Raw genomic sequence first — 57,671 nt, 5'->3', positions numbered from 1 at the left:
GAGCCGCACTTCCTGCGGGTGGAGGGGCGCGTCGGGCCGTCCGGGGGCAGCAAGGCCGAGCACATGGTGCGGCACCTGCGGCAGCTGGCGGACGTGGCCCCCGGGCGGACCGTGGTGATCGGGGACGCGGCGGACGACGCGGTGGCCGCGCACGCGGCGGGCGCGAAGGCGGTGCTCTACACCGGGGGGTCGCACGGCCGGGTGAGCCTGGAGGAGGCCGGTGTGCCGGTGGTGGACTCACTGGCGGAGGCGGTCGAGGAGGCGGAGAGACTCGTGGCGTGAGCCGGGGTCGCAAGAGTCGGCCCGGCACCCTCGCGAGCCGTCGTCGCTGTGCAGAACGTCAAAGTTGCACCCCCTGTTTTGTACACATACGGCTCATGACGGGCCCCCGGTCGGGAGCGATAGCCTTGGTGGCGTGATCAGCGCGATAGTTCGCGGGGGCGTCGGCGCCCCTGCCCTGCGCCCGGTGAGCACGGAACACCTCCGTGACCGGGCGGCGGTCGCTGGTCTTCTCGGGCGGAGGGCGTCGCGGACGGCCCTGGCAGTGGTGGCGCCGAGAGGGACGTCACACCCTTGGGGCCCGTCGAGAATGGCCGAATACCCCCCGCTCATCTCGCCTTGCGGCATAGCGTCGAAGCAGACCGGAGACCCCGGCCGTGGCGTCGAGCCGCAGGGGGAAGAGCCCGTACTTCCTTCTACGTCACGCAATGGCGCGCGACAGGAGCCAGAGGACAATGCAGACCAAGCTGGACGAAGCCAAGGCCGAGCTGCTCGATCGGGCCGCCCGGGTAGCTGAGAACAGCCCGGCCGGGGGGCACCTACCGACTGGGACGACGGGAGAGGTGGACCAGGAGTCCGTCTTCACGTTCCTCCAGCGCTACTACCTGCACACCGCACCGGAGGACCTGGCCGACCGCGACCCGGTCGACGTCTTCGGCGCGGCCGTCTCGCACTACCGTCTCGCGGAGACCCGCCCGCAGGGCACCGCCAACGTCCGGGTCCACACCCCGACGGTCGAGGAGAACGGGTGGACATGCAGCCACACCGTGGTGGAGGTCGTCACCGACGACATGCCCTTCCTCGTCGACTCGGTCACCAACGAGCTGACCCGGCAGGGACGTGGCATCCACGTCGTCATCCACCCCCAGTTCGTGGTGCGCCGTGATCTCACCGGCAAGCTGATCGAGGTGCTGCCCACCCCGGCCGCCGGCGACGAGCTGCCGCACGACACGCACATCGAGTCCTGGATCCACGTCGAGATCGACCGTGAGACCGACCGCTCCGACCTCAAGCAGATCACCGCCGATCTGCTGCGCGTCCTGTCGGACGTCCGTGAGGCCGTCGAGGACTGGGAGAAGATGCGGGAGTGCGCCGTCCGCGTCGCCGAGCACCTCGGTGACGAGCCGGTCCCCGCCGACCTGCCGGGCCCCGAGGTCGAGGAGGCCCGCGAGCTGCTGCGCTGGCTGGCCGCCGACCACTTCACCTTCCTCGGCTTCCGCGAGTACCAGCTGCGCGAGGACGACTCCCTGGCCGCCGTGCCCGGCACCGGCCTCGGCATCCTGCGCTCCGACCCGCACCACACCGTCGACGAGGGCCACCCCGTCAGCCCGTCCTTCGAGCGGCTCCCGGCCGACGCGCGCGCCAAGGCCCGCGAGCACAAGCTCCTCGTGCTGACCAAGGCGAACAGCCGGGCGACCGTGCACCGGCCGTCGTACCTGGACTATGTCGGCGTCAAGAAGTTCGACGCCGACGGCAACGTGGTCGGTGAGCGGCGCTTCCTGGGGCTGTTCTCGTCCGCCGCGTACACCGAGTCGGTGCGCCGGGTGCCGGTGATCCGGCGCAAGGTCGACGCGGTCCTGGAGCGGGCCGGGTTCTCGCCCAACAGCCACGACGGCCGCGACCTGCTCCAGATCATGGAGACCTACCCGCGCGACGACATGTTCCAGACTCCGGTCCCGGAGCTGGAGTCGATCGTCACGAGCGTCCTCTACCTCCAGGAACGCCGCCGGCTCCGTCTCTACCTGCGCCAGGACGAGTACGGCCGCTACTACTCGGCCCTCGTCTATCTGCCCCGCGACCGCTACACCACCGGCGTCCGGCTGCGCATCATCGACATCCTCAAGGAGGAGCTCGGCGGCACCAGCGTCGACTTCACGGCCTGGAACACCGAGTCGATCCTGTCCCGGCTGCACTTCGTGGTCCGCGTCCCGCAGGGCACCGGACTGCCCGAGCTGTCCGACGTCGACAAGGACCGCATCGAGGCCCGCCTGGTCGAGGCGGCCCGTTCCTGGGCCGACGGCTTCGCCGAGGCGCTCAACGCCGAGCTCGGCGAGGAGCGCGCGGCCGAGCTCCAGCGCAAGTACACCAACTCCTTCCCCGAGGGCTACAAAGCCGACCACACCCCGCGCGCGGCGGTCGCCGACCTCGTCCACCTGGAGCGGCTCACCGAGGAGGCGGGCAACGACTTCGCCCTCAGCCTCTACGAGCCGGTGGGCGCCGCCCCCGGCGAGCGCCGCTTCAAGATCTACCGCAAGGGCGCGGCGATCTCCCTGTCGGCGGTGCTGCCGGTCCTCAACACGCTGGGTGTCGAGGTGATCGACGAGCGGCCGTACGAACTGCGCTGCGCGGACCGGACCACCGCGTGGATCTACGACTTCGGGCTGCGCATGCCGAAGTCACAGGGCGCCGCGAGCGGCGACTACCTGGGCGAGGACGGCCGTGAGCGGTTCCAGGAGGCCTTCGCGGCGACCTGGACCGGCCAGGCGGAGAACGACGGGTTCAACGCCCTGGTGCTGAGCGCCGGGCTGACCTGGCGGCAGGCGATGGTGCTGCGGGCGTACGCCAAGTACCTGCGGCAGGCCGGTTCCACGTTCAGCCAGGACTACATGGAGACCACGCTCCGGCACAACGTCCACACCACCCGGCTGCTCGTCTCCCTCTTCGAGGCGCGGATGTCCCCGGACCGGCAGAAGGCCGGCCTGGAGATCGTCGACGCGCTCCTCGAGGAACTGGACGCGGCGCTCGACCAGGTGGCGAGTCTCGACGAGGACCGCATCCTGCGGTCCTTCCTGACCGTCATCAAGGCGACGCTGCGCACCAACTTCTTCCAGGAGACGGCGGCCGGCCGGCCGCACTCGTACGTCTCCATGAAGTTCGACCCGCAGGCCATCCCCGACCTGCCGGCGCCCCGCCCGGCGTACGAGATCTGGGTGTACTCGCCGCGCGTCGAGGGTGTGCACCTGCGCTTCGGCAAGGTCGCGCGCGGCGGCCTGCGCTGGTCCGACCGGCGTGAGGACTTCCGTACCGAGATCCTCGGCCTGGTCAAGGCGCAGATGGTGAAGAACACCGTCATCGTGCCGGTCGGCGCCAAGGGCGGCTTCGTCGCCAAGCAGCTGCCGGACCCGGCCAAGGACCGTGACGCGTGGCTCGCGGAGGGCATCGCCAGCTACAAGACCTTCATCTCCGCGCTGCTCGACATCACCGACAACATGGTGGCCGGCGAGGTCGTGCCCCCGCAGGACGTGGTCCGGCACGACGAGGACGACACCTACCTGGTGGTCGCCGCCGACAAGGGCACGGCGACGTTCTCCGACATCGCCAACGAGGTGGCCGGCAGCTACGACTTCTGGCTCGGCGACGCCTTCGCCTCCGGCGGCAGCGCCGGCTACGACCACAAGGGCATGGGCATCACCGCGCGCGGTGCCTGGGAGTCCGTGAAGCGGCACTTCCGGGAGCTGGGCGTCGACACCCAGACCGAGGACTTCACGGTCGTCGGCGTCGGCGACATGTCCGGTGACGTGTTCGGCAACGGCATGCTGCTCTCCGAGCACATCCGGCTGGTCGCCGCCTTCGACCACCGGCACATCTTCATCGACCCGAACCCGGACGCGGCCACCTCCTACGCCGAGCGCCGCCGCCTGTTCGAGCTGCCCCGCTCCAGCTGGGGCGACTACGACACCGAACTGCTCTCGGCGGGCGGCGGCGTCTTCCCCCGTACCGCCAAGTCCATCCCGGTCAACGGCCACATCCGCGAGGCCCTCGGTATCGAGGACAAGGTCGCCAAGCTGACCCCGGCCGACCTGATGAAGGCGATCCTGCGCGCGCCGGTCGACCTGCTGTGGAACGGCGGTATCGGCACCTACGTCAAGGCGTCGACCGAGTCCCACGCCGACGTCGGCGACAAGGCCAACGACGCTATCCGCGTCGACGGCTCCGACCTGCGCGTCAAGGTGGTCGGCGAGGGCGGCAACCTGGGCCTGACCCAGCTCGGCCGGATCGAGTTCGCCCGCCGGGGCGGCAAGATCAACACCGACGCGATCGACAACAGCGCCGGCGTGGACACCTCCGACCACGAGGTGAACATCAAGATCCTGCTCAACGGTGTGGTCGCGGACGGCGACATGACGGTCAAGCAGCGCAACAAGCTGCTCGCCGAGATGACCGACGAGGTCGGTTCCCTGGTGCTGCGCAACAACTACGCGCAGAACGTGGCCATCGCCAACGCCCTCGCCCAGTCCGGGGACATGCTCCACGCCCAGCAGCGCTTCCTGCGCCACCTGGTCAGGGAAGGCCACCTGGACCGCGCCCTGGAGTTCCTGCCCACCGACCGGCAGATCCGCGAGCGCATCGGCACCGGCCAGGGCCTGACCGGCCCGGAGACGGCCGTCCTGCTGGCGTACACGAAGATCACGGTCTCCGACGAGCTGCTGGCGACCTCGCTGCCCGACGACCCGTACCTGAGCGGCCTGCTGCACGCGTACTTCCCGACGGCCCTGCGCGAGCAGTTCGCCGCGGCGCTCGCCACCCACCCGCTGCGCCGCGAGATCACGACCACCGTCCTGGTCAACGACACGGTCAACACCGGTGGTACGACCTATCTGCACCGGCTGCGCGAGGAGACCGGGGCCTCCCTGGAGGAGATCGTCCGGGCGCAGACCGCGGCCCGCGCGATCTTCCGCTCGGCGCCGGTGTGGGACGCGGTGGAGGAGCTGGACAACAAGGTCGACGCGGCCGTCCAGACCCGGATCCGGCTGCACTCGCGGCGGCTGGTCGAGCGCGGCACCCGCTGGCTGCTCAACAACCGGCCGCAGCCGCTGCAACTGCTGGAGACCGTCGACTTCTTCTCCGAGCGGGTCGAACAGGTCTGGCAGCAGCTGCCGAAGCTGCTGCGCGGCGCGGACCTGGAGTGGTACCAGCACGTGTACGACGAGCTGTCCGCGGCCGGTGTCCCGGACGAGCCGGCGACCCGGGTGGCCGGTTTCTCCTCGGCCTTCCCGGCGCTGGACATCGTCTCGGTGGCCGACCGCACGGGCAAGGAGCCACTGGACGTCGCCGAGGTGTACTACGACCTCGCCGACCGTCTCGGCGTCACCCAGCTGATGGACCGCATCATCGAGCTCCCGCGGGCCGACCGCTGGCAGTCGATGGCCCGTGCCTCCATCCGGGAGGACCTGTACGCGGCCCACGCGATGCTCACCGCCGACGTCCTCGCCGCGGGCGACGGCACGTCGACGCCCGAGCAGCGCTACCAGGCCTGGGAGCAGAAGAACACGGCGATCCTGGGCCGGGCCCGGGCCACCCTGGAGGAGATCCGCGGCTCGGACTCCTTCGACCTGGCCAACCTGTCGGTGGCCATGCGGACGATGCGCACGCTCCTGCGCACGCACGCGTAGCCGTAGGACGGCAGCAGCCGTACGACATGTGAAGGCGCCCCGAGCCGGAGACGGCTCGGGGCGCCTTCACGTACGCCTGCGTCAGGAAGGCCGGCCGGCCGTCGCCGCGGCGGTCTGCTCCGGCGGGGCGGCCTTCGGCTTCGGCTTCGGCTTGGGCTTCGCCTTGTCGGACTTGTCACCGGTGAAGGCCTCGTACTCGGCGAGGACCTCCTCGGTCGGCCCGTCCATGCGCAGCACACCGCGTTCCAGCCACAGCACCCGCTCGCAGGTGTCGCGGATGGACTTGTTGTTGTGGCTGACCAGGAACACCGTGCCCGCGTGCTGGCGCAGCTCGCGGATGCGCTCCTCGGAGCGCATCCGGAAGGACGCGTCACCGGTGGCCAGCGCCTCGTCGATGAGCAGCACGTCGTGGTCCTTGGCGGCGGCGATGGAGAAGCGCAGCCGGGCGCCCATGCCGGAGGAGTAGGTCCGCATCGGCAGGGTGATGAAGTCGCCCTTCTCGTTGATGCCGGAGAAGTCGACGATGTCCTGGTAGCGGTCCTTGATCTCCTCGCGGGACATGCCCATGGCGAGGCCGCCGAGGTAGACGTTCTTCTCACCGGTCAGGTCGCCCATCAGGGCGGCGTTGACGCCGAGGAGGGAGGGCTGGCCGTCGGTGTAGATGGCGCCGTTCTCCACGGGCAGCAGGCCGGCGACGGCCTTGAGCAGGGTGGACTTGCCGGAGCCGTTGGTGCCGATGAGGCCGATCGCCTCGCCCTTGTAGGCGACGAAGGAGACGCTCTTGACCGCGTGCACCAGGCGGGTGCCCGCGGCCTTCTCGGCCTGCTTGCGGCGCAGCATGCGGTTGAGGGCGGCGGTGGCGGAGCCGCGGCCGGCGCCGGTGCCGTGGACCCGGTAGACGATGTCGACCTTGTCGGCGACGACGGTGGGGATAAGGGTGTCGCTCACGTTCTCAGCCACGGCCGTACGTCTCCTCAGCCTTCCAGAAGTAGATGAAGCCGCCGACGCCCGCGACCAGGGCCCAGCCGGTCGCCGCCGCCCACACGTGCGGGGGCAGCTGGCTGGAGTGGAAGCTGTCGATCAGCGCGTACCGCATGAGGTCGATGTAGACGGCGGCCGGGTTGGTCTCCAGCGCGATCGTCACCCAGTGGGGCAGATGGTCGCCCTTGGTCAGCTTGTCGATGCTCCACATCACGCCGGACACGTACATCCAGGTGCGCAGGATGAAGGGCATCAGCTGGGCGATGTCGGGTGTCTTGGCGCCCATCCGGGCCATGATCATCGCGACGCCGGTGTTGAAGACGAACTGAAGCAGCAGCGCCGGGGCGGCCAGGACCCAGGAGAAGGCGACCGGGACGCCGAAGCAGAGCAGGATGACGACCAGGGCGGCCATCGAGAACAGCAGCTGCTGGAGCTGCTGGAGCGCGAACGAGATCGGCAGCGCGGCCCGCGGGAAGTGCAGGGCCCGCACCAGGCCGAGGTTGCCGGAGATCGCCCGGGTGCCCGCCATGATCGAGCTCTGCGTGAACGTCCAGATGAACACGCCGGTGACCAGGAACGGGATGTAGTCGGGCACGTGCCGCTTGGTGCCGAGCAGGACGCCGAAGATGAAGTAGTACACCGCCGCGTTCAGCAGCGGAGTCATGACCTGCCAGACCTGCCCGAGCTTGGCCTGGGCGTACTGGGCGGTGAGCTTGGCGGTGGCGAAAGCGGTGATGAAGTGCCGCCGTGCCCACAGCTGGCGGACGTACTCCGGCAGGGAGGGGCGGGCGCCGCTGACCGAGAGGCCGTGCCGGGCGGCGAGCGCCGCGAGGTCGTCCTCGGCCGTGACCGGAGTCGGGGGCGGTGTGTGGAGAACCTGGGTCACATCCGCTGCTTTCTCACTCGGGGGGTGGGGGTGCTGCGGCGTCCGGCTGGGCGCCCGGTCCGTCACCCGGCGTTTCCTTACGCTTCTCTTCACGTTTTCTTACGTCGGAACGGGACCGTTTCGTCGCAACGGGAGCGTAGGCCGAGTTGGCGTCGGAACGCAACCGTTTCGTCGTCACGGAGACGTATGCGTCGTGACACTCCCGAGCTCGGGCCGCGATCGATTCGTTGCGGAGGGCGGCTTGGAACGGTGTTCGATACGGCGGTGAGCTGGGCGTCGTTCAGCGTGTGACGGTTGCGGCGATCGGGTGGCAGGTCCCGTCGGAACGCAACCGTTTCGTCGTTACGCCCCTATGCTGGGGGGTATGACGACGAACGCCGAGGAGTCCCAGACGCGTCCGCGCCGACGAGCCCCCGCCGGAGCGGCCGTGCTGCGCGAGGACGTGACCGAGGCCATCCGTGCCGCCGTCTTCGAGGAACTCGCGGCGGTCGGGTACGCCCGGATGTCCATCGAGGGCATCGCGCGCCGCGCCGGCGTCGGCAAGACCGCCGTCTACCGCCGCTGGCGCTCCAAGCTGCACCTGGTCCTCGACGTCGTCTCGGCCCTCGCCGTGCTGGGCCTGCCGGTGCCCGACACCGGCTCCCTCGAGGGCGACCTGCGCCTGCTCTACGAGGTCACCTCCCGTGCGCTGCGCCACCCGGTCGCCTCGCAGATCATCCCGGACCTCCAGGCCGAGGCGGCCCGCAACCCCGACATCGCCGAGGCCATGCAGAAGACCCTGCGGGAGGGTCAGGAAGGCGTCGCCAGCAAGATCATCGAGGCGGCGCAGCGGCGCGGTGAACTCGCCGGGAACCTCGACGACGACCTGGCCATGGACCTGATCTCCGGCCCGCTGTACTGGCGTTCGGTGGTGATCCGCACCCCCAAGCTGCCCAAGGGGTACCTGGCGGCGCTGGCTCGCGGGACCACGGAGGCGCTCAAGGCGCTGTGACCCACCCGGCCGGGGATGTCACACGCGGGCCCGCCGTCTCGTCGTAGGGGGCGCAGACATCCCCGACCCGGGAGTGGACGATGAACCTCGCCCTGTGGACCGCCGCCGGACTGCTCGCCGCCGTGGCGCTGACCGGTGGCATCACCAAGACGTTCGTACCGAGGGAGAAGCTGGCCGCGGCCCACGGCGGCGGCTGGACCGGCGACGCGGGCGACGGCTTCGTGAAGTCGCTCGGCGTCCTCGAAATCCTGGCCGCGGCGGGCCTGGTGCTGCCCGCCGTCACCGGCGTCGCGCCGGTACTGGTGCCGGTCACCGCCGTGTGCTGGACCCTGCTGATGACCGGCGCGATGATCACCCACGGCCGGCGCGGCGAACGGGCGTTCGTGGTGCTGAACCTGGCCTACCTCGTGCTCGCGCTGGTCGTCGCGGTGGGCCGGTTCGGCCCCGGGGCGTTCTGAGGCCGAAGGGGGGAGGGGACATGAAGTCGAAGGGGGGAGGGGACATGAACAGGACCACGGAGTTCCAGGAGCTGCGCCCGCTGCTGTTCTCGATCGCCTACCGGATCCTCGGCAGTGTGGCCGAGGCCGAGGACGCGGTGCAGGAGACCTGGCTGCGCTTCACCGGCTCGCCCACGGAGGTCAGGTCGCCCAAGGCCTTCCTGTCGGCCGCGGTGACCCGGATCTCGATCGACGTGCTGCGCTCGGCCCGCGTGCGACGCGAGACGTACGTCGGTCCGTGGTTCCCCGAGCCGCTGCTCGCCGACCCCTACGAGGACCCGGAGCGGTCCGCGGAGCTCGCCGACTCGGTGTCCATGGCGGCGCTGCTGCTCCTGGAACGCCTCAGCCCCCTGGAGCGCGCCGTCTTCGTCCTGCGCGAGGTGTTCGACTTCGGCTTCCCCGAGATCGCGTCGGCGGTGGGCCGCACGGAGTCGGCGTGCCGCCAGCTGGCGGTCAGGGCCCGGCGGCACATGGCGGCGGGCCGCCCCCGCTTCGACGCGGACCGCCGGGAACGCGACGCACTGGCGTCCCGCTTCTTCGGGGCCCTCCACGACGGCGACCTGGCCGGCCTCCAGGACCTGCTCGCCGCCGACGTGTCCCTGGTCGGCGACGGCGGCGGCAAGACCCCGCAACTGGCCCGTGCGGTGGCCGGCGCCCGCAACGTGGCCCGCCTCCTGGCCGCCGTCTTCCCGGCGCTCGACCGTGTCGAGGTGACCTGCGAGCGGCGTGAGGTCAACGGCCAGCCCGGTGCGATCTTCCGCGACCGCGACGGCAGGGTCCTACAGACCTTGTCCCTCGACATCCTCGACGGTCGCGTCCAGGCCGTCCGCGTGGTCCTCAACCCCGACAAACTCGCCCACCTGGGCCCGGTGGCCGACGCCTGGGCCGTCTCCGAACGCCTCAAGAGGGTCCGCAGACCGACGGAGAAGGACTGACGGACCTCAGGGTGTCGGTGCGCACCACGGCACGGGGTCAGTTGCGGGCCGCCTCCGGGTGGAGCCGGATCCAGCCCTGCCAGGCCGATGTGATCATGTCCTGGACGTCGTGTTTGGCCTTCCAGGTCAGTTCGGTGGCGATGCGGTCGGCGGAGGCGACCACCCGGGCCGGGTCGCCGGGGCGGCGGGGGACCACGGCCGGGGAGAGGCCGTGGCCGGTGACCGCGTTGATGCGGTCGATCATCTCGCGGACCGAGACGCCCTCCCCGCGCCCGATGTTGAGGGTCAGGGCGCGGCCCGGCTCGGCCTGGAGGGCGCGGGCCGCGGCCACATGGGCCTCGGCCAGGTCCACCACGTGGATGTAGTCACGGACGCAGGTGCCGTCCGGGGTCGCGTAGTCGTCGCCGAAGATGCGCGGGGGCGCGTTCTCGGTGAGTCTCTCGAAGACCATCGGGATCAGGTTGTAGGCGCCGACGTCGGCCAGTTCCGGGGCGGCCGCGCCCGCCACGTTGAAGTAGCGCAGGGCGGCCGTCGCGAGGCCCGTCGCCCGGCCCGTCGCGCGGACCAGCCATTCGCCCGCCAGCTTCGTCTCGCCGTACGGCGACAGCGGCGCGCACGGCGTCTCCTCCGTCACCACGTCGACGTCCGGCATGCCGTAGACCGCCGCGGAGGAGGAGAACACGAAGGACGGGACGCCCGCCTCCGTCACCGCCTCCAGGAGGACGCGCAGACCCTCGACGTTCTCCCGGTAGTAGTGCAGGGGCAGCTGGACCGACTCGCCGACCTGCTTCTTCGCCGCGAGGTGGACCACGCCCGTCACCTCGTGCTCGGCCAGCACACGCGCGATGTTCTCGCCGTCCAGCGTGGAGCCCGTCACCAGCGGCACGTCCTCGGGCACACGCTCGGCGATGCCGGTGGACAGGTCGTCGTAGACCACCGTCCGCTCGCCCGCTTCGGTCATCGCGCGTACGACGTGCGCCCCGATGTAACCGGCGCCGCCGGTGATCAGCCAGGTCATGGGTGGCGGTCCCCTCCGTCAGTTGCCGTGCAGGTCCTCAGTCTCCCTTCAGTGAAGCAGGTGCCGCCGACAACCGGGGACGCGCGTGGTCACTCCCCGTGACAGGGGCGCCGACAGGGGCGCCGACCGGGGCGCCGGGCGCCGTGCTCCGCGGTCGGCCCGTGGCGCGCCACAGGCGGGTCAGGGACAGCACGGCGGCGGTGACCAGCAGGCCGTTGCGGACGAGCATCAGCAGGCAGCCCGTCCAGGTGCAGCCGACGACCTCGGCGTACAACGCGGGATAGGCGACGGAGCTGAGCGCGGTCGCCGCGACGACCAGCACGACGACCGGACGCTGCGTGGTGTGACGGGAGGCCAGGCACACGGCGGCCAGGCCGAGCAGCCAGATCATGTACTGCGGGCTGATCACCCGGCTGGTGACGGTGAAGAGGAGGACGGCGCTCAGCGCCGCGTCGTACGGGGTGGCCGCGGTCCAGCGTCTCGCCCGTACCCGCCACACCAGCAGGAGCGCGAAGGCGGCCGCGGTGAGCGCGAGGGACGCGGTCGCGACGGCGTGCACGTGCGGGCCGACGAGTTCCATCGCGCCGTACCGGTAGCGGACCCTGCCGCGCCAGCCGGCGTGCCGCGCGAGGCTGAGCGCGGTGCCGCCGAGCGACTCGATCTGCACACCCCGGCCGCCCTGTTGGCGGAGGAAGGCCAGCGGGTTGCGGAACGACATCACGAGGACGGCGAGCGTCACGGTCCCCGTCAGAGCCGCCGACAGCCATGCCGACCGCGTCGGCCTGCCCCGCTCCAGACCCAGCAGGACCAGCGCCGGCCACACCTTCACCAGCGCGCCCAGGGCCGCCAGCGTCCCGCACGCGCGCGTGGAGCGGGACAGCGCCAGCAGGGAGAGCACGGCGAAGGCGGTCACCTCCACGTCGTAGCGGGCGAGCGGGAGGTGGAGGAGGAGGGGGAGGCCGCCGGTCCACAGGGCCGCCCCGAGCAGGGTGCGGCCGGGGCGGCTGCCGGCACGGGCCAGGGCCGCCGTGACCAGCGCGTCGGTGAGCAGGGTGAGCGCCACGAACGCCTGGAAGTAGCTCAGTCCGGGCACCAGTCCCGGCGCGAGCAGCACCGCCCCGGCGCCCGGCGGGTACTGCCACAACGTGTCGTGCGCCGGGAACGCGCCGTGCGACAGGACGCCGTACCAGTGGAAGTACAGCCGCCAGACTTCGCGCGCGACCGCTCCGTGTCCCAGGGGTCGCTCGTTGTTGTGGGCGAGGAGCCACAGCATCAGCGCGCGCGTGGCGAGCCAGCCGGCGGCGAGCCGGAGGAGGCGGGGCGACCGGAGGTGGCGGGGGAGCCGTGGGAGACGGGGGATGCGGGGGAGGCGCGCGGAGTGTTCGGGGCGCGCGGAGCTCTCGGGGTGCGGGAGTCGAACAGGTGAGGCGAACGGGGCGGGTGGGAGAGGCAAGTACGGGCGGCGATTCATCAACCGTGAGCGTAAGCCGCCCGGATGGTGTATCCATGCCGATACGCCGTCATTACCCGGCAAAGGTTGGCTAATCGCAAAAGATCGGGCCGTGGTGAGTATCGGGCCTCTCGTAAAAGCACGTCCGCGGACCAGGCGCTCGACGGACGCCGGCCGGCCGACTCCGTCGAGTCGGCCGGAACCGTCCGACGCACCGTCACCCGAGGTGCCGCCCGGCGGAGACCCCGGACCCTCGCCCGGGCGCCGGGGGCTTCCCGGGCGCATGGGGCGGTCGCGTCGGGCCATGGCCGTCGCCGTCCCGGGCGCGGTGATGCTCGCCGTCGGGCTCTGGGGGCTGCACCGCGGCGGTATGTGGCGGGACGAAGCCGTCACGTACCAGGTCGCCCGGCGCACGGTGCCGCAGATCTGGCGGCTGCTGCACGGCGTGGACGCGGTGCACGGCCTGTACTACCTGCTGATGCACGTCGTCCTCGCCGCCGCCCCCGGCCGTCCCGGCGAGGTGGACCTCCGGCTGCCCTCGGTGTGCGCGGCCGCCGTCACCGCGAGCCTGGTGGCTGCCCTCGGTGCCCGCCTCGCCCGGCCTCGCGTCGGCCTGTGGGCCGGGCTGCTGTTCGCGGTCACCCCCTTGGTCGGCCACTACGCGCAGGAGGGCCGCTCCTACGCACTGGTCGCCGCCGGGGCGGCCGGCGCGACCCTGGTGTTCGTGCGGGCGGCGGCCGAAGGGGGGCGGCGGGCCTGGGCGTTGTACGGCGGTGTCCTCGCGGTCACCTGCTGGCTGCACGAGTTCGCGGTCCTGCTGCTGCTCGCGCACGCGGGAACTCTGGCGCTGGCCCGTTCGTCGGGAAGGGTGTGGCGGGGGTGGTGCTGCGCGGCCGGGGGCGTGGTGCTGTCGCTGCTGCCGATGGTCGTCGTCTCGCACACCCAGTCGGCCCAGGTGGCATGGCTGACGGAGCCGGACGTGGAGACCGCGCAGGACCTGCTGCGCCAGTACCTCGGGCCGACCGACGGGGTGTACTGGGCATGCCTGGCGCTGGGGCTGCTCGGGCTGACCCGGCTGGTGGGCCGGCGTGGTGAGGTGACACTCGCGGCGGTCGCGCTGCCGCTCGCGGTGCTGCCACCCGTGGCGCTGATGCTGGCGTCGCAGTTCACACCGCTGTACGTCGACCGGTATGTGCTGTACGCGCTCGCCGGAGCGCCCTTGCTGGTGGCGCTCGGGGCGGACCGGCTCGCCGGGATGCTCGGCCGGCTCTGGTCCCACGGCACGGGGACCGCGCCCAGGTCGCCGGCGTTCACCCTGGCCGGAGTGCTCGCGGTGGTCCTCGCCTTCACCCACCAGGTTCCGCTGCTGCGGGCCGACCGGGTGCCGGGGACCAGGCCGGACGACCTCGGTGCCGTCGCGAGGGCGGTGGCGCGGGTGTTGCGGCCCGGCGACCCGGTGCTGTTCCTGCCGGCCCACGCGCGCGGCACGGAGCTCACTTATCCGGAGGACTTCAAGGGCACGAGGGACGTGGCGCTGGCCGAGCCGGGGCCGGCCTCGGGGACCCTGTACGGGCGCGAGGTGGGGGTGGCGACGCTGCGGCGGAGGCTGGCGGGTGCCGACGAGGTGTGGGCGGTGGTGGAGAAGTACGCGATGGTCCGTGGGTACCGGCCGCGGCTGGCCACGGAGCGGGCCAAGTACGCCGTGCTGAACCAGCAGTTCGTGCTGCGGCAGGAGATGGTGGTGGACCGGATCGCGCTGCGGCTGTACGTGCGGCCGATCCGGGGCGGTGACGGTCAGCCGTGAACCGCGGGGCGGTCAGCGGGAACCCTCCTCCAGGGCCGCCGCGTCCAGGGTTCCCGTCAGCTGGTCCAGGCGGGCCTTGAGGTCGCGGATCTCGTCCACGTCGAAGCCGGTCGCCGAGACGATCCGGCGGGGCACCTCCAACGCCCGCTCCCGCAGCGCCGTGCCGGCCTCCGTCAGCCGTACCTCCACCGAGCGTTCGTCCCGTGCGCTGCGCTCCCGGCTGACCAGGCCGGCCGCCTCCAGGCGCTTGAGGAGCGGCGAGAGGGTGCCGGAGTCGAGGCGCAGGTGTTCGCCGAGCTTCTTGACCGGCAGGTCGCCCTCTTCCCACAGCACCAGCATCACCAGGTACTGCGGATAGGTGAGACCCAGGTCCTTGAGGATCACGCGGTAGACGCCGTTGAAGGCGCGGGACGCGGCGTGCAGGGAGAAGCAGATCTGGCGGTCCAGACGGAGCCACTCTGCCTCGGGGGCGGGGGTCGGAGTCGTCGCGGTCATGGCTCAATCGTAGCGCTTGCGAGCCATTAAGTTGTGCACAACTTAGTTGTGTGCTCTACTTGTCGTCGTGAGGGCGGCCGGAACGGAGCCGCCGGAACACCGAACCACCAACCTCGAGAGGGATGGTCTTCCATGGACGCGCTCTACACCGCCGCCGCCACCGCCACCGGCCGGGAGGGACGGGCGGTCAGCTCGGACGGGCAGCTGGACCTCACGCTGGCCTTCCCGCCCGCGCTCGGCGGCAACGGCCAGGGCACCAACCCCGAGCAGCTCTTCGCCGCCGGTTACGCAGCCTGTTTCGCCAGCGCCCTCGGCGCCATCGGCCGCCAGGCCAAGGTCGACACCGGTGAGATCTCCGTGACCGCCGAGGTCGGCATCGGCAAGGACGAGTCCGACGGCGGCTTCGCGCTCAAGGTCACCCTGCGCGTCGAGCTTCCCGAGGAGCTCGCCAACGAGACCGGCGAGAAGCTGGTCCACCAGGCCCACGACTACTGCCCCTACTCCAAGGCCACCAAGGGCAACATCCCCGTCGAGCTCATCGTCGAGTAGTCGGCCGCGCCGCCACCGGTTCCCTCGTCCGGGTGAGCCGCGCGAGCACCTCACCGGTCCGCCGGCTCCAGTCCACGACCACCGCCCCCGCGGGCAGCCGCTCCCGCCGCGTCAGCAGCAGCCAGCGCACCCGGGGGTGGTGGTCGTGGCCGTCGGCCAGCTCGACGCCGTAGCCGGGGAGCAGGCGCACGGCGTAGTACGCGTCCGTGACCACCGGTTCGCCGGGGCCGATGTGCCGCACCGCCCAGTCGTACGACGGCCAGCGCGGCGGTTGCACGAAGCCGACCGGGTCCACCGAACGCGGTACGACCGCACCGGCCTGCGCGGCCAGGAAGCCCAGGCAGGCCCCGGCGGCCGTGGCCCAGCCGAGCACCCGCCGCCACCCGGGCCAGGGCCGCGGTGCCGCCAGTTCCACGGCCAGCGCGCACTGCGGGGCCAGCAGCGCGAGACCGAGCAGCTCCCCGAAGCCGTGCCGTCGGCCACCCGCCGCCATCACCAGACACTCCGCCGCGAACAGCAGCACCAGCGGATCCCGCCACACAACACCCCACACGGACCGGTCCTCGCTCGGCCCCACCGCCCACCGATCCGCCCGATCCTCACTCAGTACCGCCGCTCGCCGATCCGCCCGATCCTCGCTCGGCCCCACCGCCCGCAGGTCCGCCCGGCCCCCGCTCAGCCCCGTCGGCCGTCGGTCCGGCCGGTCCCTGTGCGGCTCCGCTGCCCTCCGGGACCGCAGCCACAGTGCGGGCACGCCCGGCAGCAGGGCCAGCCAGCACTGGGTGGCCATCGCGTCGTACCGTCCGTACGGCTGGGGCGGCAGGTGGGCGTGTGTTCCCAGGGCGACCACGCCGGCCGCCACCGCGCACAGCAGTGCCCACCGCAGCCACACCGCGGCCCGCCACCCCCGCTGCCGGCCCGCCGTGAACGCCGCCGCGCCGGCCGCCGCGCCCGCCCCGAGCACCGGGTCGACCAGCGCCACCACCCCGTACAGGACGCCGAGCGCCGCGTATCCGGTCGGGCTGCGCAGGCCGGTCGGGCCGACATAGCGCACCCGGCGCAGATCGCGGGCCCGGGCGCCGGTCAGGGCCCAGGCCCAGAACGTGAGGCCGAGGGCGAAGGCGGACGGATAGCCGAGGCCCCCGGCCAGCGGCAGCAGCGCCACCGAGCCGCCGCCCGGGGCCGGTTCCGTGCCCCACAGCACCGCCATGAAGGCCAGCGCCAGCACCGGCGCGAACGGGCGCGGGGTCAGCACCCGGACCAGCCGCCCCAGCCCGGTCAGCAGCACCAGCAGGTTCAGCGGGCCGCAGAGCCGCAGCACCTGCCACCCGGTCAGACCGGTCAGCCTCGCCACCGCGCCCTGGGCGAGCACGTACGGGGAGACGGCGGGGTCCGCCAGACCGGCCCGCAGCCCTTCCACCGCCGCCGCGTGCCGGCCGGCGTCGCAGCACGGCGGCAACCGCCAGTACGCCAGCGTCATCAGCAGCCAGAACAGCAGACCGAAGAGCTGGTACGGGGTGAGCCTGCGGACACGGCCGCCGCGCAGGGCCGTGGAGCCGCGCGCGGCGCGCCGGACCAGGGCGCCGGTGCTCACCGGCGGGAACGGACAGGGCGGACCATTGGGGAGGTGTTCCCGCCCGCCCGGTCGGATGTGCCGACCATCACCTCATCGAGTGGTCCGAAGAAAAGACTTTCACGCTCACCTCATCGAGTGGTCCGAAGAAAGGGCCTCGACGCTCACCTCATCGGGCGACGCCGACCGCCGCACGGGCCCCCTGCGCGGGCACCGCCGCCGTCCGGTGCGCGAGCGGCTCCAGGAGCAGCGGCACCCCCACCACCGGCAGCAGCCAGGCCAGCACGATCAGCCGGTCGCCGCCGATGGTGATGTCCGGGTGCCCGGCCTGGGTGAGGATCCCGGTGCCCGCCGCCGCCAGCAGGAAGACCCCGAAGGCGGGCCGCCGCCACGTCCCCCACGCCCCGGCCGCCAGCGCGGCCGCGAACAGGGGCTCCTTCGCCTGCCGGCGCAGCCACTCCATCCAGAAGTCCCACTCCAGGTGGAGGAACTCCCGCCACGGACGGAGCCGGTCCGGGTGGGCGTAGTGGTTGGTCAGCAGGTCCTGCACGCTCTCCGCCTCGGTGGGATAGCGCAGCAGCCGGGCCAGCAGCAGCGTGCCCGCGACCGCCACGCACCCGGCAGCCGCGATCGCCACCATCCCGCGCCCGGGGGCCCGGCCGTGCCGCCAGCGCCACAGCGCGACCGCCGCCCCCGCCCCGGCCAGGGCCGCCCCGAGGAACAGCGCCTGCGAGTGCTTCACGGCGAACAGCGCGAGCAGCGCGCCCGCGACCAGCGCCGTGCCCGTCCGCGCCCGCCGGGTCAGGGCCAGCGCGCAGCCCCACACCGCCGTCAGGGTCAGCGCCAGCAGCAGGCCCTCGGCCATCGGACGCATCGCGGTCGTACCGACCGGCAGGACGTAGTAGAGGGCCTGGCCGGTCAGCGCGAGCGGCACCGGGACCGACAGCGTCCGCAGGACCAGGAAGACCAGCACCCCGCCCGCGACCGTGACCAGCACGCTCGCCAGCCACACCCCCCACGTCACCCCGAACACGGTGACGAACGGCAGCAGGAACACCGGATAACCGGGCCGCACCTCGAAGACGGCCCGCAACCGGGGACCCACGAACGGCACGATGTGCCCGTCCGTCTGGGCGCCGCCCGCCCTCAACCGCCGCGTCACCCGCGCCAGTTCCGCGGACCGGCAGTCGGTGTACACCCGGCCCGCCGGGCTCGGTGCGTGGAAGCGCAGCACGTCCACGCTCTGCGCGCGCCGCGCCGCCGACGCCCGGCCGGCGCACACCCAGTCGACCGTCTCGGCCGCCGCCTGCCGCTTGCCCGCACCACCGAGCGTCAGCGCGTACGACACGTAGTTCTTGGAGTCGGGGGTGTCCCGGCCGGTGACGTCGGCGAGTTGCAGCACCGCGCACACGGCGGCCAGCACGAGAACCCAGGTACGCGGTCTCATGTCGACGCCAGCAGGTCGTGTCCGGAGACCGGCTCCGGCACCCGGGCGGCGGCGTGCGGCATCGACCCGCCCAGCAGCAGCGTCCGTACGACGCGTTCGGCGGCCCTTCCGTCGTCGAACGCGCAGAACCGGGACCGGAAGTCGGCCCGCAGCCGCGCCGACTCCTCGTCCCGCCAGCCGCCCGAGGTGAACAGCCAGGCCAACTCCCGGTAGGAGCGCGAGACATGGCCGGGGGCCTCGGCGGTGATGTCGAGATAGGCGCCCCGGCTCGCGGTGAACGTGGGCCAGTCGTCGGCGTGCACGACGATCGGCCGGTCCAGGTTGGCGTAGTCGAACATGATCGACGAGTAGTCGGTGACCAGTACGTCCGAGGCCAGCATGACCTCCTCCACGTGCGGTTCGCCGGTCGCGTCGACCACGATCCCGCGCCGGTGCAACTCGGCCAGCCCGAGCCCGCGGGCCGGACCGGCCGCCAGCGCCGGATGCAGCCGGACCACGAGGGTGTGGCCCGGCCCGAGATCGGCCGCGAACCCGGTCAGGTCGATGCGGTCGGCATGACCGCCCCGGACGTGGTCGCGGCGGGTCGGCGCGTAGAGCACGACGGTGTGATCGGCCGGAATGCCGAACCGCTCCCGAAAACCCCCACCCGCCACACCCGCACCCGCACTGCCGCCGGCACCGGCACCACCCGCACCCGCACTGCCGCCGGCACCGGCACCACCCGCACCCGCACTGCGGCCGGCACCACCCGCTCCCGCGCGGGCCGCGTCGACCAGTACGTCGTTGCGGGGGCTGCCGGTGCGGGCCGAGGTGAAGTGGCAGGGGTAGGCCCGCTCCCAGACCAGCTCCGAGTGGAGGTTGGCGACCAGGCTGTGGTCCCAGCGGTCGGCCCGGCGCAGCATCTGCGGCACGTCGAAGCCGAGCCGGGCGCCGGGCTTGCCCAGCAGGTCGGCACCCAGGTACTTGAGCGGGGTGCCCCGATGGGTGTGGACGTGCACGCTCCCGGGCCGTTTCACCAGCGTGCCCGGCCAGTTGACGTCGTTGACGAAGAACTTCGCGCGGGCGGTCAGCCGCAGGTACTCCGGGGAGTCCAGCAGCACGTGCGCCACCCCCGCGGGCAGCCCCGCCGCCACCTCCTCGTCCTTCACCACCCACACACCGCGCAGGTCCGGCGCGATCTCCCGGGCCGCGCGGTACACGGCCGCCGGGTCGCCCAGCAGGCCCCGGTGCGAGGACGCCGAGTACAGGACCAGGTTCTCGTCCAGCGGGCGCAGGGCACGCAGACCGCCGAGCGCGCGCCGGGTCCGGACGCCCGCCGCCCGCCGTACCCGCAGCGCCTGCCGGCCGCCCGCGCGGCCCGCCCGCCCGGCCTGCTGCCGGAGCCGGTACCCGGTGTAGGAGCCGCCCAGGACGCCCAGGTCGGCCCCCTCCGGCCGCAAGGCCCGGTACAGCTCCGCCGTGCGCCGGAAGAACTCGGCCCGCGCGGCGGGCGGCAGCCGGTCCGGCTTGGCCAGGATGTCCAGGCAGTGCTCGCCCATCTTCCGGTGCAGGTAGGGCCGCCAGTGCGCCAGTTCCGGCCGGGAGTCGACGAAGGCGAAGACCCGTTGGTACTGGTCGTGGACGTCGAAGTGCTTGCGGCTGGTGGTGGACAGGATGTTGCCCTGGCGGCGCTGGCGGTAGTTCAGGCAGATCCGGTCGAGGGTGGCGATCCGGGCCGCGCTGAGCATGACCGGGAAGGTCCAGGGGGTGTCCTCGTAGTAGCCCGGCGGGAACCGGAAGCCGTGCTCCTCGACGAAGTCCCGCCGGTAGACCTTGTTCCAGACGACCATCAACAGGTCGAGGACGGCCGGGTGTTCGGCCGCCGTGAAGGTGTCCGACCGGGCGCCGAGGACCTCCGCGAGGGCGTTGCGCCGGGTGCCGCCCCACCAGTAGGTGCGGGCGTAGTCGAAGACCAGCACGTCCGGGTCGCCGGACTCCGCGAGCCGGTCGGCGATCGCGCGCAGCGCACCCGGGACGAGGGTGTCGTCGCTGTCGAGGAAGAGGACGAACTCGCCGGTGGCGTAGGGGAGTCCGGCGTTGCGGGCTCGGCCGAGGCCGACGTTCTCCGGAAGGTGCAGCACCCGCACGCGGGGGTCGCGGGCCGCGTACTCGTCGAGGATGGCGCCGCAGCCGTCCGGGGAGCGGTCGTCGACGGCGATCACCTCGATGTCGTGGAAGGACTGTTCGAGGACCGAGTCGAGGCACTCGCGCAGGAAGCCCTGCACCTTGAAACAGGGCACGATCAGACTGAATCGGGGCACGGTCAGCTCCTGACGAGGGTCGCGGCCGGTGCGGGCAGGCGCTCCGCCAGCGGGATCACCGCCGGGACCGACTCGGGCGGCTGGCCCAGCAGCACCCGCCGTACCACCCGTTCGGCGGCCAGGCCGTCGTCGAACTGGCAGAACCGCTGCCGGAACGCGGACCGCAGCTCCTTGGACACCGGGCCGCGCCAGGAGCCGTCGCGGAAGATCCGGGCCAGTTCCTCGGGGGTGCGGGCGACCGGCCCCGGCGGCTCGGCCATCAGGTCGAAGTAGACGCCCCGGGTCTCCCGGTAGACCTCCCAGTCGTCGGCGTAGACCACGATCGGCCGGTCGAGGTTGGCGTAGTCGAACATGATGGAGGAGTAGTCGGTGACCAGCGCGTCCGCCGCCAGGCACACGTCCTCGGTGGAGTGGTGCCCGGTGACGTCGATGACCCGGCCGGTGCCGGCGGTGGGCCGGCCCCGGTCGTAGAAGTAGTGCGCGCGCAGCAGCACGACCACGTCCTCACCGGCCGCCTCGCAGAACGCCTCCAGGTCGAGGCCGGGCTCGAACCCGGTGTGGTGGTCGCGGTGGGTCGGCGCGTACAGGACGGCCGTCCTGCCGTCCGGGACGCCCAGCCGGCGCCGGATCCGGATCACGTCGTGGGCGGACGCCGTGTAGTACACGTCGTTGCGCGGATAGCCGTACTCCAGTGCCTGGTACGAGCCGGGGAAGGCGCGCTCCCAGGTCTGGGTGGAGTGGCGGTTGGCGGACAGGTTGAAGTCCCAGCGGTCGACGCGGCCGAGCAGTCTGGTGAAGCTGCCGCTGCGCGCGGCGACCACCGGGTACGTCGACTGGTCGACGCCCATCTTCTTCAGCGGGGTGCCGTGCTGCGTCTGGAGGTGGACGCTGCCGGGCCGTTTGACGACCCCTTCGGCGAAGTTGGCGTTGTTGATGAGGTACTTGGCGCGGGCCAGCACCTGCCAGTAGCGGCGGCTGCCGATCACCGCGTGGTCGACGCCCTTCGGCAGGGTGTGTTCCCGGCCCGGCTCGACCAGGAACACCGAGTGGATGCGGGGGACGAGGTTGCGGGCCACGGCGTGGATCGCGGCCGGGTTGCAGGTGTAGCCGCGCCCCCAGTAGGCGCAGTACACGGCGAGGTTCGCGTCCAGCGGGCGGCGCAGCTCCAGGGCGTAGCGCAGCCGGGTGAGCGGCATCCGCGGCCGGGGCAGCCGACCGGCCGCGGCTGTCGCGACCCGGTTGGCCCCGCGCAGCGCGCGGAACGCCGTGTACGCCCCGGCCGCGAGGAGCCGGTGCTGCACGCCCACGCTGCCGCCCGGCATCCGGAACCCGGCCGGCCGGTGGGTGCGGTGCAGCCGTCCGGCCCGGCGGAAGAAGGCCCGGTGCCCGGACGGCATCCGGTCCGGGCGCGCGGCCGTCCGCAGCACCAGCGCGAAGACCTGCTCGAACAGCGCCCCTGCCCGGTCGCCTGGCAGCGCGGCCGCCCGCTCCAGCACCAGTTCCGCCTGGTCGAGGAGGTCCTGCTGGTGCGCACCTGGCAGGTTCTGCCGGCTGCCCTGCCGGCGCAGCCGGTGCCGTACGACCACCGACCGCAGCGCCGCGATCCGCTCGGCGGCGACGGTGGCCAGACCGCCCCAGCCGACGTCCGTGAAGTGCCCGTCGGGAAACACCAGCCGCCGGTCCACGACGAAGTCACGGCGGTAGGCCGCGCTCCAGGCCGGCAGTGCCACCCCGGTCAGCTCCGGCGCCTGCTCCGGTGCGCACGGGCCCGGCGGGGCGGCCGCCAGCAGCGGTGCCGCCGGGGCGGTCGGCTCGCCCTCCCACCACGGTGCCCGCTCGTGCCCGAAGTACAGGACGTCCACGTCACCGGTGTCGGTGAGCCGCCCGGCCAGCCGCGCCAGCGCGCCCGGCACCAGCAGGTCGTCGCCGTCGAGGAACAGCAGGTACCTGCCGCGGGCCGCCCGCATCCCCGCGTTGCGGGCCCCGGCCAGTCCGGCGGACGGCGGTGAGTGCACCGGAACCACCCGGGCGTCCCGCTCGGCGTATCCGGCGGCGACCGAGGCGGCCGGGGCGTCGGGACCGTCGCAGACCGGGATCAGCTCCAGGTCGCCGAAGGACTGGGCGAGGACCGAGTCCAGCGCCTGGGAGAGCCGGCCGGCGACCCCGTGGGACGGGACGATGATGCTGAAGCGGGGCATGCTGCTCTTTCTCAGGTGTGCATGCGGCCCGGTCGCCCCGCCGGTCGCCAGGTGGACGGCCGGGACGGAGTGGGCCGCGAGGTGTTGGGGGGCATGGAAGAACTCCTCGGAAGGCAAACGGCGGTCAGCGCCCGTCGGTGACGGGCAGATGGCCGGAAGGTTGCGGAACGGTGGCCAACGGGGGCTGGCCGAGGCCCGAGGCGGCCGACGGAACGGGGTGCCGTTCGGACAGGGGGACGAACTCCGGCAGCCCGGCCGGTTCGCCGAGCACCACATGCCGTACGACCCGTTCGGCGGCGCGCCCGTCGTCGTACCGGCAGAACCGCTCCCGGAAGGCGGCGCGCAGCTGGGCGGAGCGGGAGCCGCACCAGTGGCCGTCGGCGAAGATGTCGATCAGCTCGTCCTCGGTGCGGGCGACCGCGCCGGGCGGGCCGGAACGCAGGTCGAAGTAGGTGCCGCGGGCCGCGTCGTAGGCGTCCCAGTCCTCGGTGTGCACGACGATCGGCCGGTCCAGGTTGGCGTAGTCGAACATGATCGACGAGTAGTCGGTGACCAGCGCGTCCGAGGCCAGACAGAGGGACTCCACGTTCGGGTGAGCGCTGACGTCGATCACCCGGGGGCCCGTCCCCAGGGGGCCGCCGTGCCAGTAGTGGGCGCGCGCCAGGATCACGAAGCGCGGGCCGAGGCGGCGCACGATCCGGTCCAGGTCGAGGGCGGGGCGCTGGGTGCGCCGGTAGTCGCGGTGGGTGGGCGCGTAGAGGAGGACCACCGAGCCCTCGGGGATGCCGAGCGAGGCACGGATCCGGGTGACGTCGGCCGAGGTGGCCTGCTGGAAGACGTCGTTGCGCGGATAGCCGTACTCGAGGGTGGTGTAGCCGCCGGGGTAGACGCGCTCCCAGGTCAGCGTGGTGTGGCGGTTCGCGGACAGCAGGTAGTCCCACTTGTCGACGCCCCGCAGGAGTTCCTCGAAGTCCAGGTCGGCGGCGGCCGCCGGGCGGTCCTGGAGGTCCAGGCCCATGTGCTTGAGCGGGGTGCCGTGCTGGGTCTGCACGAACACCTGGCCGGGGCGCTTCCTCAGCCGCCGGTCGAAGTTGACGTTGTTGACCAGGTACTTGGAGCGGGCCAGCGCCGTCCAGTAGGCGAGGGTGCCGGGCCGCAGCCGGCGTGGGCCCGGCGGGATCGTGTGCTGGTGCTCGGGGCGGGCGATCCAGGCGGTCCGGATGTGCGGGGCATGGCTGCGGAACGCCTGCTCCAGCGCGCCCGGGTTGCAGCCGTGGCCGCGGTTCCAGTAGGCGGCGAAGACCGCGCGGTCGGCGCGCAGCGGGAGGCGCAGCTGGACGCGGTAGTGCAGCTGGAGCAGGGCCGAGCGCAGTCCGCGGGCGGCCTTGACGCCCGCCTTGACCGTACGGCGGCGGGCCCACATCGCCAGCTGCACGGCGCGGTAGGTGCGGTGCAGGCCGTGGTGGACGAGGGCGTGCCGGAGCCGGGTGCGCCACCGGACGGGGGTGCCCTCGACCCGGTAACGGCGGCAGTGCGCGCGGGCGTTGCGCAGGAACTCGCCGCGGGTGCCGCGGGGCAGCCGCTCCCGCCTGGTGAAGACCGTCGAGAAGTGGTCGACCATCCGGCGGAACAGCAGCGGTCGCCAGTGGGCCAGTTCGGGCCGCGCGTCGACGAACGCGAAGACCCGGTCGTACTGGTCGAAGATGTCGAAGTGCCGGCGGCTGGTGGTGCCGAGGATGCTGCCCCGCCGTCGCTGCCGGTAGTGCACGCACACCCGGTCCAGGGTCGCGATGGACCCGGCGGCCATCAGGGCCGGGTAGGTCCAGGGGGTGTCCTCGTAGTAGCCGGGCGGGAAGGCGAGGCCGTGCTCCTCGACGAACTCCCGCCGGTAGGCCTTGTTCCACGCCACCATCAGGACCCGGAGGAGCCCCGGCCGGTCCTCGAGCCGGAACGGCGCCGGCCCCTGCTCCGTCAGCTGTGACGCCAGCTTGTCGCGCTCCGCGCGGCCCGTCCAGAACGTCTGCGCGTAGTCGTACACCAGGACGTCCGGCTCGCCGGTCTCCTTGACCCGGTCGGCGACCGCCCGCAGCGCGTCCGGGGTCAGGGTGTCGTCGCCGTCCAGGAAGACCAGGTAGTCGCCGCGCGCCTGGGCCATCCCCGCGTTGCGGGCGCCGCCCAGGCCCTGGTTCTCCGGCAGGTGCACCGGGCGCACGCGCGCGTCGCGGGCCGCGTACTCGTCGATGATCGTGCCGCAGGCGTCCGGTGAACGGTCGTCCACGGCGATCAGTTCGAGGTCGGGACACGACTGCGTGAGCACCGACTCCAGGCACTCGGGCAGATACGCCTGGACCTTGTACGCGGGGACAATGACACTGAACCTGGGCAAGGGGCATCCATGGGTCGGTCGGCGCGGGCGTTCTGCCCGGGAACGGCCAATGGAGTGATTTGGTTACGGTTCCTTACGTCATACGGGTTACGTCCGATGAGCGGGTGAGGGCGAGCCGGTGGCCGACTCGCCCTCTTCTGGTGCTGCTTGTGCCGCTATTTGACCGCGCCCGCCATCACACCGGTCACGAACTGCCGCTGGAACGCGAAGAACACGGCTAGCGGGATCACCATCGAGATGAACGCGCCGGGCGCCAGCACGTCGACGTTGTTGCCGAACTGCCGTACCTGGGTCTGGAGCGCCACCGTGATCGGCTGCGTACCCGACTTGGTGAACACCAGCGCGACCAGCATGTCGTTCCACACCCACAGGAACTGGAAGATGCCGAGGCTCGCGATCGCCGGCCCGCCAAGCGGCATCACCACCCGTGTGAACAGGCGCAGTTCACCCGCGCCGTCCAGGCGTGCCGCCTCCAGCAGCTCGCGCGGGATCTCCGCGAAGAAGTTCCGCAGCAGGAACACCGCGAACGGCAGTCCGAAGCCGACATGGAACAGGATCACCCCGAGGATCGTGCCGAACAGCCCGACCTTGCCGAAGAGTTCGGCGATCGGGATCAGCGCCACCTGGACCGGCACCACCAGCAGGCTGACCACGATCAGGAACCACCAGTCCCGGCCCGGGAACTCCATCCACGCGAACGCGTACCCGGCCAGCGCCCCGATGACCACGACCAGGATCGTCGCCGGGACGGTGATCAGGACCGTGTTCCAGAGGGAGTGGGTGATGTCGCCGTTCTCCAGGAGCTTCCGGTAGCTGTCGAACGTCAGCTGGGACGGCTTGCTGAACACATGCCACCAGCCGTTCGCGCTCATGTCCTCCGGCGAGCGCAGCGAGGACGCCAGCAGCCCGATCGTCGGCACCAGCCAGAACAGCGCCACGACGATCAGGAAGACGCGCACCAGACCGCCGTTGACCTTCTCCAGCAGCCAGCTCATCGCCGCTCCTCCCGCCTCAGCCTGCGCACGTTGAACCACATCACCGGGATGACGAGGAGGAGCAGGAACACCGCGATCGCGCTCGCGATGCCCGGCTGTCCCTCCGAGAAGCCCTTCCGGTACAGCTCCAGGGCCAGCACGTTCGCGTCGTCCTGCGAGGAGCCCGGCGCGATGATGTACACCAGGTCGAACACCTTCAGCACATTGATCATCAGCGTGACGGTGACGACCGCGAGGACCGGCGCGAGCAGCGGCACCGTGACCTTGCGGAACACCTGCCACTCCGTCGCCCCGTCGACCCGTGCCGCCTCCAGGAGCTCCCGGGGCACGCCCGCGAGCCCGGCCGCGATCAGCACCATCGCGAAGCCCGCCCACATCCACACGTACGACCCGATGATGGCCGGGGTGACGAGGGACGGGCCGAGCCAGTCGACGCCGTTGTAGGGCTGCTTGAAGTTGCTCGCGGGCAGCCGCAGTCGTGCCCCGTCGGCGGTGGCCGGCAGGGTGAAGGTGCCGTCGGCGGCGGCCTTCGTGGACGCCACCACCTTGCCGTCCTTCACCGCCTCGATCCGCATCCCGTCGTAGCCGAGCTCGGACGGATCGGGGGCGCCCAGCCTGCCGACGCCCTTGCCGCGGGTGAAGTCCTGCCAGGTGGTCCCGGTGATCTTCCCGGGGTCCGGCTTCGCCGCCACGGCGCTCTTCGCGCCGTCGGGCATCTGGTCGGGCGCGACGCCGACCAGGGGCAGGGCGACGGTCCGGCCGGTGTGCACGGCCGCCGTGGTGAGGAAGCCGCCCTGCTCCGGTTTCAGGGGTGACTCCCGGCCCGGGTGCGCGTTCGGGAACGCCGACGACCGGGCGAAGGTGTCGTGGACGCCCACCCAGACCGCGTTGGCGACGCCCTTGTCCGGGTCCTGGTCGTAGACGAGACGGAAGATGATGCCGGCGGCCAGCATGGAGATCGCCATCGGCATGAAGACGACCAGCTTGAACGCCGTTCCCCAGCGGATCCGTTCGGTCAGCACCGCGAAGATCAGACCGAGGGCGGTGGAGACCGTCGGCGCGAACACCACCCAGATGACGTTGTTCTTCAGGGCGGTGCGGATGCCGTCGTCCGTGAAGATCGCCTTGTAGTTGTCGAAGCCGGCGAAGCCGCTGCCGTCGGCGTTGTAGAAGCTCCGGACCAGCGAGTACCCGATCGGGTAGACCACGAGCGCACCGAGCAGCACCAGGGCGGGCAGCAGGAACAGGGCCGCCACGGTTCTGCGGGTGCCGGTCACGCTCTTGCGCGGGGCGGACGCGGCGGGGGTCCCGGGGACCCCCGCCGCGGTGGGCGATGCCATCGCCGCGTCAGCTTCCGCTGCCGTAGGCGGCCGCCGCGTCCTTCTCCAGCTTCGCCTGGGTGCCCGCGACGTCCTTCGGGTTCTGGAGGAAGTCCTGGAGGTCCTTCCACTCGCCCTTGCCCGGGGTGCCGCCGAACGCCTGCGGCGCCTGGTCGGACATGTCGAAGCGGAAGTCGTCACCGGAGGCGATCAGGGCCTGGGCGATCTTGCGCTGCACCTCGTTCGGATACGCCGAGTTCGCCACGCTCTTGTTCGGCGAGAGATAGCCGCCGAGCTTCGCCTGGATCGTCGCCGCGTCCGGGGAGGCCAGGAACTTCGCGAGCGCCTGCGCGCCGTTGGAGTCCTTGAAGATCACGGCCGCGTCGCCGCCGGAGACCACGGGCGCGGTCGAGCCCACGCTCGGGAACGGGAACACCTTGGCGTCCGTGCCCACCTTCGCCTTGGTCTCGCCGATGTTGACCTGTACGAAGTCGCCCTCGTAGACCATCGCGGCCTTCGGCTGGTCGCCGCCGGTGAAGGTCTGGGTGACCGAGGCCGGGAACTCCGTCTGCAACGCGCCCGCCGCGCCGCCCGCGACGTACCCCTTCTTGCCCCAGACCTGGGCGAGCGTGGTCAGCGCCTGCTTCACCGACGGATCGGTCCACTTGATCTTGTGCTGGGCGAGCTGGTCGTACTTCTCCGGGCCCGCCTGGGAGAGGTACACGTTCTCGAACCAGTCGGTGAGCGTCCAGCCGTCCGCGCCGCCCACGGAGAACGGGGTGACGCCCGAGTCGTACACCGCCTGCGCCGCCGTCAGCAGCTCCTGCCAGGTCTTCGGCTCCTTGGCACCCGCGTTCTCGAAGACCTTGGTGTTGTACCAGATCAGCGACTTGTTGGCGGCCTTGTAGTAGACGCCGTACTGCTTCCCGCCGACCTTGCCGATGTCCTGCCAGCCCTGCGAGTAGTTCTTCTGCACCTCCGTGACCGTGTCGGCGCTCAGCGGCTTCGCCCAGCCCTTCTGCACGGCCTGCTTGATCGCGCCCGGCTGCGGCAGCAGCGCGATGTCCGGCGGCTGACCGCCCGCGATCTTCGACCCGAGGAAGTTGATGATCGGGTCCTGGGCGGGCACGAAGGTCACCTTCGCGCCGGTGCGCTTCTCGAACTCCGCCAGCACCTGCTTGAAGTTCTTCTGCTCCTGCCCGGTCCAGACAGCCGCGACCTCCAGGGTCGTGCCGTCGAGTTTCGGGAGGGCGACACTGCTCGTCGGGGCGGCACTCGTGGTGTTGCCGCCGTCGTCCTTCTTGTCCTTGTCGCTGCTTCCGCACGCGCTGAGGGCGAGGGCTCCCGCGACGAGTGCGGCGAGGCTGGTGAGGGCCCTGTGTGTCCGGATGGTGTTGCTGGTTGTGCGCATCACTTCCCCGTTCGTCGTTCTTCATTGAACGTCAGAACTCTGTCCCGTGCGCTCCGGTGTACGCGGGGGCCGCGTGTGCGGCAAGGGTGCCTACAGGTCAGCGCGGGGGATCGTGATCGCCTCGTGATCGTCGGCCGATCACCGGGGCTGGATCACAGGAGTGACGGGACCTCCGCCGCCGAGACTTCCTTCGCGGCCCGTTCCACCGCGCTCGCCAGCAGGGCCAGGTCCGTCGGGCCGTTGCCCAGTTCGCGGACCGGGCGGCGGGCGGGCGGGTCGCCCATGCGGTGCCAGTCGAGGGCGACCACCGTGGGGCGCTGGGTGGCGGTGCGGGGGATACGGCCGGTGACACGGCCCGCCTGGAACGCCGTGGCACGGCCGTCCGGCGTGGTGAGACGGCCACGGCCCGGCGCCGGTTCGTCGGGGCCGGTGGCCGGTGCGTCCAGGGCGACGCGCAGGGTGGCCTGCCGGGCGGGTTCGGTCTCCGCCGTACGACCGCCCGTACCGGCCGCAGCCACCAGGTGGACGCCGAGCCGCTCGCCCTCCTTGGCCACCGCCTCCAGCGCCCGCATCACGGAACCGGCGGCCGGGCGGCCCGGGGAGCCGAGCGCGGGGGAGACCAGGGCGTCCAGGTCGTCGACCACGACCACCAGACGGGGGAGCGGGGGCGGCGGCGGTGCCTCGGTGCGCCGGCGGGCCGCGGCACCGGCCGACGGGCGCAGCCGGAGCGTCGAGCTGGGCGGGGCTTCTATGTCCGCGGCTCCGGAGGCGGCCGGGCGGCCGCGTTGGGGGACGATCCGGCCGGAGATCTCCCGCTGGGCGTGCCATTCGGTGAAGTCGCCGCGGCCCAGCAACTCGGCCCGCCGCTTCAGCTCTGCGCTCAGCGACTGCGCGAACTCCCGCATCCGCACCGGGTCGTTGGCGGTGAGGTGGGTGGTGACATGGGGTATGTCCGTACAGACCCGCAGGCCCTCGCCCTGCCCGGCACCCGTGCCGACGCCGTCACGGCCGTCGATCAGCACGACCCCGAGCCGGTCGGGGCGCTCGGCCGCCGCCAGTGACGCGACCAGCGCCCGCAGCAGTTCCGTACGGCCGCTGCCGGGCGGGCCCTCGATCAGCAGATGCGGTCCCTCGGTCACCAGGTCCGCGACGAGCGGGCCGTGCGGTCCGGCGCCGAGCACCGCCCGGGCCCGGCCGCCCAGCGACTCGGTGTCGTCGGCCGCGTCGGCCCAACGGGCCATCAACGAGGCGGGGGTGGCCCGGGCCAGCCCCAACTCGTCCAGCAGCCGGGCGGACTGGGGCAGCGGGGCGGCCACGCGCGCGTGCCGGTCGCCGGCCGGGCCGTCGGAGCGCAGCGGGGCCAGCGCCCGCGCGAACCGCTCGGCCCAGGCGGCGGAGACCGCGTCCACCGCGGCCAGGGTGCCCGGCCCGACGGGACCGGCGGAGACCCGCACGAGATGCAGCGCCGTCGCCACGTCCCCGCTGAGCAGGGCCACCGCCCCGCACTCCCGGAACGTCGGCGTGACCGCGCACGCCTGCTCGTAGGTCTCGGCGACCGGGGAGGCGGGGGAGGCGGGAGCCGTCTCCGCCAGGCAGAGCACGTGCACCCCGGCCCGCGGACCGGCGGCGGTCAGCCGGGCCACCGCGTCGCGCAGCGCCGCACCGCCGGGATCGCCGTCCACGACGACGACCGTGTACGGCCCCGGGAAGCCGCCCCTGCCGTCTGCGCCGTCTGCGCCGTCAGCGCCGTCTGCGCCGTCAGCGGCGAGGTCACCGCGGGCCCAGGAGGGCCGGTGCGCGTCCGCCGCCGACGGGGTGTCCGCCGTGCCGGTCAGGGTCGGGCGGTCGGCGGGGGTGGCCGGGCGCCGGGGCGCGGTCAGGTCCTCCACCCTGCGCAGCAGCTCCTCCACCCGGGCCGCCGCCTGTTCCCGGTCGTAGGCCAGCAGCAGCCGGCAGTCCTGGCCGTGCCCGGGGCGGACGTGCGGGAGCCAGCCGAGCCAGGACCACTCGGCCGTCCGGTCCTCCAGGGGGCGGGCCCGGTCCGCGCTGATCAGGACGATCTCCAGCAGGTCGGGCGAGTGCAGCGCGGTCAGCTGGGCCAGCACCGCGCGGGCCAGCCCGGCGAGGCGGCTGCGCGGGCCCGCGAGGCCGAGGGCGCCGGCCTCGCGCAGGCCGGCGGTGACGGGGACGGCGGGCAGCAGACCGGAGCCGTCGGGCGACGGGCGGTCCGCGGTGCCGAGCCGGACGGTGAGCGCCTCCGGGTGGCCGGGGCCGCGCTCCCACAGGCGGGGGCCCGGGCCGAGCGCGGTCAGCAGCAGGGCGGCCGGATCGGGCCAGGTCTCGGGCTGGGCGACGACATCGGCCGACGGGGCGAGGCCGGCCTCGGTGACGGTCTCGCCGTCGGCGGCGGACGGGGGCTCACCGCGGCCGCCGGCCAGCCGCCGGGCCCAGGCCCCGAGACCGCCGCGCCTGCGCGCACCGGGCAGGACGGGGGCGTCGGTACCGCGCAGAGGGGTGCCCTTGCGCCTGCCGGAGGTGGCGGGGCCCTCGGAAGGGGCGCCGGTGGAGGTGTGGTCGGCGGGCGCGGAGGCGTCCGGCGCGGAACGGTGCGGTGCCTGCTGCGGCGCGTGCGGCGCGTGCGGTGCCGAAGGGGTGGGGGCCGGGCCGGCGGCGGCCCGTGCGGCGGCGGCAGGATCCGCGGCGGGCGAACGAGTGCCCCCGGGCGTCGCGGATCCGGGCGGTGTGCGGTCGGCGCCGGTGTCTCGGGCCCCGGGACCGCCGTAGAGCCCAGCGCGGCCGGCGTGCGTGTCGCCGGAGCGGAAGCCGGATCCGTGACCGGAGCCTGAGCCGTGGCCCGAGCCGTGGCCCGAGTCGTGACCGAGGCCTGAGCCGTGGCCCGAGTCGTGACCGGGGCCTGAGCCGTGCGTGCCTGTGCCGTGAGGGCCGGACGGTCCGCCGCGATGTCCGGTGGGCGCGGGCTCGTGGTGTCCCGCTCCGGCCGGGAACCGGCCGTCCACGGACCCGGACCCGGCTGAAGACGACGGCTCGCCCGCGCGCCCGCCCAGGGCCCCGCCGGCCCGTCCGCCCTGCGGGGCTCCGCCGGGCCGCCCGGCCGCGCCCGCCCCGGAGGGCGTCGGTCCGCCCCGGCGCTCGATCCTCGGCGCCTCTCCCTGCGCGGGCACGACCGGCGACTGAGCCGGCCCGTGTTCCCGGCCCGCGGCCGCTCCGGCCGGGGCTCCCCAGCCCGCCGTTCCGTAGGCGTGCTGGGTGCGGCCCGAGGGGGCGGCCGGGCCGTCGGCCACCGCCGTCCCGCGCGCGGTGCCCGCGAGACCGCCGGTCCCGCCCGTGGCACCGCTCCCGTCGGCCCTCTCGCCCTCGCCTTCCGGCAGCCCTTCGTCCCCGAGCAGCACCCGTACGCAGCCCTCGCCGTCCGGTGCCGTGCCCACCCGGGCCCCAGGCCCCCCGGACGGCGTAAGCCGCAGGGCCGATTCCCCGACGCGCAGGAGCGCTCCCGGGGTGAGGCGGACCGGGCGGTCGGTGACGCGGGTGCCGTCCAGCGCCGTGCCGTTCGTGGAGTGCAGGTCGGCGACGGAGACCCGGCCGTCGGCGCCGACCGTCACCGCGCAGTGCAGCCGGGAGACGTCCGGGTCGTCGAGCGGGATGTCGGCGTCGGCGGAGCGGCCGATGGTGATCTGGCCGCCGTGCAGCAGGTGGACCCCGCCCGCGTCGGGGCCGGCGACCACGTGCAGCTGGGTAGGGGCGTCGTCCAGCTCGGGGTGCGGCTCGGGGGCCGCGGGGGCGCCCAGGGACAGCACGGCGCCGTCGACCAGCGGGGGCTCGCCCAGGATGCGGCGGCGGGCGTCCAGCCGCTCCAGTCCGGCGTACAGCACGACCGGGGCGCTGCTCTGCTCGCGGCCGCCCAGGCTGCCGTCCCCGGTGACCGCCGCGGCCAGCCCGGAGGCCACCGCGGCCAGATCCGTGCCCGCCGGCGCCGTCACCAGCACGTCGCGGCTCACGGCCCGGCCCCGCTGCGCGGCAGGGCCCAGCGGGTCTACGACGGTCAGCCGGATCTGCATCGCCGTCAGCGGTCCCTTCTGCGCGGGCGCGGAATTCCCCCCACCGCCACAAGCACGTCGGCCAGTTCTGCTGTCGTACGCATCCTCGCACCTGCCACTGACAACGCGCCCACGACCCGATGGTAAGTGATCTTGATTGGTCAGCTCTGCCCCCAAAAGTGCCTGACCAGTACCGCGTGCGCGATCACTTGAGATCGGTCACGTCCGGGCCCGGCAACCGACGGACCGAAGCGAGCGTCTTTCCATCGAACGCGCGCGGGAACACCTACGTATGGGGATACGTCCGGAACGCTTATCGGCTGCCTACGGGGACGGGGAAGGCAAGCCGGACGACAGACCGGTGCCGGGTGGCACGGCACTACAGTGGGTCGGACACACAAGACCAGGACACACCAGCAGACAGCTCGACAGACAACACGGCAAGCAACACGGCAAGCAACTCGGCAAGCAACTCGGCAAGCAACAGGGAGCGCATGACGTGCGGCCGGTAGGCAGCAAGTACCTCCTGGAGGAGCCGCTCGGACGCGGCGCCACCGGTACCGTCTGGCGTGCCCGCCAGCGGGAGACCGCGGGCGCCGAGGCTGCCGTGCCCGGCCAGCCCGGTGAGACCGTCGCGATCAAGGTCCTCAAGGAAGAGCTCGCGAGCGACCCCGACATCGTGATGCGCTTCCTGCGGGAGCGCTCGGTCCTGCTCCGGCTGACCCACCCGAACATCGTCCGGGTGCGGGACCTGGTCGTCGAGGGTGATCTCCTGGCCCTGGTCATGGACCTCGTCGAGGGTCCCGACCTGCACCGCTACCTGCGCGAGAGTGGCCCCTTCACGCCCGTGGCCGCCGCCCTGCTCACCGCGCAGGTCGCCGACGCGCTCGCCGCCAGCCACGCCGACGGCGTCGTGCACCGCGACCTGAAACCGGCCAACGTGCTGCTCCAGCAGTTGAATGGCCAGATGCACCCGATGCTGACCGACTTCGGCATCGCCCGCCTCGCCGACTCCCCGGGCCTGACCCGCACCCACGAGTTCGTCGGCACGCCCGCGTACGTGGCACCGGAGTCCGCCGAGGGCCGCCCGCAGACCTCCGCCGTCGACATCTACGGCGCCGGCATCCTGCTGTACGAGCTGGTCACCGGCCGCCCGCCGTTCTCCGGCGGCAGTGCCCTGGAAGTCCTCCACCAGCACCTCAGCGCCGAACCCCGCCGCCCCTCGACCGTCCCCGACCCGCTGTGGACGGTCATAGAGCGGTGCCTGCGCAAGAACCCCGACGACCGGCCCAGCGCCGAGAACCTCGCGCGCGGCCTGCGGGTCGTCGCCGAGGGCATCGGCGTGCACGCGAACTCCGCGCAGATCGCCGCGGCCGAGGGCGTGGGCGCCCTGCTGGCCCCCGACCCGGCGCCGGCGGCCGTACCGGGCTCCGCCGATCCCACGCAGGTGCTGCCGAACACCGGCGGGTACGACCCGAACGCCGCGACCAGCTTCCTCCCGCACACCGGCGGTCCGGCCGGTGCGGCGGACCCGACCGCGGTGCTGCCGAACACCGGCGCCGCCGACCCCACCGCCGTCATGCCGCCGATGCCCCAGGGGCAGCCGGGCGGCGGACCGCAGCAGCCGGAGCAGCCGCACCCCTGGCAGACCCAGCTCCGCGCGGCCCGCGACCGCAACGAGCAGACCCAGGTCCAGTACCTCGACCCGGGCGAGGACCCGCTGCGCCGCCGCCCCCAGCGCCAGGTGGCCCGGCCGCAGCAGCAGCCGCGCCAGGCCCCGCAGCAGCAGCCGGTGCGCCGGCCGCAGCCGCGTGGACAGCAGGGCGGACCGCAGGGCGGACCGGGCGGGTACGGCCAGCAGCAGCCGGCCGGGTACGGCCACCAGCCGCAGCAGCGCTACGCGCCCCCGGCCGAGCCGCAGCGAGCCCCGCGGGAGCCCCGGGAGCCCCGCCGCCGCAGCGCCAACCCGATGCGGATCCCCGGCCTCGGCTGTCTCAAGGGCTGCCTGTTCATGGTCGTCATCCTGTTCGTCGCGGGCTGGCTGATCTGGGACCTGACCCCGGTGCACACCTGGGTGGGACAGGGCCGGGGCTACTGGCACCAGCTGAGCGACTGGGCCGGCACGGTCAGCAGCTGGGTCAAGGACCTGGGCAGCGGCTCCGGCAACTGACCGCGAGTTTGGGGACTTGTCGACATCTGGCGGGTGATTTCCGCCTCCGGGGTGAAGGTTGGCTCTTCCGACGCGTACTTTTATCGGCAACACGCGTCGGTAGGAGCAGTCTTGGCACGGAAGATCGGCAGCCGGTACACCGCCAACCAGATCCTGGGACGGGGCAGCGCCGGCACGGTGTGGCTGGGCGAGGGGCCGGAGGGGCCCGTCGCCATCAAGCTGCTGCGCGAGGACCTCGCGTCCGACGAGGAACTCGTGGGCCGCTTCGTGCAGGAGCGCACGGCCCTGCTGGGCCTGGAGCACCCCAACGTCGTCTCCGTCCGCGATCTCGTGGTCGACGGCAACGACCTCGCCCTCGTCATGGACCTGGTCCGGGGCACCGATCTGCGCACCCGCCTGGAGCGGGAGCGGCGCCTCGCGCCCGAGGCGGCCGTCGCCATCGTCGCGGACGTCGCGGACGGGCTGGCGGCCGCGCACGCGGCGGGCGTCGTGCACCGCGACGTCAAGCCGGAGAACGTGCTGCTCGACATGCAGGGTCCGCTCGGCCCCGGCGGCTCCCACCCCGCCCTGCTGACCGACTTCGGCGTCGCGAAGCTGATCGACTCCCCGAAGCGGACCCGGGCCACGAAGATCATCGGTACCCCCGACTACCTGGCCCCGGAGATCGTGGAGGGCCTGCCGCCCCGCGCGTCGGTGGACATCTACGCGCTGGCGACGGTCCTGTACGAGCTCCTGGCCGGCTTCACCCCCTTCGGCGGCGGCCACCCCGGCGCCGTGCTGCGCCGCCACGTCACGGAGACGGTCGTCCCCCTGCCCGGCATCCCCGAGGAGCTCTGGCAGCTGCTCGTCCAGTGTCTGGCCAAGGCGCCCGCCTCCCGGCTGCGCGCCTCCGAGCTGGCCGCGAGGCTGCGGGAGCAGCTGCCGACGCTGGCCGGGATGCCGCCGCTGGACGTCGACGAACCGGACGCGGAGTCGTCGGAGGAGGCGGCCGACGAGCCGGCCGCGGCCCCGGCCGAGGAGGAGCAGCGGGTACGACGGCGCGGCGCCGTCTCCCTGGTGCCGGGCGCGAAGCCGGACTCCAACCGGGACACGCACACGTCGATGCGGGTGCCGGGGCCCGACGAGCTGGCGGGCGGCGCCCGCGGTACGGCACGGGCACCGCGCGCCTCCGGGGCCCCGCGGCCCGGTTCGGCCCGCCATCGCGTGGCGGCCCGGCGGCGCAGGGTGACGCTGGCGGTGGCCGGAGTGGTGGTGGCCGCCGCGGTGGGCGTCGGCGCGTGGCTGGCGTCGTCGGGCGACGACTCGCCCCCGCAGGAGACGCACAGCACCTCGACCCCGTGACCTGCCGGCGGCTCGGCCGTGCTTCCCCAGCCAGCCAGCCAGCCAGCCAGCGAGCCAGCCAGCGAGCCAGCCGGCCAGCGAGCCAGCCGGCCAGCGAGCCAGCCAGCGAGCCAGCCCGCCCGTCGGCCAGCCTGTCCGCCCGCCTGCCCGTCGGCCAGCCAGCCCGCCTGCCCGTCGGCCAGCCAGCCCGCCTGCCCGTCGGCCAGCCAGCCCGCCCGCCAGTCGGCCCGCCCGTCGGCCAGCCGGCCAGCCTGTCCGACACGGTCACCGGCCCTGGGCTCCGCCCCGGACCGCGGAGGGAAGCGGCCTCCGCCCCGTACTGCCGTTTCGGTTCCGTGCGCGCCCCTCTCCCCAGGGTCCGGGACGGCGGGTGGGCGAGGCCCGTCGGCCATGCTCGGTTGGCGGAGCCGTTACGCTGGGAGGCGTGGCAGTCGTCGATGTATCCGAAGAGCTCAAGTCCCTCTCCTCGACCATGGAGTCGATCGAGGCCGTTCTGGACCTCGACAAGCTGAGGGCAGACATCGCCGTGCTCGAGGAGCAGGCGGCCGCGCCGTCCCTGTGGGACAACCCGGACGAGGCGCAGAAGATCACCAGCAGGCTCTCCCACCTCCAGGCCGAGGTCAGGAAGGCGGAGGCGCTGCGCGGGCGGATCGACGATCTCGCCGTGCTCTTCGAGATGGCCGAGGAGGAGGACGACCCGGACACCCGTGCCGAGGCCGAGTCCGAGCTGGCCGCCGTCCGCAAGGCGCTGGACGAGATGGAGGTCCGGACGCTGCTCAGCGGTGAGTACGACTCCCGGGAAGCACTCGTCAACATCCGCGCGGAGGCCGGTGGCGTCGACGCCGCCGACTTCGCCGAGAAGCTCCAGCGCATGTACCTGCGCTGGGCCGAGCAGCACGGGTACAAGACCGAGGTCTACGAGACGTCGTACGCGGAAGAGGCCGGCATCAAGTCGACCACCTTCGCCGTCCAGGTGCCGTACGCCTACGGGACGCTCTCCGTGGAGCAGGGCACGCACCGCCTCGTGCGCATCTCGCCGTACGACAACCAGGGCCGCCGCCAGACCTCCTTCGCGGGCGTCGAGATCCTCCCCGTGGTCGAGCAGACCGACCACATCGAGATCGACGAGTCCGAACTGCGGGTGGACGTGTACCGCTCCTCGGGCCCCGGCGGCCAGGGCGTCAACACCACCGACTCCGCGGTGCGCCTGACCCACATCCCCACCGGCATCGTCGTCTCCTGCCAGAACGAGCGGTCGCAGATCCAGAACAAGGCGACCGCGATGAACGTCCTCCAGGCCAAGCTGCTGGAGCGGCGCCGGCAGGAGGAACAGGCCAAGATGGACGCCCTCAAGGGCGACGGCGGCAACTCCTGGGGCAACCAGATGCGGTCGTACGTGCTGCACCCGTACCAGATGGTCAAGGACCTGCGGACCGAGTACGAGGTGGGCAACCCCGAGGCCGTGTTCAACGGCGAGATCGACGGCTTCCTGGAGGCCGGAATTCGCTGGCGCAAGCAGCAGGAGAAGTAACTTTGTCGACTTGCCCATGACGGGCCGAACGATCGTGAACTGCCGCCCTTGGGGCGGCAGTTCTCGTTTTCCCCAGGGAATGCCTGGGTTTTACATCACACTCACACACTTCAACTCCCGGCATTCGGCGCGCAACTGGACATCGCGCACGCAACGGCCTTGACGTTGCTTTGAAAAATGGGAAGGGTGAAGCGTGGCATGCGTATCTCTGGGGCGCATGTGAACCGGGGGACCTGGTGTCGCGTTCACACGTCTACCGCCCCCGTCGATCACGGCCGGCCCCATGCGCCCGCTCATTGACTATCAGCTACTGGGGGTAGCAACCAGATGACGAAGAAGACGCGGATCCGGGTCGCGCGGATAGCCGCCGGTGCCGTGATCGCCGCCGGTGCCTCACTGACCGCGGCCGGCGCGGCCTCCGCCCTCTCCATCGGCGTCAGCGCCGACGCGAGCGGCGTCTCGGCCGACGTGAACCTCGGGGCGGACGACGACCCGACGGACAACCCGACCGAGATCCCGACGAACACGGCCCAGCCGACCGAGACGGCCACCGACGTGCCGACTCAGGAGCCCTCCGAGTCGAGCGAGCCCACGGACGAGCCGACCCAGCCGACCGAGGAGCCCACCGAGCCCACGGACGAGCCGACCAGCGACGCCCCGACCGACGGCAGCACCAGCGGCAGCGGCACCGGCAGCAACGGTGGTGGCAACGACAACACCGGCACCGACGGCAACTCCGGCACCTCCGCCCAGGAGGAGGGCTCCTCCGCCCTCACGGACACCAGCTCGGGCACCTCCAACACCCAGGCCCAGGGCAGCGGCGACCAGCTCGCCGAGACCGGTGCCGCCGAGACGACCTTCCTGGTCGTCGGCGCCGCCACCATGATCGCCGGTGGCATCGGCTTCCGCATCCTGCCGCGCCTCATGGGCGGCCGCGGCGGCGCCGCCGCCTGACGGTAGCCTCCCGCACGCGGAGCGTCACGCACCACGCACGACGAAGGGCCCGGAGCCTCGGCTCCGGGCCCTTTCCCGTCCTTGTGTGAGCTTCGCTACGCGGTCTGGTGCGCCAGCAGCGCCACCGCGGCGATCAGCACCGCCAGCAGCCCGATCAGCGCCATCGGGTTCAGACCGCCGAGGAAGCTCTCCTGCTGAAGGCGCTCGCGGTTGGCCCGGCACACGGGGCACCGGCCCTCGTTCACGGGCGCCGCGCAGTTCGCGCACACCAACCGGTCGTACGTCATGCGCTCGCCCTCCTTGCACCGGCCATTACCCAGACAACGCTCCGCGGAACGAGAACGTTCCCCTCCCACTGTGCCAGGTTCCCCCCGAAAGAGCGCGGCCGTCCGCGGAGCCCGCCCGGCCCTCCACGGCACTCCGGAGAATCTGCCCCGGAACAAAACCGCACAAGCCTCACTCAACCGTGACCGGCGCCTGCGCTTCCTCACCCGGTTCGCGTATGGTCACGCTCATCTACCCCCGGCGACCCGTGGTGCATCCGTGATCCGATTCGACAATGTCTCCAAGGTCTACCCCAAGCAGACCCGCCCCGCACTCAGGGATGTGTCCCTGGAAGTGGAGAAGGGCGAGTTCGTGTTCCTCGTCGGGTCCTCCGGCTCGGGGAAGTCCACCTTCCTGCGGCTGGTCCTCCGTGAGGAGCGGTGCAGCCACGGCCAGGTGCACGTCCTGGGCAAGGACCTCGCCCGTCTCTCCAACTGGAAGGTGCCGCAGATGCGCCGCCAGCTCGGGACGGTCTTCCAGGACTTCCGGCTGCTGCCCAACAAGACGGTCGCCGAGAACGTGGCCTTCGCGCAGGAGGTCATCGGCAAGTCCAAGGGCGAGATCCGCAAGTCCGTGCCCCAGGTGCTCGACCTCGTCGGGCTCGGCGGCAAGGAGGACCGGATGCCCGGCGAGCTGTCCGGTGGTGAGCAGCAGCGTGTGGCCATCGCGCGTGCCTTCGTGAACCGGCCCAAGCTGCTGATCGCGGACGAGCCCACGGGCAACCTCGACCCGCAGACCTCGGTCGGCATCATGAAGCTCCTGGACCGCATCAACCGCACCGGCACCACCGTGATCATGGCCACCCACGACCAGAACATCGTGGACCAGATGCGCAAGCGCGTCATCGAGCTGGAGAAGGGCCGCCTCGTCCGCGACCAGGCCCGCGGCGTCTACGGCTACCAGCACTGACCGCCACGACTTCGCAGACGTCCACGGAAAGGCATAACCCGACGCCATGCGCGCCTCGTTCGTAATGTCGGAGATCGGTGTCGGTCTCCGCCGGAATCTGACGATGACCTTCGCGGTCGTCGTCTCGGTCGCCCTGTCCCTGGCGCTCTTCGGCGGCTCGCTCCTCATGAGCGACCAGGTCAACACCATGAAGGGCTACTGGTACGACAAGGTCAACGTCTCGATCTTCCTCTGCAACAAGAGCGACGCCGAGTCGGACCCCAACTGCGCCAAGGGCGCGGTCACCGAGGACCAGAAGAAGCAGATCAAGGCCGACCTCGACAAGATGACCTCGATCGTCCAGAAGGTCACCTACGAGTCGCAGGACCAGGCGTACAAGCACTACAAGGAGCAGTTCGGCGACTCGCCGCTGGCCGACTCCCTCACGCCGGACCAGATGCAGGAGTCGTACCGGATCAAGCTCAAGGACCCGCAGAAGTACCAGGTGGTCGCGACGGCCTTCGACGGGCGGGACGGCGTGCAGTCCGTCCAGGACCAGAAGGGCATCCTGGACAACCTCTTCGGTCTCCTCAACGGCATGAACTGGGCGGCCCGGATGGTCATGGCCCTGATGCTGGTGGTCGCCCTGATGCTGATCGTCAACACGGTGCGTGTCTCCGCGTTCAGCCGTAGGCGGGAGACCGGCATCATGCGCCTGGTCGGCGCCTCCGGCTTCTACATCCAGGCCCCGTTCATCGCCGAGGCCGCCGTCGCCGGTCTGATCGGCGGCACGGTCGCCTGCGGATTCCTGGTGGTCGCCCGCTACTTCATCATCGACCACGGCCTGGCCCTCTCCCAGAAGCTGAACCTGATCAACTTCATCGGCTGGGACGCGGTGTTGACGAAGCTGCCGCTCATCCTGGCGACGAGCCTGCTGATGCCGGCGTTGGCCGCTTTCTTCGCGCTGCGCAAGTACCTGAAGGTGTGACGCATGCCAAGAGGGCCGTACGGGCAACCGCCCGTGCGGCCCTTTTCGTTGTCCTAGACTCACCGGCATGTCAGGCCCTGAGCTGTTCTGCCAGCCCCGCCGGGTTCGCCGCGGGGCGGCCCTGACGTTGGTGTTCGCAGGGCTGTTGGTGACCGGGGCGGCCACCGGGGCGTTCCCCGACCCCGGCCGGGCGGACCGCAAGTCGCCTGCCGGGAGCGCCCGTCCGGCCGCCCGGCACGAGGACGTCGCCAAGGCGGCCGCCGAGGCGATGGCCGACGGCAAGTCCCCCGTGGAGGCCGCCGAACGCGCCGTGAGCCGCAGCGGGGACCGGTGGGCCGCGGTCTACTCCGAGGGCGAGTACCAGGAGTTCGAGGAAGCGCTCGACGGCCAGTACACCGGCGTCGGGCTGTGGGCCCGGCGGGAGCGGGACGGCCGGATCGAGGTGACCAGGGTGCAGGCCGGGTCGCCGGCGGCCGCGGCGGGTGTCCGCAAGGGCGACCGGCTGCGCAGCGTGGACGGGGCGGACGTCGACGGCCGGCCCGTCACCGACGTCGTCTCGTTACTGCGCGGTGACGCCACCGACGCCCGCGCCGGTACGACCGTCACCCTGGGCCTCCAGCGCGGCACGCGCGCGTGGCGTGAGACCGTGCGCAGGGCGCTGCTGTCCACCGACTCGGTGACCGTGCGCAAGGCGGCCGCCGGTATCACCGTCATCAAGGTCTCGGCCTTCACCAAGGGCGCCGGGGACCTGGTGCGCGACGCGGTCCGGCGGGCGTCCGCCGACGGCGGGATCGTCCTCGACCTGCGCGGCAACTCCGGCGGCCTGGTCACCGAGGCCGTCACCGCCGCCTCCGCCTTCCTCGACGGCGGCCTGGTCGCCACCTACGACGTGCACGGCGTCCAGCGCTCCCTGCACGCCGAGCCCGGCGGCGACACCGTCAGACCGCTGGTCGCGCTCGTCGACGGCGGCACCATGAGCGCGGCCGAGATGCTCACCGGCGCCCTCCAGGACCGCGGCCGCGCGGTCGTCCTGGGCTCCCGCACCTTCGGCAAGGGCTCCATCCAGATGCCCACCCGCCTGCCCGACGGCTCGGTCGCCGAACTCACCGTCGGCCACTACCGCACCCCCTCCGGCCACGTCGTCGACGGCAGGGGCATCACCCCCGACCTGGAGGTCGGCACCGGCGCGCTCGAGCGGGCGGAGACCGTGCTGAGCGGTCTCGGCGACCCGTCGTGACCCGCGGCTAATCCGCTTCCCTCGCACCCCCTCCGTAGTGCGAAAATGGAGGGCACTATGGCCAAGGGAATGTACGTACCGAAAGAGTCCCAGCAGAAGCAGCAGGGGACGGCCGCCAAAGCCAGGGACGGCGAGAAGGGCGGCAAGCGCAAGATCGTCGCGCAGAACAAGAAGGCGCGGCACGACTACGCGATCATCGACACCTACGAGGCCGGTCTGGTGCTGTCCGGTACCGAGGTGAAGTCGCTGCGTCAGGGCCGGGCCTCGCTGGTCGACGGCTTCGTGCAGATCGACGGGAACGAGGCGTGGCTGCACAACGCCCACATCCCCGAGTACAGCCAGGGCACCTGGACCAACCACTCGGTGCGCCGCAAGCGCAAGCTGCTCCTGCACCGGGAGGAGATCGACAAGCTGGAGGCCAAGGCCCAGGAGACCGGTCACACGATCGTGCCCCTCGCCCTGTACTTCAAGGACGGCCGGGCCAAGGCGGAGATCGCCCTCGCCCGAGGCAAGAAGGAGTACGACAAGCGGCAGACCCTGCGCGAGCAGCAGGACCGCCGGGAGGCGGGGCGTGTCATCGCGGCGGCGAAGCGGCGGCAGCGGGAGGCCTAGGCCCGCGGGAATGTAGTGGCATCGGCGTGCGTTGGTCACGTACGATGGCACCAACACCGGGGGAAGCCGGTGTGAAGATTGAAAAATCAACATGGGGATGATCGGTTTCGACAGCGGATGTCGAGGCAGGGGAAGCGTGTCGAGAAAGCGGCCATGATCTCGTAAACCACAGGCCGAAAAAAATAATCGCCACTTCCAAGCGCGATTCCTCCCAGCAGGCCTTCGCCCTCGCTGCCTGATCTCAGGTAGCGACAGCGAGCCTCCTATACGGGAGTGTCAGCCCGGGGCTGTTCCCGACCCGGATCCTGGCATCAGCTAGGGGACTAAACCTTGATCCCGGTCACGGGGTGAAGAGGGAAATCTAACAGTGACTGAGCTCGTCGGCGACTTGTTCGCGTGATCGCCGGGGCTGAGAAAATCACAGCGAACTGCACACGGAGAAGCCCTGGTTCCGCACCGTTGGACGCGGGTTCGATTCCCGCCATCTCCACAGTCTCCATGTCACGAAGGCCCGGTGGTCACCGACCACCGGGCCTTCGTCGTGTTCGCGGAGCCGGCGTCCGCCGGACATGTGAAGATTGATGCCGCTCAGTCAAAAACCCTTCACAGGGATCACACAAGTTTACTAAAGTGCGGTGCGCGCGCTGGGCCGAACCGACCACTCGGCCGCCGCGCACGACCATCGGCGACCGGGGGAACAGCGTCGCCACGGGGAGGGACACACAGGGCTGACCGCCGCCACGGCGCTCGCCTTTCCGAAACTCTTCGTACCGGGCCCCCGCCTGCCCTTTTCACGAAGAACGGATGTTCTTTTGCGTTCCAGAACGGGGACTGTGACGCCCCCTGCCCGAAAAGCGGGCAGTCTCACACGACTTGTGCCCGCCGTGCTCGCCCTCGCCGTGCTCGCCACGGTCGCCGGCCGGCCGGACCCGCACCACGACCGGGCCGCCGACCTCAGCCCGGTGGCCGACAGTTACGACGGCTTCGACACCAAGGCCGCCGAACAGCTCCGCCAGGACCAGTGCCTGATGGCCGGCGTGCTGCGCATGGGCGGTCCCGCCATGTTCAGCACCGCGCAGGCCGCGCTCGACCAGACCCCGGACAAGCTGCACACCGCGGCCGACCGCGAGTACTGGAACACCACCCCGCTGTCGACGGCGTACGACCAGGACAGGGACGCCGCCGACAAGGCGGGCGACGCCCTCGACGCCTACATCGACGTCTGGAAGAAGCCGCTCGACGGCCTGAGCACCCCCGCCGGGTTCACCGTCACCGGTTTCCACTGGCCGCCGGGGACCACCGGCACCGGCCCGAGCTTCTTCGCGCAGACCGGCCTGAGCCAGTGGACCGCGGCCCAGTTCTGGAAGACGGAGGACGGCTTCTACGAAGATCCGACCCCGAAGGCCGACGACGCCACGCTGAAGGCCGTCAAGGACCTCGGCACCCCGCTCTACGGCGCCGACCCCGACCCCTCGCTCCCCACCCCGCAGTGGCAGCAGTCGTACGCCGAACACCAGGCCTGGGACCACCTGGTCAACTGGGACCTGGAGCCCACGGCCGCGGACAACGCCCGGCTGTTCCTGTCCTCCGGCGGCTTCCCGCGCACCGCGCCCGACCCGGGCAGCGTCGAGTACCGCATCGCCGTCGAGGACCTGAAGACCCGGTTCGCCTCCTGCGCCTGGCGCAGCCCCGTCGACCCGGACAGGGTCCTCGGCAAGGAGGTCGCGGACGCGTCCGCCGAGTGGCAGCAGGAGATCGCCGCCCAGGCCACCCAGCGCGACCAGATCCTCGACGCGAACCGCGACGCCACCAAGGCCCTCGCCACCGGCTCCAAGGCGCTGGGCGAACTCCTCGGCCAGTCCTGGATCGCCGACCGCCTCGCCCGCTGGCAGGACTACTGGTCCGCCGGCGGCCCCGGCTGGATCGGCGACAGCCCGGTGATCGTGCACGCGCACGGCGCCACCGACAAGTGCCTCGAAGTGGGCGGCGGCAAGAAGGACAACGGCACCCCGGCGCAGATCTACACCTGCAACGGCTCGGCCGGGCAGAAGTGGACGATCGACGGCGACTCGCTGGTCAACGTCAACTCCGGCAAGTGCCTGGAGGTGAAGGGCGGCGGCACCGCGAACGGGACCGCCGTCCAGATCTCCACCTGCAACGCCAAGAGCGCGGCCCAGAAGTGGGAGTACGACACCCACGCGACCAGCCGCCTGTACAACCCGGGCACCGGCAACTGCCTGGACCTCGCGACCTACGACAACAGCCGTGACGGCCGGATGTGGGACTGCAAGGGCACCGACCCGCAGAAGTTCGACTTCACCCCGTCCGGTCACAACGGCACCGACAAGCTGGACTATCCGACCAAGGCCCAGTTCGACAAGGCGAAGAAGGGCGTCACCGACGCCCAGACCGCGGCCAAGACCCAGCTCGACCTGCTCAAGGCGCAGGCGACCGCGGCGAAGAAGTCCGCCACCGACACGGACACCGCCACCAAGGCCGCCTACGCCGTCGCGGACCGGGCGGGCGCACCGCGCGGCCGGGGCCTGCTCGCCGGACAGCAGAAGGCCCAGGTCACCAAGGCGTCGGCCGCCGCGCTCGACGCGCTGGCCAAGGCCGGTGACACCGCCTACGCGGCGACCAAGGCGTCCGCCGGGGACAGCGCGACCATCGCAGCCCGCGCGGTGACCCAGGCGGCCCAGTCGAAGGCCGCGTTCCGGACGGCCGCCGCGCAGGAGGCCAACGCGCAGGCCAAGGCCGCCGCCGACGCCGCCGCCGTACAGGCGGGGACCGCCAAGGCCGCGCGGGACACCGCGAAGGCGAAGCTCGGCGAGACCCAGCAGGCGGAGGCCGACGCCAAGGCGGCCGCGGCCACCGCGCACGCCAAGCGGCTCTCGGCAGAGGCCGAGGAGCAGACGGCGAAGGCGGAGAAGGCGACCGCCGCGCAGAAGCAGGCCGAGGCCGCGCAGCACAAGGTGAACGCGGAGGGGTACGCGAAGACCGCCGCCGACGCCAAGGACCGGGCGGAGACCGCCGAGTCCACCGCGCGCGCCAAGCGCCAGGACGCGGAGGCCGCGCGGGACCGGGCCAAGGGCAAGTCGGACGACGCGTGGGACGCGAAGACCCAGGCGAACGCGGCCCGCGCGAAGGCCGACGCCAAGGACGCCTACGCCGACGCGCACGCCTCGGACGCCGACGCGAAGGACTCCCGGGCGGCGGCGGACCAGGCGGACCAGGCGGCCGGCGACGCGGAGACGGCGGCGACCTCGGCCCGTGCCGAGGCCGACGCGGCGAGCCAGGCCGCGGCCGACGCCGACGCCGCGGCGACCCGTGCCGAGGCGGCCGCGAAGCGGGCCCGTTCCGACGCGGACGAGGCCCAGGCCGCCAAGCTGAAGGCGGACGCGGCGGTGCGCACCGCGACCAGCGCGGCGGCGGACGCCATCAAGGCCTCGCAGGCCTCGGCCGACGCGGCGCGTGCCGCGGTCAAGCTGGCCGACGAGGCGGAGCAGCACGCGGCCGACTCGAGGAAGCAGGCCGACGCGGCCAAGGCCGAGGCCGCCAAGGCGGTCGTGGGCGCGGCCGACGCGGTCGGTCACGCGTACACGACCGCGCAGGCGGCCGAGGACGCCGGAGCCTCCGCGCAGCAGGTCGCCGCACCCGCCAACGACGCGATCCAGCTCGGCTCGCCCTACGTGGACACCGACTCCGCGGCCGGTCTCGTCGTCCTGACGGGCCAGTCGTCGAAGACGATCGCCCAGCAGCAGCAGGCCGTCGCCGAGGCGCACGCCGCCAACGCGCAGAAGAACGCCGAACAGGCGAAGAGCCTCGCCGACGCGGCCACCGGCGACGCGAAGGCCGCGTACACGATCGCCGCCGAGGCGGCCGGTCACGCCGCGGACGCCCGCAAGTCCTCGAAGGAGGCACTGGGTTACGCGTCCGAGGCGGCGCAGTACGCGGCGGACGCGCAGAAGTCACTGGCGCGCACCATCGAGTACGACCAGCAGGCCACCGCCGACGCGGCAGCCGCCGACCAGGCGGCCGGCGACGCGGAGGGCTACGCCAAGGACGCCCGCGCCTCCGCCGACCAGGCGGCCCTGGACGCGGACGCCGCCCGTACGGCGGCCGCCGAGGCCGAACAGTCCGCGAAGGACGCCCGCGCCGCGGCCGACCGGGCCGACGCCGAGGCCACCGCGGCCGAGGAGGCGGCGAAGGACGCCCAGAAGTACGCCGATTCGGCCCAGCAGGCGGCCGACCAGGCGGCGGCCGCCGACGCGAACAAGCAGGTCCAGACCGGCGCCGGGACCGGAACCGGAGTCGGCGGCGTGTTCTCCGTCATCGACGACGTCAAGCAGCAGGGGGACCCGCAGCGGCTCCCGGACGACTGCTCCCACCTGCCCTGTGACCTGGTCTTCGAAGTGCACTTCGACGCGGTCGTCAGCTACTACTTCTGCGAGAACCCCGACGTCCCGGCCACCCAGGCGGGCTGCCCGGCCGACGACACGTACTTCCTCACCACCAAGACGTTCAAGGGCCTGAAGAAGAACGTCAAGATCTCCTCCTGGGAGGCGACCAAGGACCTGTGGAAGGGCCTCTACCACTCGATCGTCGACGACTTCACCGGCTGCTACCACAAGGCCACCGGCACCGGTGACGGCAGCTACGGCGACTGCGCCTGGGCCGCGACCTGGCTTCCGCTCGGCGGTCCGATCGGAAAGATCACCGAGGCGATCCGCGCCGTCGACGCCGCCCTGCGCACCGGCATCGGCGTCGACGACGCCCTGAAGGCGCTGCGCGCACTGGACGTCGACGCCCGCACGCTCGCCGAGATCGAGCGGTCGGTGCACGCCTACGACGAATTCCGCCTGGCGTGCCGGCCCAACAGCTTCCCCGGCGCCACGCACGTCCTGATGGCCGACGGCACGACCAAGGAGATCAAGGACGTCAGGATCGGTGACGCGGTCCTCGCCACCGATCCCTGGAGCGGCCGGACCGCGGTCCGCGCGGTCACCGACACCGTCTACACGCCGGACGACACCGACTTCGCCGACATCACGATCGACGCCGGCCGGTCACGGATCACCGCCACTCAGCACCACCCGTTCTGGTCGCCCAGTGCCCACCGCTGGATCGACGCGGGCGACCTCGGCCCCGGCCAGACGCTGCGCACCAGCAGCGGCGAGACCGTCACCGTCGTGGGCGTCCACCGCTACCAGCGGCTCCACTCCGCCTACAACCTCAGCGTCGCCGGCATCCACACCTACTACGTGCTGGCGGGGACCACGCCGGTTCTCGTGCACAACACGTTCTGCCCGGTCGGTTTCGCCGACCTGGGCGGCGGCAGGCTCCAGTCGCCCGGCGGGCTGATCTATGGTTTCGACAGGAAGTTCGGCAACAAGATCGACCACGTGCTCGCCCACACGGTGCCCGACGCCTCCAGGGCGACGCACACGGTGTTCGTCGAGAAGGACCCCGGCAAGGTTCTCGCCCTGGTGGACGAGGCGTGGGCCATGCAGAGCAAGGCGATAAAGGATCCCGCGGACGCTTTCAGGTTCGTCTTCCCGATGGGAAGAACGATCGGAACCAGAGGAGAGAAGTACCTCCAGATCGCGGTCAATCCGCAGACCAAGGAGATTCTGAGCGCCTATCCGGTGGCTTCGCCGTAGCGGTCCGCGCCGCGTCGTAGAAGAAGCAGCGGAACGGGGTCCGGCCGACGTCGTACGACGTCGGCCGGACCCCGGTTCGACGAGCGTGAGGCAGAGAGATTCCACCATGCACAGCGACACGACCCGACGGATCAGGGAACTGCTGGACCGTGGCCACCCGGCCGCGTCCGTACTCGGCGAGGAGATCCAGCACCGGGTCTCGTCCGGAGACCTCGAGTGGGCGACGCTGCTCGGCGCGGAGCTCGCCCGGCGGGCCGGCCAGGAAGGCGAGGACTCATCCGCACACGCCTTCCTGCTCGACCGGTTGCAGACCGCCCTCGCCACCACGGCGGGGCAGCCGAGCCTGCGCGTCCTGATGCGTCTGCCCAGCGGCCTCCGGACCGGAGAGCCGGCACGGACCAAAACCGAGCGACGCCTGGCCCAGCTGGTGGCCCTGGGGCACCGGCCCGCGGACATCGTCCCGGTCGTGTACGGCGAACAGCTCGGCACCGCGGCGTCGGACGAGTTCAGAGCCTGCCTGCTGCACGAGCTGGTACTGGCAGGCGCCGCAGTACCGGACCACCCCCTGCTGCGGTCCTTCGGCGAAGCGCTCGTGGCGCGGGAGCATCCGCTCGCACCCCTGCCGCTCCACCTGCTGCCCGCGGAGCGTGCGCTGCTCAGACCGCCGCACGCCCCGCACGACTGGACGTGGGCCCTGCCCCCGGCGACGGTCGCGAACCACAGCGACCGGCCCGAACTCCGTGTCTCGCCGGAGATGCGCCGGCGCGGAGACGCGGTCGATCCGGTGGAGACCACCGACGCGGCGGCGGCCGGGGCCATGAGCGCCGCGGTGCGGCACTGGCTCGAGGAGTCCAACGGCACGGTCGCCGCACAGGAGTTCTGGTCCGCGTCCCCTGTCCCACCGGACGACTTCGCAGCCGTCTTCGAGCGGCTGCCCCTCACCGCGTGGCCGACGGGGGAGACCAGGCCCCGGCTGCACCCGGCCACCTCCGACAGGGTGCTGCGGGTGCTGCTCACCGCGGCGGTGCGCAGCCCCGCCTACGGCAGCGGCATGTTCGGTGCGTACGGGCGGCTCGCCGCCTGGCGCTCCCTCGGCGGCCTGGTCGGCACCGCCCCGGACGCGCCGATCAGTCGTACGGCCACGCTGGTCGAACAGGCACACTGGTTCATCGCCGACCCCTCGTCGGACTGGTTCCACCAGGTGGCCTGGGACCTCGCGGTGGCCGCCCTGCGACCGGGCGGCCAGGAGATCGCGGTCCTCACCGCCACGGACACCGACTGATTCCCGGCCAGGGCACCGGCAGGCGCGGTCGCCGTCTCGCGGGGGCCGTCAGAGCGCCTCGCGCGGGGCCGTGCTCGCGCGTTCCGTCAGGTGCGGTGCCAGCAGGGTCGCCTCCGGCACCGCCGTGTCCCCGCCCAGCTTGCGCATCAGCAACTCGGCCGCCCGTTCGCCCAGTTCCGCGGCCGGCAGGGCCACCGAGGTGACCGGGACACGCAGGGCCGCCGCGAGTTCGTCCGGGCAGATCGCGGTGATCGACAGGTCGGTGGGGACGCGGAGGCCGAGGTGCTCGAAGGCGTCGATCAGGGGTTCGAGGGCCGCCTCGTTGTGGACGACCACCCCCGTCAACGCCGGCTGTTCGCGCAGCAGATGTTCGGCGACCCGGCGCGCCCCCGCCGGGGTCGCCTCGCACGGGTGGACGGAACACGCCATCCGGTTGCGGTCGGCGGCGGCCGTGAACCCCTGGACCACCCGCTGGGCGAACGCGGTCTCCCGGACGTACACCTCCGGCGGCGACCCGACCAGCGCGACCACCCGGTGCCCGAGCCCCGCCAGCCGCTCCACGCACAGCTCACCGGCCGCCCTGAAGTCCAGGTCGACGCAGGTCAGGCCGGTCGCGTCAGAAGGAAAGCCGATCAGCACCGACGGCCGCTCCAGGGCCCGCAGCAGCGGCAGCCTGGGGTCGTGCAACTGGACGTCCATCACGATCAGCGCGTCCACCAGCGCCGTGTCGGCGACCCGGTGCAGGCCCTCCTCGCCCTCCTCCTGGGTGAGGAGCAGCACGTCGTGGTCGTACCGGCGGGCCGTGGTCACCACCGACACCGCGAACTGCATCACCACGGGCACGTGGATCCCGGTGCGCAAGGGGATCACCAGGGCGAGCACGTTGGAGCGGCTGCTGGCCAGCGCGCGGGCGCCGGCGTGCGGGCGGTAGCCGAGCTCGCGGATGGACGCCTGGACCCGGCGCCGGGTCTCGTCCGAGATCGGCCGCTTGCCGCTGAGCGCGTAGGACACCGTGCTGGGGGAGACCCCCGCGTGCCGGGCCACGTCCGTGATCTTCACCATCAGCCCAGCTCCAGCGAGAGGAACCCGGTCCCGGCGGCCGCCCGCGCGCTCCGCTCCCCGGCCGCCAGGCCCCAGGCCGCCACCGGATCACTGCACGAGGCCCGCAGGGTGTTCCCTTCGCGTACGACGGTGAAGGTGACGTCCCCGACCGGGACCGTGACCCGCGCGCCGCGTTCCAGGCCGTACGCCCGCAGGGTCACCCCGTCGGCGTGGTCGTAGTCGGGCCGGTCGGCCACCGCGCCGACCGGGATCACCGCGCCGGGCCGCACCAGCAGCGGCAGACCCAGGAAGTCGTGGCGCTCGCGGATCCAGCGGGGACCGGTGACCGTCCGCCCGGTCAGGAAGTGCGTCCAGGTGCCCCCGGGGCAGTAGTACGTCACCTGCCCCTCGTCGTCGAACACCGGCGCCACCAGCAGATCCCCGCCCAGCATGTACTGCCGTTCCAGATGCGCGCACCCGGGATCGTCCGGGAACTCCAGCACCATCGCCCGCATCACCGGCAGGCCCTCCGCGGACGCGGTGCGCGCGGCCTCGTACAGGTAGGGCATCAGGCTCAGCTTCAGCCGGGTGAAGTGCCGCAGCACGTCCACCGACTCCTCGTCGAACAGCCACGGCACCCGGTACGACGACGAGCCGTGCAGCCTGCTGTGCGAGGACAGCATCCCGAAGGCCAGCCACCGCTTGAACAGCGCCGGGGTCGGCGTGCCCTCGAAGCCGCCGATGTCATGGCTCCAGTAGCCGAACCCGGACAGGCCCAGTGAGAGCCCGCCGCGCAGCGACTCGGCCATCGACTCGTACGTGGCCTCGCAGTCACCGCCCCAGTGCACGGGGAACTTCTGGCTGCCGGCCGTCGCGGACCGCGCGAAGACCACCGCCTCACCCTCCCCCCGGTGCTTGCGCAGCACCTCGAAGACGGTCCGGTTGTACAGGTACGTGTAGTAGTTGTGCATCCGCTCCGGGTCCGACCCGTCGGACCAGACCACGTCCACCGGGACGCGCTCCCCGAAGTCGGTCTTGAAGCAGTCGACCCCCTCGGCGAGCAGGGCCTCCAGCTTGTCCGCGTACCAGTCCCGTGCCGCCGGGGAGGTGAAGTCCACCAGCGCCATCCCCGGCTGCCAGAGATCCCACTGCCACACGCTCCCGTCCGGCCGCCGCAGCAGGTGCCCCAGCTCCTTCCCCTCGGCGAACAGCGGCGACCGCTGCGCGATGTACGGGTTGATCCACACGCACACCCGCAGTCCCCGCTCGTGCAGCCGTCCCAGCATCCCCGCCGGGTCCGGGAACACCCGCGGATCCCACCGGAAGTCGCACCAGTTGAACTCCCGCATCCAGAAACAGTCGAAGTGGAAGACGGACAGCGGCAGTTCGCGCTCCCGCATGCCGTCGATGAAGGACGTCACCGTCTTCTCGTCGTAGGAGGTGGTGAAGGACGTGGAGAGCCACAGGCCGAGGGACCAGGCGGGCGGGAGGGCCGGGCGGCCGGTCAGGGCCGTGTACCTGCGCAGGATGTCCTTCGGGGTCGGGCCGTGGATGACGTAGTACGTCAACTGCTGGGACTCCACGCTGAACTGGACCCGCGACACCGCCTCCGAACCGACCTCGAACGACACCTTCCCCGGGTGGTCGACGAAGACGCCGTACCCCGCGTCGGTGAGGTAGAACGGGACGTTCTTGTAGGCCTGTTCGGTGGCCGTGCCGCCGTCCGCGTTCCAGATGTCGACGACCTGGCCGTTCCTGACCAGCGGGCCGAAGCGTTCGCCGAGCCCGTAGACCGATGTGCCGACCCCCAGGCGCAGTTGCTCCCGCAGGTAGTGGGCGCCCGTGGCCGTGTCCCGCATGATGCCCATGCCCTTGGGGCCGCTGGAGGTCAGGACGCGGCCGCCGGAGAGGAAGTCCAGCCGCCAGGGCGCGGTCCGGCTCAGCCGCAGGGTCAGCGAGCCGGAGACCAGGGTCGCGTGCTCGTCGTCGTACGACACCTGCGACGCGCAGTCGGCCCCGCCGAGCTCGAAGTGCGGGCCGCGCGGCTGCTCGCCCTCGAAGTGGGTGAAGGTGACGCCGATGACGCCGGGCATCGGGGTGTGCGCGCTGATCGTCAGGACCGGCCCCCTCAGGAGGTCGCCGCGGTGGCGGATGGGCTGGGTCGGCGCGTGGATCTCCAGCGCCGCGGCCGTGGCGGTGACGTCGAGGACCTCGACCGGGTGGGCCGCGGTGACGCCCTCGCGCAGCAGCCAGTAGCCGTCGGTGAACTTCACTCACGTACCTCCTACTTGACGGCGCCCACGGCGATGCCGCGGGTGAGCGTGCGCTGGAAGACGAGGAAGAAGACGATGGCCGGGAGCACGCCGAGCAGGGCGGCCGCGTTGGTCATCGTGGCGTCCATCAGGCGCTGGCCCTGGAGGACGCCGAGGGCGACGGAGACCGTCTGGTTGTCGTTGGAGATCAGCATGACCAGCGGCAGCAGGAACTCGTTCCAGGTCCAGATGAAGAAGAAGACCAGCAGCACGCCCAGGGTCGGGCGGCTGACCGGGACGACGATCCGGACCAGGATCTGCCACTTGTTCGCGCCGTCGATCCGGGCCGCCTCGACGATCTCGCGTGGGAACTGCCCGAGGACGGCGGAGAGCAAATACGTCCCGAACGCCGACTGGATCACCGTGAACACGATGATCACGCTGAGCCGGGTGTCGTACAGGCCGGCCTGCTTGCTCAGGTAGTACAGCGGGTAGACCAGCGCCTCCTGCGGCAGCATGTTGGCGAGCACGAAGAACGCCAGCACCCAGGTGCGGAACCGGATCCGGCCGATGCCGATCGCGTAGGCGTTGAGGACGGACAGGGCCGTGGCGAGCAGGGCCACCGATGCGCTGATGAGCGTGGAGTTGACGAGCTTCCGGCTGTAGTCGACGCGTTGCCAGAAGTCCTTCAGCCCGTCGAGGTAGAGGCCGTGGGGGAGGCTCAGCGGGCCGTTCCGCGAGTACTCCGCCGGGGACTTGACCGCGTTGACCGCCACGATCAGGAACGGGACGACCATGAAGAGGGCGGCGAGGCAGAGGGCGAGGAGCACCGGGTAGCGGCGCACGGCGGTCGGACGGGTCATGTGGCCTCCGCGCGGTTCTGGAGCTTCAGACCGAGCACGGCCAGGGCGAGGACGATGACCGTGAGGACCGTGGAGATCGCCGAGCCGTAGCCGACCTGGGTCTTCTCGAAGAACGTGGTGAAGGAGAAGTAGGAGGGGACGTCGGTGGCGCCGCCGGGGCCGCCCTTCGTCAGGACGTACACCGCGCCGAAGACCTTCAGCGCGGCGATCGTGCACCAGGTCAGGACCACGTACACCTCGGGGCGGATCTGCGGCAGCGTGACGTGCCGGAAGCGCCGCCACCAGCCGGCGCCGTCCAGTTCGGCCGCCTCGTACAACTGGGGGTCCACGCGGCCGAGTCCGGCCATGAAGACGACCAGCGGGAAGCCGAGCTGCACCCAGACCAGTACGCCCATGACGGTGTAGAGGGCGATGTCCGGGTCGCCGAGCCAGTCCTGCTGCCACGAGCCGAGACCGACGGCCTTCAGCAGGGTGTTGAGGGAGCCGTTGTCCGGGGCCAGGATCCAGCTCCAGACGATGCCGGCCACCGCCACCGGCAGCACCTGGGGGAGGTAGAAGCAGGCGCGCAGGACCGCCGCGATCCGGGTACCGAAGTGCTTGCCGATGTAGTCGAACAGGGCGGCGGCCAGGACCAGTCCGAGCGCGGTCGGGAGCAGCGCCATCGCGACGACCATGAAGAGGCTGTGCCGGAACGACGTCCAGAACTCCGTGTCGCGCAGCAGTTCACGGTAGTTGGCGAGCCCGGACCAGTGCGGGCTGCCCACCCCCTGCCAGTCGGTGAAGCCCACGGCCGTGTTCATCAGGAACGGGACGACCACGACGGCCAGGAAGGCCAGGACACCGGGGAGCAGGAACAGGGCGTGGGAGTCCCGGCGCACCCTCACCTGGTGCCCTTGTCGTACGCCGTCTGGAGGTTGCTCAGGTAGGCGTCCGGTTTCTCACTGCCGGTGATCAGCTTCTGGGTCTCGGAGACGAGGGTGTCGTAGAAGCCGGCGATCGGCCAGTCCGGGTAGAAGGCGAGACCGTCGCGCTTGCTCAGGGTGTTGAAGTCGGCGATGAGCTGCTTGGACTTGGGGTCGGTGATGGCGCCGGGGTCGGCGGCGACCGGCACCCCGCCCTTGTTGCCGAGCAGGTTCTGGATCTTCTTCGACATGGTGATGTCGATGAAGTCGTAGGCGAGCTCCTTGTTCCCGGAGTTCTTCGGTACGACCCAGAGGTTGCCGCCCGAGCCGAGGGTGAGGTCCGAGCCGGGCCACAGGAAGCTGCCCCAGTCGAACTTCGCCTCCGACTGGAAACGGCCGTACCACCAGCTGCCGGAGAACAGGATCGGCGCCTTGCCCTGGATGAAGGAGACCCCGGCCTGCTCGGCGGTCGTACCGGAGGACGTCTTCGCGATGTAGCCCTTCTTCACCCAGTCGGCGAAGGTGGTCGCCGCGTACGTCCAGGCCTGGTCGTGGAAGTCGACCTTGCCCTTGTACAGCTCGTAGGCGTCGACCCACGAGCGGTCGGCCTTCGAGAGCGCCAGCTGGTAGAGGTACTGCTGGGCCAGGTACTCGGAACCGGCGTTCGCGAGCGGGGTGATCCCCTTCGCCACGAACGTGCTCATCGCCGCCGTCAGGTCGTCGAACGTCTTCGGCTCGGCGATCCCGTACTTCTTGAACAGGTCCTTGTCGTAGTAGACCATCGTGTACTCGGCGTAGTCGGGCACCCCGTACCACTTGCCTGAGCCCATCACGCCGTCGGCGCCGTACCGGCTGGTGGTGCGCACCCCCGCGCTGAGCTTCTTGTCCCAGCCGCGCTTGGCCGCCTCGGCGGTCAGGTCGGTGAGGAGCCCCTGCTTGGAGAGCAGCCCCGCCGTCGCGTTGCCCTTGTTGTACTCCATGAGGTCGGGCGCGTCGGAGGAGTTGAGGACCATCTGCGCGGTCTTCTGGATCTGCTCGAAGCTCTTCTCCTCGTACTTCACCTTCACGCCGGGGTGGCTCGCCTCGAACTCCTTGATGGCCTCGCTCCAGGCCACGCCCATCGCGCTGTTCGGAGCCTCGTAGTGCCACAGCCGCAGGGTTCTGGCGTCGGACGTGCTGCCGCCCGAGCCGCCGCAGGAGGCCAGCAGCAGCGACCCGGACAGGGCCACCGCCGCGGCCGTCAGCCGCCTTGCCCGCCCCGTCCGCCCCGTCTGTCCTGTCCGTCCTGTTCGGCCTGTTCGCCTTCGTGCCGTCAACATCCAGTGCCTCCGCAGGAGTTGTGGATGGTGCTCGTCCGGCGTCGAATCGGTTCGATGCCGGACGTCGAAGCGCTTCGACGATGGAAGGTAGGTGCGGGTTGTGAAAGCGTCAATGGGTCCGGCGGGAATTGTGGGAAGCGATTCGACTGACGGTGTGGACCACGACGGCCGCGCAGGCAGCGGCGACCGGAGTGGTGTAGGCCGCCGCCGGCGCGAGGTGCTCCGCCGCCCAGCCGCCGACCGCGGAGCCGGTGGCCACGCCGGTCAGCAGGGCGGTGACGACGAGGCTCATCCCCTCGTTGAGGCGGCCCTCCGGGGTGCGCTCCTGGACCAGGGACATCGCGGTCACCATCGTCGGCGCGGTCGCCATCCCGGCCGCGAGCAGGGCGGGGGCGACGGCCCACAGAGAGTCGAGGGTGCGGGCCGCGAGGAGGGGGAGGGACATCAGGGCCGCCATCGCCCACAGGCAGACGGCGAACCGTCGTTCGGCCGGCCCCGTCGGCCTGAGCGCCCCGTACACCAGGCCCGCCGCGCAGGAGCCGGCGGCCTGGAGGGCCAGTACGGCACCGGCGGCCGGCCGATGGCCCTGCGCGTCGGCGTAGGCGATGGTGACGACCTCCATCGAACCGAACACCGCGCCGGTGGCGACGAAGCAGGCCAGGAGGGCGGCGAGGCGCAGCGGGGTCCTCGCGGCGCCCGTCCCGGCCCGGACCGGTGGCTCGGTCGCGCGCTGGGCGGTGAACAGCAGCATCCCGCAGAGCAGCAGCACCGCCCCGACCAGGGTGCCGGCCTCCGGGAAGAGGGTGCCGGTGAGGAAGGAGGCGAGCACCGGGCCGAGCATGAAGCACAGTTCGTCGGCGGCCTGTTCGAAGGAGTTCGCGGTGTGCAGGGCGTCCGGGTCGGCGCGCAGCAGGTACGCCCAGCGGGCGCGGGACATACCGCCCAGGTTGGGTGTGGTGGCGGTGGCCGCGTAGGCGGCGAACAGGGTCCAGTCGGGGGCGCCGTAGTGGACGCAGAGCAGCAGGGCGAGACTGCCGAGGACGGCGGTGACCGTGGCGGGCACGGCGACCCTGGCCTGCCCGAACCGGTCGACGAGCCGGGCGATCCAGGGCCCGGCCACCCCGGTCGCCGCGAGGCCGGTCGCGGTGACGGCGCCGGCGAGGGCGTACGAGCCGCGGGCGCCGGCGATCATCACGACGGCGCTGACGCTGAACATCCCCATGGGGAGCCGGGCCAGCAGGTTCCCGGCGGTGAAGGCGCGGGTACCGGGGCGGGCGAAGAGGCGGCGGTAGGGGCCGGGCGGACGGGACCGTAGGGGGGAGCGGGGGGAGCGGGGGGAGCGGGG

General features: G+C 72.1%; 38 protein-coding genes and 1 other RNA gene (1 of these 39 running past the window's edge). 18 read left to right on the top strand and 21 right to left on the bottom strand.

The features are described from left to right. Window positions 1–282: the 3' end of an HAD family hydrolase gene (locus tag AAW13_RS02590; protein WP_046729195.1), read on the top strand. Its footprint begins 384 nt before the window's first position; 282 of the gene's 666 nt are visible here — the last part of the coding sequence; its start codon lies beyond the left edge, outside the window; it ends in the stop codon at window positions 280–282. Window positions 283–734: 452 nt separating this feature from the next. Continuing rightward, window positions 735–5,672, top strand: a complete 4,938-nt coding sequence (locus tag AAW13_RS02585) for an NAD-glutamate dehydrogenase (protein ID WP_046729194.1) — start codon at window positions 735–737, stop codon at window positions 5,670–5,672. A gap of 81 nt (window positions 5,673–5,753) precedes the next feature. On the opposite strand, the gene AAW13_RS02580 is transcribed toward AAW13_RS02585, so the two are convergent. After that, window positions 5,754–6,632, bottom strand: coding sequence for an ABC transporter ATP-binding protein (locus tag AAW13_RS02580; protein ID WP_046729193.1), 879 nt, complete (start codon window positions 6,630–6,632; stop codon window positions 5,754–5,756). Continuing rightward, entirely contained in the window at window positions 6,625–7,539 is a 915-nt protein-coding gene (locus AAW13_RS02575; protein WP_046729192.1) for an ABC transporter permease, read from the bottom strand. The genes AAW13_RS02580 and AAW13_RS02575 overlap by 8 nt, the downstream gene beginning before the upstream one ends. A gap of 364 nt (window positions 7,540–7,903) precedes the next feature. On the opposite strand from AAW13_RS02575, the gene AAW13_RS02570 reads away from it, so the two are divergent. The 3 genes from AAW13_RS02570 (at window position 7,904) to AAW13_RS02560 (ending at window position 9,962) form a co-directional block, all read left to right on the top strand. Further along, window positions 7,904–8,530, top strand: coding sequence for a TetR/AcrR family transcriptional regulator (locus AAW13_RS02570; protein ID WP_046729218.1), 627 nt, complete (start codon window positions 7,904–7,906; stop codon window positions 8,528–8,530). 80 nt (window positions 8,531–8,610) lie between these two features. Beyond that, on the top strand, window positions 8,611–8,988 hold the full coding sequence (locus tag AAW13_RS02565) for a DoxX family protein (protein WP_046729191.1): 378 nt from the start codon (window positions 8,611–8,613) through the stop codon (window positions 8,986–8,988). A gap of 44 nt (window positions 8,989–9,032) precedes the next feature. Further along, window positions 9,033–9,962, top strand: coding sequence for an RNA polymerase sigma-70 factor (locus AAW13_RS02560; RefSeq protein WP_046729190.1), 930 nt, complete (start codon window positions 9,033–9,035; stop codon window positions 9,960–9,962). A 37-nt stretch (window positions 9,963–9,999) separates the two neighbouring features. Here the strand turns inward: AAW13_RS02560 and galE are convergent, their stop codons facing one another. Both galE and AAW13_RS02550 read right to left on the bottom strand, forming a co-directional pair. Next, complete coding sequence (gene galE, locus AAW13_RS02555; RefSeq protein ID WP_046729189.1) at window positions 10,000–10,980, bottom strand: UDP-glucose 4-epimerase GalE; 981 nt, start codon at window positions 10,978–10,980, stop codon at window positions 10,000–10,002. Between the two features lie 37 nt (window positions 10,981–11,017). Beyond that, window positions 11,018–12,253, bottom strand: a complete 1,236-nt coding sequence (locus tag AAW13_RS02550; protein ID WP_240528514.1) for a glycosyltransferase family 87 protein — start codon at window positions 12,251–12,253, stop codon at window positions 11,018–11,020. A 481-nt stretch (window positions 12,254–12,734) separates the two neighbouring features. Here AAW13_RS02550 and AAW13_RS02545 point away from each other — a divergent pair, with 481 nt between their 5' ends. Further along, window positions 12,735–14,234 carry a glycosyltransferase family 39 protein gene (locus tag AAW13_RS02545; protein WP_046729188.1) on the top strand — a complete coding sequence of 500 codons (1,500 nt, stop codon included), beginning with the start codon at window positions 12,735–12,737 and terminating at the stop codon, window positions 14,232–14,234. A 12-nt stretch (window positions 14,235–14,246) separates the two neighbouring features. Here AAW13_RS02545 and AAW13_RS02540 read toward each other — a convergent pair whose 3' ends face one another. Next, the gene (locus AAW13_RS02540) at window positions 14,247–14,729 is read right to left on the bottom strand and encodes a MarR family winged helix-turn-helix transcriptional regulator (protein ID WP_046729187.1); all 483 of its coding nucleotides are present in this window, start codon (window positions 14,727–14,729) and stop codon (window positions 14,247–14,249) included. A 132-nt stretch (window positions 14,730–14,861) separates the two neighbouring features. Here AAW13_RS02540 and AAW13_RS02535 point away from each other — a divergent pair, with 132 nt between their 5' ends. After that, entirely contained in the window at window positions 14,862–15,278 is a 417-nt protein-coding gene (locus tag AAW13_RS02535; RefSeq protein ID WP_046729186.1) for an organic hydroperoxide resistance protein, read from the top strand. On the opposite strand, the gene AAW13_RS02530 is transcribed toward AAW13_RS02535, so the two are convergent. The 9 genes from AAW13_RS02530 to AAW13_RS02485 form a co-directional block, all read right to left on the bottom strand. Further along, window positions 15,265–16,872, bottom strand: a complete 1,608-nt coding sequence (locus AAW13_RS02530; protein ID WP_046729185.1) for a hypothetical protein — start codon at window positions 16,870–16,872, stop codon at window positions 15,265–15,267. The two genes, AAW13_RS02535 and AAW13_RS02530, sit on opposite strands and share 14 nt — an antisense overlap. Window positions 16,873–17,020: 148 nt before the next feature. Further along, window positions 17,021–18,298: a hypothetical protein gene (locus AAW13_RS02525; RefSeq protein ID WP_046729184.1), complete on the bottom strand. Its 1,278-nt coding sequence runs from the start codon at window positions 18,296–18,298 to the stop codon at window positions 17,021–17,023. Next, window positions 18,295–20,598, bottom strand: a complete 2,304-nt coding sequence (locus AAW13_RS02515; RefSeq protein WP_046729183.1) for a bifunctional glycosyltransferase/CDP-glycerol:glycerophosphate glycerophosphotransferase — start codon at window positions 20,596–20,598, stop codon at window positions 18,295–18,297. Before AAW13_RS02515 ends, AAW13_RS02525 begins: the two co-directional genes overlap by 4 nt. A 2-nt stretch (window positions 20,599–20,600) precedes the next feature. Further along, window positions 20,601–22,796, bottom strand: a complete 2,196-nt coding sequence (locus tag AAW13_RS02510; protein ID WP_046729182.1) for a bifunctional glycosyltransferase/CDP-glycerol:glycerophosphate glycerophosphotransferase — start codon at window positions 22,794–22,796, stop codon at window positions 20,601–20,603. Between the two features lie 124 nt (window positions 22,797–22,920). Continuing rightward, window positions 22,921–25,182, bottom strand: coding sequence for a bifunctional glycosyltransferase/CDP-glycerol:glycerophosphate glycerophosphotransferase (locus AAW13_RS02505; protein WP_046729181.1), 2,262 nt, complete (start codon window positions 25,180–25,182; stop codon window positions 22,921–22,923). 155 nt (window positions 25,183–25,337) lie between these two features. Further along, window positions 25,338–26,177, bottom strand: coding sequence for a carbohydrate ABC transporter permease (locus AAW13_RS02500; RefSeq protein ID WP_240528513.1), 840 nt, complete (start codon window positions 26,175–26,177; stop codon window positions 25,338–25,340). Then, window positions 26,174–27,517: a carbohydrate ABC transporter permease gene (locus tag AAW13_RS02495; protein ID WP_079178684.1), complete on the bottom strand. Its 1,344-nt coding sequence runs from the start codon at window positions 27,515–27,517 to the stop codon at window positions 26,174–26,176. The genes AAW13_RS02500 and AAW13_RS02495 overlap by 4 nt, the downstream gene beginning before the upstream one ends. Window positions 27,518–27,524: 7 nt before the next feature. Then, the gene (locus tag AAW13_RS02490; protein WP_046729179.1) at window positions 27,525–28,907 is read right to left on the bottom strand and encodes an ABC transporter substrate-binding protein; all 1,383 of its coding nucleotides are present in this window, start codon (window positions 28,905–28,907) and stop codon (window positions 27,525–27,527) included. A 152-nt stretch (window positions 28,908–29,059) separates the two neighbouring features. Continuing rightward, a complete protein-coding gene (locus AAW13_RS02485; RefSeq protein WP_046729178.1) occupies window positions 29,060–32,983 on the bottom strand; it encodes an FHA domain-containing protein in 3,924 nt (1,307 codons plus the stop codon). Window positions 32,984–33,461: 478 nt separating this feature from the next. Here AAW13_RS02485 and AAW13_RS02480 point away from each other — a divergent pair, with 478 nt between their 5' ends. The 4 genes from AAW13_RS02480 (at window position 33,462) to AAW13_RS02465 (ending at window position 38,958) form a co-directional block, all read left to right on the top strand. Then, window positions 33,462–35,132 carry a serine/threonine-protein kinase gene (locus AAW13_RS02480; RefSeq protein WP_046729177.1) on the top strand — a complete coding sequence of 557 codons (1,671 nt, stop codon included), beginning with the start codon at window positions 33,462–33,464 and terminating at the stop codon, window positions 35,130–35,132. A 111-nt stretch (window positions 35,133–35,243) separates the two neighbouring features. Then, complete coding sequence (locus AAW13_RS02475; RefSeq protein WP_046729176.1) at window positions 35,244–36,473, top strand: serine/threonine-protein kinase; 1,230 nt, start codon at window positions 35,244–35,246, stop codon at window positions 36,471–36,473. A 424-nt stretch (window positions 36,474–36,897) separates the two neighbouring features. Next, complete coding sequence (prfB, locus tag AAW13_RS02470) at window positions 36,898–38,004, top strand: peptide chain release factor 2 (RefSeq protein WP_046729175.1); 1,107 nt, start codon at window positions 36,898–36,900, stop codon at window positions 38,002–38,004. A 327-nt stretch (window positions 38,005–38,331) separates the two neighbouring features. Then, entirely contained in the window at window positions 38,332–38,958 is a 627-nt protein-coding gene (locus AAW13_RS02465; protein WP_046729174.1) for a hypothetical protein, read from the top strand. 95 nt (window positions 38,959–39,053) lie between these two features. Here the strand turns inward: AAW13_RS02465 and AAW13_RS02460 are convergent, their stop codons facing one another. After that, window positions 39,054–39,245, bottom strand: coding sequence for a hypothetical protein (locus tag AAW13_RS02460; protein WP_046729173.1), 192 nt, complete (start codon window positions 39,243–39,245; stop codon window positions 39,054–39,056). 256 nt (window positions 39,246–39,501) lie between these two features. Here AAW13_RS02460 and ftsE point away from each other — a divergent pair, with 256 nt between their 5' ends. The 7 genes from ftsE to AAW13_RS02425 all read left to right on the top strand — a co-directional run bounded on the left by ftsE (window position 39,502) and on the right by AAW13_RS02425 (window position 49,949). Further along, window positions 39,502–40,191, top strand: coding sequence for a cell division ATP-binding protein FtsE (gene ftsE / locus AAW13_RS02455; protein ID WP_046729172.1), 690 nt, complete (start codon window positions 39,502–39,504; stop codon window positions 40,189–40,191). A 46-nt stretch (window positions 40,192–40,237) separates the two neighbouring features. Continuing rightward, window positions 40,238–41,158 (top strand): permease-like cell division protein FtsX, encoded by a 921-nt coding sequence (gene ftsX, locus AAW13_RS02450; RefSeq protein WP_046729171.1) that lies wholly within the window; start codon window positions 40,238–40,240, stop codon window positions 41,156–41,158. A gap of 67 nt (window positions 41,159–41,225) precedes the next feature. Continuing rightward, window positions 41,226–42,395: a S41 family peptidase gene (locus tag AAW13_RS02445; protein ID WP_206306133.1), complete on the top strand. Its 1,170-nt coding sequence runs from the start codon at window positions 41,226–41,228 to the stop codon at window positions 42,393–42,395. 69 nt (window positions 42,396–42,464) lie between these two features. Further along, on the top strand, window positions 42,465–43,007 hold the full coding sequence (gene smpB, locus AAW13_RS02440) for an SsrA-binding protein SmpB (protein ID WP_046729215.1): 543 nt from the start codon (window positions 42,465–42,467) through the stop codon (window positions 43,005–43,007). Window positions 43,008–43,100: 93 nt separating this feature from the next. Then, window positions 43,101–43,500, top strand: a transfer-messenger RNA (tmRNA) gene (ssrA, locus tag AAW13_RS02435). Between the two features lie 391 nt (window positions 43,501–43,891). After that, window positions 43,892–48,667: a ricin-type beta-trefoil lectin domain protein gene (locus AAW13_RS02430; RefSeq protein WP_476756028.1), complete on the top strand. Its 4,776-nt coding sequence runs from the start codon at window positions 43,892–43,894 to the stop codon at window positions 48,665–48,667. 106 nt (window positions 48,668–48,773) lie between these two features. Then, window positions 48,774–49,949, top strand: a complete 1,176-nt coding sequence (locus tag AAW13_RS02425; RefSeq protein WP_052768538.1) for a DUF6183 family protein — start codon at window positions 48,774–48,776, stop codon at window positions 49,947–49,949. A 48-nt stretch (window positions 49,950–49,997) separates the two neighbouring features. Here AAW13_RS02425 and AAW13_RS02420 read toward each other — a convergent pair whose 3' ends face one another. The 6 genes from AAW13_RS02420 to AAW13_RS02395 form a co-directional block, all read right to left on the bottom strand. Further along, on the bottom strand, window positions 49,998–51,011 hold the full coding sequence (locus AAW13_RS02420; RefSeq protein WP_206306132.1) for a LacI family DNA-binding transcriptional regulator: 1,014 nt from the start codon (window positions 51,009–51,011) through the stop codon (window positions 49,998–50,000). After that, complete coding sequence (gene yicI, locus AAW13_RS02415) at window positions 51,011–53,263, bottom strand: alpha-xylosidase (RefSeq protein WP_046729168.1); 2,253 nt, start codon at window positions 53,261–53,263, stop codon at window positions 51,011–51,013. Before yicI ends, AAW13_RS02420 begins: the two co-directional genes overlap by 1 nt. 11 nt (window positions 53,264–53,274) lie before the next feature. Continuing rightward, window positions 53,275–54,105 carry a carbohydrate ABC transporter permease gene (locus tag AAW13_RS02410; protein WP_046729167.1) on the bottom strand — a complete coding sequence of 277 codons (831 nt, stop codon included), beginning with the start codon at window positions 54,103–54,105 and terminating at the stop codon, window positions 53,275–53,277. Further along, window positions 54,102–54,989 carry a carbohydrate ABC transporter permease gene (locus AAW13_RS02405; protein ID WP_046729166.1) on the bottom strand — a complete coding sequence of 296 codons (888 nt, stop codon included), beginning with the start codon at window positions 54,987–54,989 and terminating at the stop codon, window positions 54,102–54,104. Before AAW13_RS02405 ends, AAW13_RS02410 begins: the two co-directional genes overlap by 4 nt. Then, window positions 54,986–56,326: an ABC transporter substrate-binding protein gene (locus tag AAW13_RS02400; protein ID WP_079178682.1), complete on the bottom strand. Its 1,341-nt coding sequence runs from the start codon at window positions 56,324–56,326 to the stop codon at window positions 54,986–54,988. Before AAW13_RS02400 ends, AAW13_RS02405 begins: the two co-directional genes overlap by 4 nt. Window positions 56,327–56,435: 109 nt before the next feature. Continuing rightward, window positions 56,436–57,671, bottom strand: a 1,236-nt coding sequence (locus tag AAW13_RS02395) for an MFS transporter (RefSeq protein ID WP_240528510.1), incomplete at its 5' end; no start/stop codon positions are given.

Source organism: Streptomyces humi, assembly GCF_001005085.2.
Lineage (GTDB): Bacteria > Actinomycetota > Actinomycetes > Streptomycetales > Streptomycetaceae > Streptomyces > Streptomyces humi.
Note: the sequence above shows the minus strand (reverse complement) of the source record. Positions and strands in the feature narration are given on the sequence as shown.

Coding starts and splice junctions, on each gene's coding strand:
- AAW13_RS02585 (WP_046729194.1), top strand. CDS start 735: ATGCAGACCAAGCTGGACGAAGCCAAGGCCGAGCTGCTCGATCGGGCC.
- AAW13_RS02570 (WP_046729218.1), top strand. CDS start 7,904: ATGACGACGAACGCCGAGGAGTCCCAGACGCGTCCGCGCCGACGAGCC.
- AAW13_RS02565 (WP_046729191.1), top strand. CDS start 8,611: ATGAACCTCGCCCTGTGGACCGCCGCCGGACTGCTCGCCGCCGTGGCG.
- AAW13_RS02560 (WP_046729190.1), top strand. CDS start 9,033: ATGAACAGGACCACGGAGTTCCAGGAGCTGCGCCCGCTGCTGTTCTCG.
- galE (WP_046729189.1), bottom strand. CDS start 10,980: ATGACCTGGCTGATCACCGGCGGCGCCGGTTACATCGGGGCGCACGTC.
- AAW13_RS02550 (WP_240528514.1), bottom strand. CDS start 12,253: ATGCTGTGGCTCCTCGCCCACAACAACGAGCGACCCCTGGGACACGGA.
- AAW13_RS02545 (WP_046729188.1), top strand. CDS start 12,735: ATGGCCGTCGCCGTCCCGGGCGCGGTGATGCTCGCCGTCGGGCTCTGG.
- AAW13_RS02540 (WP_046729187.1), bottom strand. CDS start 14,729: ATGACCGCGACGACTCCGACCCCCGCCCCCGAGGCAGAGTGGCTCCGT.
- AAW13_RS02535 (WP_046729186.1), top strand. CDS start 14,862: ATGGACGCGCTCTACACCGCCGCCGCCACCGCCACCGGCCGGGAGGGA.
- AAW13_RS02525 (WP_046729184.1), bottom strand. CDS start 18,298: ATGAGACCGCGTACCTGGGTTCTCGTGCTGGCCGCCGTGTGCGCGGTG.
- AAW13_RS02510 (WP_046729182.1), bottom strand. CDS start 22,796: ATGCCCCGCTTCAGCATCATCGTCCCGTCCCACGGGGTCGCCGGCCGG.
- AAW13_RS02500 (WP_240528513.1), bottom strand. CDS start 26,177: ATGAGCTGGCTGCTGGAGAAGGTCAACGGCGGTCTGGTGCGCGTCTTC.
- AAW13_RS02495 (WP_079178684.1), bottom strand. CDS start 27,517: ATGGCATCGCCCACCGCGGCGGGGGTCCCCGGGACCCCCGCCGCGTCC.
- AAW13_RS02490 (WP_046729179.1), bottom strand. CDS start 28,907: ATGCGCACAACCAGCAACACCATCCGGACACACAGGGCCCTCACCAGC.
- AAW13_RS02485 (WP_046729178.1), bottom strand. CDS start 32,983: ATGCAGATCCGGCTGACCGTCGTAGACCCGCTGGGCCCTGCCGCGCAG.
- AAW13_RS02465 (WP_046729174.1), top strand. CDS start 38,332: ATGACGAAGAAGACGCGGATCCGGGTCGCGCGGATAGCCGCCGGTGCC.
- AAW13_RS02460 (WP_046729173.1), bottom strand. CDS start 39,245: ATGACGTACGACCGGTTGGTGTGCGCGAACTGCGCGGCGCCCGTGAAC.
- ftsX (WP_046729171.1), top strand. CDS start 40,238: ATGCGCGCCTCGTTCGTAATGTCGGAGATCGGTGTCGGTCTCCGCCGG.
- AAW13_RS02445 (WP_206306133.1), top strand. CDS start 41,226: ATGTCAGGCCCTGAGCTGTTCTGCCAGCCCCGCCGGGTTCGCCGCGGG.
- smpB (WP_046729215.1), top strand. CDS start 42,465: ATGTACGTACCGAAAGAGTCCCAGCAGAAGCAGCAGGGGACGGCCGCC.
- AAW13_RS02425 (WP_052768538.1), top strand. CDS start 48,774: ATGCACAGCGACACGACCCGACGGATCAGGGAACTGCTGGACCGTGGC.
- AAW13_RS02420 (WP_206306132.1), bottom strand. CDS start 51,011: ATGGTGAAGATCACGGACGTGGCCCGGCACGCGGGGGTCTCCCCCAGC.
- AAW13_RS02410 (WP_046729167.1), bottom strand. CDS start 54,105: ATGACCCGTCCGACCGCCGTGCGCCGCTACCCGGTGCTCCTCGCCCTC.
- AAW13_RS02400 (WP_079178682.1), bottom strand. CDS start 56,326: ATGTTGACGGCACGAAGGCGAACAGGCCGAACAGGACGGACAGGACAG.